Origin of the sequence: Curvibacter cyanobacteriorum (assembly GCF_028649475.1) — a bacterium.
Taxonomy (GTDB): Bacteria; Pseudomonadota; Gammaproteobacteria; order Burkholderiales; family Burkholderiaceae_C; genus Curvibacter; species Curvibacter cyanobacteriorum.
In genome coordinates, this window is sequence record NZ_JAQSIP010000002.1 from 279,736 (window position 1) to 332,110 (window position 52,375).

At 62.7% G+C, this 52,375-nt stretch carries 71 protein-coding genes (2 of these 71 running past the window's edge); 44 read left to right on the forward strand and 27 right to left on the reverse strand.

Features of this window, described 5'->3' with window-relative positions; all coding sequences use genetic code 11:
- The 4 genes from PSQ40_RS04615 to PSQ40_RS04630 form a co-directional block, all read right to left on the reverse strand.
- On the reverse strand, positions 1-15 hold the 5' portion of the coding sequence (locus PSQ40_RS04615; RefSeq protein ID WP_273949145.1) for a phosphotransferase. Its footprint begins 1,077 nt before the window's first position; only the first 15 of its 1,092 coding nucleotides appear in the window; its start codon is at positions 13-15; its stop codon lies off the left edge, out of view.
- 44 nt (positions 16-59) lie between these two features.
- Positions 60-779: a Crp/Fnr family transcriptional regulator gene (locus PSQ40_RS04620; RefSeq protein ID WP_273949146.1), complete on the reverse strand. Its 720-nt coding sequence runs from the start codon at positions 777-779 to the stop codon at positions 60-62.
- 501 nt (positions 780-1,280) lie between these two features.
- Positions 1,281-2,057 (reverse strand): oxepin-CoA hydrolase, alternative type, encoded by a 777-nt coding sequence (locus PSQ40_RS04625; RefSeq protein ID WP_273949147.1) that lies wholly within the window; start codon positions 2,055-2,057, stop codon positions 1,281-1,283.
- Between the two features lie 4 nt (positions 2,058-2,061).
- On the reverse strand, positions 2,062-3,582 hold the full coding sequence (locus PSQ40_RS04630) for a 3-hydroxyacyl-CoA dehydrogenase (protein WP_273949148.1): 1,521 nt from the start codon (positions 3,580-3,582) through the stop codon (positions 2,062-2,064).
- 178 nt (positions 3,583-3,760) lie between these two features.
- Between PSQ40_RS04630 and PSQ40_RS04635 the strand changes: the two genes are divergently transcribed.
- Positions 3,761-6,019 carry a hypothetical protein gene (locus PSQ40_RS04635; RefSeq protein ID WP_273949150.1) on the forward strand — a complete coding sequence of 753 codons (2,259 nt, stop codon included), beginning with the start codon at positions 3,761-3,763 and terminating at the stop codon, positions 6,017-6,019.
- Positions 6,020-6,393: 374 nt separating this feature from the next.
- Here the strand turns inward: PSQ40_RS04635 and PSQ40_RS04640 are convergent, their stop codons facing one another.
- Positions 6,394-7,401 (reverse strand): D-2-hydroxyacid dehydrogenase family protein, encoded by a 1,008-nt coding sequence (locus PSQ40_RS04640; RefSeq protein WP_273949152.1) that lies wholly within the window; start codon positions 7,399-7,401, stop codon positions 6,394-6,396.
- A gap of 192 nt (positions 7,402-7,593) precedes the next feature.
- Here PSQ40_RS04640 and PSQ40_RS04645 point away from each other — a divergent pair, with 192 nt between their 5' ends.
- Complete coding sequence (locus PSQ40_RS04645; protein WP_273949153.1) at positions 7,594-8,862, forward strand: site-specific integrase; 1,269 nt, start codon at positions 7,594-7,596, stop codon at positions 8,860-8,862.
- Here PSQ40_RS04645 and PSQ40_RS04650 read toward each other — a convergent pair.
- The 13 genes from PSQ40_RS04650 to PSQ40_RS04710 all read right to left on the reverse strand — a co-directional run bounded on the left by PSQ40_RS04650 (position 8,859) and on the right by PSQ40_RS04710 (position 14,849).
- Positions 8,859-9,101, reverse strand: a complete 243-nt coding sequence (locus tag PSQ40_RS04650; protein ID WP_273949154.1) for a helix-turn-helix transcriptional regulator — start codon at positions 9,099-9,101, stop codon at positions 8,859-8,861. The genes PSQ40_RS04645 and PSQ40_RS04650 overlap by 4 nt on opposite strands.
- A gap of 138 nt (positions 9,102-9,239) precedes the next feature.
- Positions 9,240-9,626: a DUF7448 domain-containing protein gene (locus PSQ40_RS04655; protein WP_273949155.1), complete on the reverse strand. Its 387-nt coding sequence runs from the start codon at positions 9,624-9,626 to the stop codon at positions 9,240-9,242.
- Positions 9,627-9,900: 274 nt separating this feature from the next.
- Complete coding sequence (locus tag PSQ40_RS04660) at positions 9,901-10,140, reverse strand: hypothetical protein (RefSeq protein WP_273949156.1); 240 nt, start codon at positions 10,138-10,140, stop codon at positions 9,901-9,903.
- Between the two features lie 121 nt (positions 10,141-10,261).
- Positions 10,262-10,513, reverse strand: coding sequence for a hypothetical protein (locus PSQ40_RS04665; protein ID WP_273949157.1), 252 nt, complete (start codon positions 10,511-10,513; stop codon positions 10,262-10,264).
- Between the two features lie 241 nt (positions 10,514-10,754).
- Entirely contained in the window at positions 10,755-11,687 is a 933-nt protein-coding gene (locus PSQ40_RS04670; protein WP_273949158.1) for a hypothetical protein, read from the reverse strand.
- A complete protein-coding gene (locus PSQ40_RS04675; protein ID WP_273949159.1) occupies positions 11,684-11,845 on the reverse strand; it encodes a hypothetical protein in 162 nt (53 codons plus the stop codon). Before PSQ40_RS04675 ends, PSQ40_RS04670 begins: the two co-directional genes overlap by 4 nt.
- Positions 11,842-12,111 carry a hypothetical protein gene (locus tag PSQ40_RS04680; RefSeq protein WP_273949162.1) on the reverse strand — a complete coding sequence of 90 codons (270 nt, stop codon included), beginning with the start codon at positions 12,109-12,111 and terminating at the stop codon, positions 11,842-11,844. Before PSQ40_RS04680 ends, PSQ40_RS04675 begins: the two co-directional genes overlap by 4 nt.
- Positions 12,108-12,317, reverse strand: coding sequence for a hypothetical protein (locus PSQ40_RS04685; RefSeq protein ID WP_273949164.1), 210 nt, complete (start codon positions 12,315-12,317; stop codon positions 12,108-12,110). Before PSQ40_RS04685 ends, PSQ40_RS04680 begins: the two co-directional genes overlap by 4 nt.
- The gene (locus tag PSQ40_RS04690; RefSeq protein ID WP_273949166.1) at positions 12,314-12,952 is read right to left on the reverse strand and encodes a J domain-containing protein; all 639 of its coding nucleotides are present in this window, start codon (positions 12,950-12,952) and stop codon (positions 12,314-12,316) included. Before PSQ40_RS04690 ends, PSQ40_RS04685 begins: the two co-directional genes overlap by 4 nt.
- Positions 12,949-13,143, reverse strand: coding sequence for a hypothetical protein (locus PSQ40_RS04695; RefSeq protein WP_273949168.1), 195 nt, complete (start codon positions 13,141-13,143; stop codon positions 12,949-12,951). The genes PSQ40_RS04690 and PSQ40_RS04695 overlap by 4 nt, the downstream gene beginning before the upstream one ends.
- Positions 13,140-13,367: a hypothetical protein gene (locus PSQ40_RS04700; RefSeq protein ID WP_273949169.1), complete on the reverse strand. Its 228-nt coding sequence runs from the start codon at positions 13,365-13,367 to the stop codon at positions 13,140-13,142. Before PSQ40_RS04700 ends, PSQ40_RS04695 begins: the two co-directional genes overlap by 4 nt.
- Positions 13,364-13,708 (reverse strand): hypothetical protein, encoded by a 345-nt coding sequence (locus PSQ40_RS04705; RefSeq protein WP_273949171.1) that lies wholly within the window; start codon positions 13,706-13,708, stop codon positions 13,364-13,366. The genes PSQ40_RS04700 and PSQ40_RS04705 overlap by 4 nt, the downstream gene beginning before the upstream one ends.
- Before the next feature lie 70 nt (positions 13,709-13,778).
- Positions 13,779-14,849, reverse strand: coding sequence for a DNA-methyltransferase (locus PSQ40_RS04710; RefSeq protein WP_273949914.1), 1,071 nt, complete (start codon positions 14,847-14,849; stop codon positions 13,779-13,781).
- Positions 14,850-14,953: 104 nt separating this feature from the next.
- On the opposite strand from PSQ40_RS04710, the gene PSQ40_RS04715 reads away from it, so the two are divergent.
- On the forward strand, positions 14,954-15,589 hold the full coding sequence (locus PSQ40_RS04715) for a hypothetical protein (protein WP_273949173.1): 636 nt from the start codon (positions 14,954-14,956) through the stop codon (positions 15,587-15,589).
- Between the two features lie 40 nt (positions 15,590-15,629).
- On the opposite strand, the gene PSQ40_RS04720 is transcribed toward PSQ40_RS04715, so the two are convergent.
- The 8 genes from PSQ40_RS04720 to PSQ40_RS04755 form a co-directional block, all read right to left on the reverse strand.
- Positions 15,630-16,328, reverse strand: a complete 699-nt coding sequence (locus PSQ40_RS04720) for a lambda exonuclease family protein (protein ID WP_273949174.1) — start codon at positions 16,326-16,328, stop codon at positions 15,630-15,632.
- A gap of 4 nt (positions 16,329-16,332) precedes the next feature.
- Positions 16,333-17,331, reverse strand: a complete 999-nt coding sequence (locus tag PSQ40_RS04725; RefSeq protein ID WP_273949176.1) for a hypothetical protein — start codon at positions 17,329-17,331, stop codon at positions 16,333-16,335.
- A gap of 32 nt (positions 17,332-17,363) precedes the next feature.
- Positions 17,364-18,629 carry a hypothetical protein gene (locus tag PSQ40_RS04730; RefSeq protein WP_273949178.1) on the reverse strand — a complete coding sequence of 422 codons (1,266 nt, stop codon included), beginning with the start codon at positions 18,627-18,629 and terminating at the stop codon, positions 17,364-17,366.
- Positions 18,630-18,838: 209 nt separating this feature from the next.
- Entirely contained in the window at positions 18,839-19,447 is a 609-nt protein-coding gene (locus tag PSQ40_RS04735; protein ID WP_273949180.1) for a hypothetical protein, read from the reverse strand.
- Positions 19,444-19,779, reverse strand: coding sequence for a hypothetical protein (locus tag PSQ40_RS04740; protein WP_273949181.1), 336 nt, complete (start codon positions 19,777-19,779; stop codon positions 19,444-19,446). The genes PSQ40_RS04735 and PSQ40_RS04740 overlap by 4 nt, the downstream gene beginning before the upstream one ends.
- Positions 19,776-20,144 carry a hypothetical protein gene (locus tag PSQ40_RS04745; protein WP_273949182.1) on the reverse strand — a complete coding sequence of 123 codons (369 nt, stop codon included), beginning with the start codon at positions 20,142-20,144 and terminating at the stop codon, positions 19,776-19,778. The genes PSQ40_RS04740 and PSQ40_RS04745 overlap by 4 nt, the downstream gene beginning before the upstream one ends.
- A gap of 104 nt (positions 20,145-20,248) precedes the next feature.
- A complete protein-coding gene (locus PSQ40_RS04750) occupies positions 20,249-20,806 on the reverse strand; it encodes a hypothetical protein (protein WP_273949184.1) in 558 nt (185 codons plus the stop codon).
- A gap of 902 nt (positions 20,807-21,708) precedes the next feature.
- Entirely contained in the window at positions 21,709-21,900 is a 192-nt protein-coding gene (locus PSQ40_RS04755; protein WP_273949186.1) for an Arc family DNA-binding protein, read from the reverse strand.
- 107 nt (positions 21,901-22,007) lie between these two features.
- Here PSQ40_RS04755 and PSQ40_RS04760 point away from each other — a divergent pair, with 107 nt between their 5' ends.
- From PSQ40_RS04760 to PSQ40_RS04775, 4 genes are all read left to right on the forward strand, one after another.
- Complete coding sequence (locus PSQ40_RS04760) at positions 22,008-22,277, forward strand: hypothetical protein (RefSeq protein WP_273949188.1); 270 nt, start codon at positions 22,008-22,010, stop codon at positions 22,275-22,277.
- A gap of 60 nt (positions 22,278-22,337) precedes the next feature.
- Positions 22,338-22,928 carry a hypothetical protein gene (locus tag PSQ40_RS04765; protein WP_273949190.1) on the forward strand — a complete coding sequence of 197 codons (591 nt, stop codon included), beginning with the start codon at positions 22,338-22,340 and terminating at the stop codon, positions 22,926-22,928.
- Between the two features lie 17 nt (positions 22,929-22,945).
- Positions 22,946-23,173, forward strand: a complete 228-nt coding sequence (locus tag PSQ40_RS04770) for a hypothetical protein (RefSeq protein ID WP_273949192.1) — start codon at positions 22,946-22,948, stop codon at positions 23,171-23,173.
- A 109-nt stretch (positions 23,174-23,282) separates the two neighbouring features.
- The gene (locus PSQ40_RS04775) at positions 23,283-23,567 is read left to right on the forward strand and encodes a hypothetical protein (protein ID WP_273949193.1); all 285 of its coding nucleotides are present in this window, start codon (positions 23,283-23,285) and stop codon (positions 23,565-23,567) included.
- Between the two features lie 59 nt (positions 23,568-23,626).
- Here PSQ40_RS04775 and PSQ40_RS04780 read toward each other — a convergent pair whose 3' ends face one another.
- Entirely contained in the window at positions 23,627-24,046 is a 420-nt protein-coding gene (locus tag PSQ40_RS04780) for a helix-turn-helix domain-containing protein (protein WP_273949194.1), read from the reverse strand.
- A gap of 65 nt (positions 24,047-24,111) precedes the next feature.
- Here PSQ40_RS04780 and PSQ40_RS04785 point away from each other — a divergent pair, with 65 nt between their 5' ends.
- The 37 genes from PSQ40_RS04785 to PSQ40_RS04965 all read left to right on the forward strand — a co-directional run.
- Positions 24,112-24,315, forward strand: a complete 204-nt coding sequence (locus PSQ40_RS04785) for a carph-isopro domain-containing protein (protein WP_273949195.1) — start codon at positions 24,112-24,114, stop codon at positions 24,313-24,315.
- A gap of 167 nt (positions 24,316-24,482) precedes the next feature.
- Positions 24,483-24,749 (forward strand): hypothetical protein, encoded by a 267-nt coding sequence (locus tag PSQ40_RS04790; protein ID WP_273949196.1) that lies wholly within the window; start codon positions 24,483-24,485, stop codon positions 24,747-24,749.
- The gene (locus PSQ40_RS04795) at positions 24,746-24,931 is read left to right on the forward strand and encodes a hypothetical protein (protein WP_273949197.1); all 186 of its coding nucleotides are present in this window, start codon (positions 24,746-24,748) and stop codon (positions 24,929-24,931) included. Before PSQ40_RS04790 ends, PSQ40_RS04795 begins: the two co-directional genes overlap by 4 nt.
- Positions 24,922-25,332 carry a LexA family protein gene (locus tag PSQ40_RS04800; protein ID WP_273949198.1) on the forward strand — a complete coding sequence of 137 codons (411 nt, stop codon included), beginning with the start codon at positions 24,922-24,924 and terminating at the stop codon, positions 25,330-25,332. The genes PSQ40_RS04795 and PSQ40_RS04800 overlap by 10 nt, the downstream gene beginning before the upstream one ends.
- Positions 25,325-26,185: a hypothetical protein gene (locus PSQ40_RS04805; protein ID WP_273949199.1), complete on the forward strand. Its 861-nt coding sequence runs from the start codon at positions 25,325-25,327 to the stop codon at positions 26,183-26,185. Before PSQ40_RS04800 ends, PSQ40_RS04805 begins: the two co-directional genes overlap by 8 nt.
- A complete protein-coding gene (locus tag PSQ40_RS04810; RefSeq protein ID WP_273949200.1) occupies positions 26,182-27,561 on the forward strand; it encodes a replicative DNA helicase in 1,380 nt (459 codons plus the stop codon). Before PSQ40_RS04805 ends, PSQ40_RS04810 begins: the two co-directional genes overlap by 4 nt.
- Positions 27,562-27,613: 52 nt before the next feature.
- Positions 27,614-28,342, forward strand: coding sequence for a hypothetical protein (locus PSQ40_RS04815; RefSeq protein WP_273949201.1), 729 nt, complete (start codon positions 27,614-27,616; stop codon positions 28,340-28,342).
- Positions 28,343-28,349: 7 nt separating this feature from the next.
- Positions 28,350-28,847 carry a RusA family crossover junction endodeoxyribonuclease gene (locus PSQ40_RS04820; RefSeq protein ID WP_273949202.1) on the forward strand — a complete coding sequence of 166 codons (498 nt, stop codon included), beginning with the start codon at positions 28,350-28,352 and terminating at the stop codon, positions 28,845-28,847.
- Positions 28,844-29,296 (forward strand): hypothetical protein, encoded by a 453-nt coding sequence (locus tag PSQ40_RS04825; RefSeq protein WP_273949204.1) that lies wholly within the window; start codon positions 28,844-28,846, stop codon positions 29,294-29,296. The genes PSQ40_RS04820 and PSQ40_RS04825 overlap by 4 nt, the downstream gene beginning before the upstream one ends.
- On the forward strand, positions 29,293-29,817 hold the full coding sequence (locus PSQ40_RS04830; protein ID WP_273949205.1) for a hypothetical protein: 525 nt from the start codon (positions 29,293-29,295) through the stop codon (positions 29,815-29,817). The genes PSQ40_RS04825 and PSQ40_RS04830 overlap by 4 nt, the downstream gene beginning before the upstream one ends.
- Entirely contained in the window at positions 29,805-30,323 is a 519-nt protein-coding gene (locus PSQ40_RS04835) for a hypothetical protein (RefSeq protein ID WP_273949206.1), read from the forward strand. Before PSQ40_RS04830 ends, PSQ40_RS04835 begins: the two co-directional genes overlap by 13 nt.
- Entirely contained in the window at positions 30,320-30,688 is a 369-nt protein-coding gene (locus tag PSQ40_RS04840) for a hypothetical protein (RefSeq protein ID WP_273949208.1), read from the forward strand. Before PSQ40_RS04835 ends, PSQ40_RS04840 begins: the two co-directional genes overlap by 4 nt.
- Position 30,689: 1 nt before the next feature.
- Positions 30,690-31,205, forward strand: a complete 516-nt coding sequence (locus PSQ40_RS04845) for a hypothetical protein (protein ID WP_273949209.1) — start codon at positions 30,690-30,692, stop codon at positions 31,203-31,205.
- Complete coding sequence (locus PSQ40_RS04850; protein WP_273949210.1) at positions 31,202-31,399, forward strand: hypothetical protein; 198 nt, start codon at positions 31,202-31,204, stop codon at positions 31,397-31,399. The genes PSQ40_RS04845 and PSQ40_RS04850 overlap by 4 nt, the downstream gene beginning before the upstream one ends.
- Complete coding sequence (locus PSQ40_RS04855) at positions 31,387-31,659, forward strand: hypothetical protein (RefSeq protein WP_273949211.1); 273 nt, start codon at positions 31,387-31,389, stop codon at positions 31,657-31,659. The genes PSQ40_RS04850 and PSQ40_RS04855 overlap by 13 nt, the downstream gene beginning before the upstream one ends.
- A 104-nt stretch (positions 31,660-31,763) precedes the next feature.
- Positions 31,764-32,246, forward strand: a complete 483-nt coding sequence (locus PSQ40_RS04860) for a hypothetical protein (protein WP_273949212.1) — start codon at positions 31,764-31,766, stop codon at positions 32,244-32,246.
- Positions 32,247-32,249: 3 nt separating this feature from the next.
- Positions 32,250-32,621: a hypothetical protein gene (locus PSQ40_RS04865; protein WP_273949214.1), complete on the forward strand. Its 372-nt coding sequence runs from the start codon at positions 32,250-32,252 to the stop codon at positions 32,619-32,621.
- A 102-nt stretch (positions 32,622-32,723) separates the two neighbouring features.
- A complete protein-coding gene (locus tag PSQ40_RS04870) occupies positions 32,724-33,467 on the forward strand; it encodes a hypothetical protein (RefSeq protein ID WP_273949216.1) in 744 nt (247 codons plus the stop codon).
- Complete coding sequence (locus PSQ40_RS04875; RefSeq protein ID WP_273949217.1) at positions 33,464-35,035, forward strand: terminase family protein; 1,572 nt, start codon at positions 33,464-33,466, stop codon at positions 35,033-35,035. The genes PSQ40_RS04870 and PSQ40_RS04875 overlap by 4 nt, the downstream gene beginning before the upstream one ends.
- Before the next feature lie 3 nt (positions 35,036-35,038).
- Positions 35,039-37,138 (forward strand): portal protein, encoded by a 2,100-nt coding sequence (locus PSQ40_RS04880; RefSeq protein WP_273949218.1) that lies wholly within the window; start codon positions 35,039-35,041, stop codon positions 37,136-37,138.
- Between the two features lie 21 nt (positions 37,139-37,159).
- Positions 37,160-37,516, forward strand: coding sequence for a hypothetical protein (locus tag PSQ40_RS04885; RefSeq protein WP_273949220.1), 357 nt, complete (start codon positions 37,160-37,162; stop codon positions 37,514-37,516).
- A gap of 28 nt (positions 37,517-37,544) precedes the next feature.
- On the forward strand, positions 37,545-37,841 hold the full coding sequence (locus PSQ40_RS04890) for a hypothetical protein (protein WP_273949223.1): 297 nt from the start codon (positions 37,545-37,547) through the stop codon (positions 37,839-37,841).
- Positions 37,842-37,868: 27 nt separating this feature from the next.
- Entirely contained in the window at positions 37,869-38,234 is a 366-nt protein-coding gene (locus PSQ40_RS04895) for a Gp49 family protein (RefSeq protein ID WP_273949225.1), read from the forward strand.
- Between the two features lie 31 nt (positions 38,235-38,265).
- Positions 38,266-38,475, forward strand: a complete 210-nt coding sequence (locus PSQ40_RS04900) for a hypothetical protein (RefSeq protein ID WP_273949226.1) — start codon at positions 38,266-38,268, stop codon at positions 38,473-38,475.
- 51 nt (positions 38,476-38,526) lie between these two features.
- Entirely contained in the window at positions 38,527-39,531 is a 1,005-nt protein-coding gene (locus PSQ40_RS04905; RefSeq protein ID WP_273949228.1) for a hypothetical protein, read from the forward strand.
- Between the two features lie 183 nt (positions 39,532-39,714).
- Positions 39,715-40,815, forward strand: a complete 1,101-nt coding sequence (locus PSQ40_RS04910; protein ID WP_273949230.1) for a N4-gp56 family major capsid protein — start codon at positions 39,715-39,717, stop codon at positions 40,813-40,815.
- A gap of 76 nt (positions 40,816-40,891) precedes the next feature.
- The gene (locus PSQ40_RS04915) at positions 40,892-41,299 is read left to right on the forward strand and encodes a hypothetical protein (protein WP_273949231.1); all 408 of its coding nucleotides are present in this window, start codon (positions 40,892-40,894) and stop codon (positions 41,297-41,299) included.
- An 85-nt stretch (positions 41,300-41,384) separates the two neighbouring features.
- Positions 41,385-41,789, forward strand: a complete 405-nt coding sequence (locus PSQ40_RS04920) for a hypothetical protein (protein ID WP_273949232.1) — start codon at positions 41,385-41,387, stop codon at positions 41,787-41,789.
- A gap of 6 nt (positions 41,790-41,795) precedes the next feature.
- Positions 41,796-42,461, forward strand: coding sequence for a phage adaptor protein (locus PSQ40_RS04925; RefSeq protein WP_273949233.1), 666 nt, complete (start codon positions 41,796-41,798; stop codon positions 42,459-42,461).
- Between the two features lie 38 nt (positions 42,462-42,499).
- Positions 42,500-42,904: a hypothetical protein gene (locus PSQ40_RS04930; protein ID WP_273949234.1), complete on the forward strand. Its 405-nt coding sequence runs from the start codon at positions 42,500-42,502 to the stop codon at positions 42,902-42,904.
- A gap of 15 nt (positions 42,905-42,919) precedes the next feature.
- The gene (locus PSQ40_RS04935) at positions 42,920-44,566 is read left to right on the forward strand and encodes a LamG-like jellyroll fold domain-containing protein (protein WP_273949235.1); all 1,647 of its coding nucleotides are present in this window, start codon (positions 42,920-42,922) and stop codon (positions 44,564-44,566) included.
- Positions 44,563-45,588 carry a hypothetical protein gene (locus PSQ40_RS04940; protein WP_273949236.1) on the forward strand — a complete coding sequence of 342 codons (1,026 nt, stop codon included), beginning with the start codon at positions 44,563-44,565 and terminating at the stop codon, positions 45,586-45,588. Before PSQ40_RS04935 ends, PSQ40_RS04940 begins: the two co-directional genes overlap by 4 nt.
- Position 45,589: 1 nt before the next feature.
- Positions 45,590-46,765 (forward strand): hypothetical protein, encoded by a 1,176-nt coding sequence (locus PSQ40_RS04945; RefSeq protein ID WP_273949237.1) that lies wholly within the window; start codon positions 45,590-45,592, stop codon positions 46,763-46,765.
- A complete protein-coding gene (locus tag PSQ40_RS04950; protein ID WP_273949238.1) occupies positions 46,762-48,837 on the forward strand; it encodes a cell division protein FtsQ/DivIB in 2,076 nt (691 codons plus the stop codon). Before PSQ40_RS04945 ends, PSQ40_RS04950 begins: the two co-directional genes overlap by 4 nt.
- A 13-nt stretch (positions 48,838-48,850) precedes the next feature.
- Positions 48,851-49,288, forward strand: a complete 438-nt coding sequence (locus PSQ40_RS04955) for a hypothetical protein (RefSeq protein WP_273949240.1) — start codon at positions 48,851-48,853, stop codon at positions 49,286-49,288.
- Between the two features lie 2 nt (positions 49,289-49,290).
- Positions 49,291-51,156: a hypothetical protein gene (locus PSQ40_RS04960; protein ID WP_273949241.1), complete on the forward strand. Its 1,866-nt coding sequence runs from the start codon at positions 49,291-49,293 to the stop codon at positions 51,154-51,156.
- A gap of 50 nt (positions 51,157-51,206) precedes the next feature.
- Positions 51,207-52,375: the 5' portion of a hypothetical protein gene (locus PSQ40_RS04965; RefSeq protein ID WP_273949243.1), read on the forward strand. It continues 655 nt past the right edge of the window; only the first 1,169 of its 1,824 coding nucleotides appear in the window; the start codon lies at positions 51,207-51,209; the stop codon falls past the right edge of the window.

The following is a 52,375-nucleotide window of genomic DNA, read 5'->3' on the forward strand; positions in this document are numbered from 1 at the left end:
ATCGAATTGGCTCATGGGCTTTGTCTCTGTGGTTCTTGTAGGGGGCAGTCAGGGTGGGGCTAGACGTCGCTCTCGGCGATGCGCATCAGCGCATCGCGGTCGCGCACGATCAAGCCCCCGGGTTCGATGCGGATGGCTTCCTCGCGCTCCATGGCCTTGAGCTCCTGGTTCACGCGCTGGCGCGAGGCTCCCAGCAGCTGAGCCAGTTCTTCTTGGGCCAGGTGCAGGCTGATGCGCATCTCGCGCCCATCCGACAGGCTGGGCACGCCGTAGCTGCGCACCAGGTGCACCAGCTGTTTGGCGAGCCGCGCCCGCAGGGGCAGGGTGTTGAGGTCTTCCACCAGGCCGAACAGCTGCCGGATGCGCCGCGCGTGCAGGCGCAGCATGGCTTCGTACAGTTCGACGTGGGTGGCCAGGATCTTCTTGAAATCGGCCTTGGCAACACACAGGATGGTGGTGTCGCCATGCGCGTAGGCATCGTGGGTACGCCGGTCCCCGTCGAAGATCGCCACATCGCCAAACCAGATGCCCGGCTCGACATAGGTCAGCGTGATCTGCTTGCCCGAGATGGAGGTCGAGCTCACCCGCACCGCGCCCTTGGCGCAGGCGATCCACTCTTCGGGTGGATCGCCGCGGGCCGCGATCAGCTCGCCATCGCGGTAACGCTTGACGTAGGCGCATCGGAGTATGTCGTGCCTGAGTGAGGGTGAAAGGGATGAAAACCAGCGACCTGAGTTGATCGCTTCACGTTCTTCGATATTAAGAATCGGGTCGTCCATGGCCTGTCTTTTCCGTGACTGAAAACAGGTCCATTGTCGCGTCTGGGACCGGCGTCTTTCCGCGGCTTTGTCGCCTGCGTGTCTGAGTGGTTGCGGCAGGGAAAGCGGCCTCCAGACCCTGGAGGCGCCCGCGGGGTTCAGGGCCTGTGGGGCGGCCTGGGGGCTGAGGACTAATGGCCGTGGTCGGCTGGGCCGCGGGGGGCGTTGGGGTTGGAAGCAGGGGCGAAGGTTCGACGGCGTGCTGGGCCCGGTTGAGCGGGGCGGGCCGGTGGGGCGCTGCCGCACTGTGCACTCCGCATTCAGTGCTCAGTGCTCAGTGCTCAGTGCTTGGGTGCTTGGGTGCTTGGGTGCTTCGGTGCTTGGGGGGACCGGGCCCCGATGCACCCAGGGGCGCTCAGAGGGCCTCGGCTCCGTGCGGCCGGCTGTGGGGGCGCGCCGGGGCGGTGCGCTCGGGCTTGAGGCGCGCCGGGCCGGTGTGCGCTGCGCCGAGGCCCGCTGGGTTCAGTAGCGCGGTGTCGTCTTGTCGAGGAAGGCCGCGATGCCGATGCCTGCGTTGGCGTGGTGCAGGTTGCGCACAAAGTGGTCGCGCTCGGCCGCCAGGTGCTGGGTCAGCGACTGGCCTGGGGCGTCGTTGACCAGTTCCTTGATGCTGGCCAGGGCATTGGGTGCCCGGGCGTTGAGCTGCTCGGCCAGCTTCAGCGCTTCGGCCAGGGCTTGGCCTGGTTCGCACACGCGGTTGACCAGGCCATGTTGCTGCAGGGCCTCGGCCCCGATGCGGCTGCCACACATCAGCAACTCATTGACCAGCGCACGCGGCAAGGCGCGCGCCAGGCTCCAGCTGCCACCGCCGTCGGGCGACAGCGCGATGTTGCTGTAGGCCATGACGAACTGCGCATCGCGCGCCGCGGTCACAAAGTCGCAGGCCAGCGCGAGCGAGAAGCCCGCGCCGGCCGCGGGCCCTTCGACCGCCGCGATCACCGGCTTGGGGAACACGCGGATCGACTCGATCCAGCTGTGCAGGCCTTCGATGCTGTCAGCTTGCACCTGGGGTGGGCGTTCGCGGTTGGCCTGCAGGCGGCGCAGGTTGCCGCCAGCACAGAACCACGGGCCTTCGCCGGTGATGACCACCGAGCGCACCTCGGCGCTGCTCTCGGCCACGTTCAAGGCCTCGATGCCGGCGGCGTACATCTCCGGCCCCAGGGCGTTGCGGAACTCGGGGTTGCTGAGGGTCAGTACCAGGGTCTGGCCCTGGCTGTGGCTTTTGAGTTCAGCGCTCATGGGCTCAGCTTTCCTCGTGCTTCAGGCTCAGGCCAATGGCGCCCCGGCGGCGCAGCCAGGGGCTGGGGCGGTAACGCTGGTCGCCGTACACCGTCTGCATGTTGAACAGCACTTCGAGCACATTGGTCGGGCCGTAGCGGTCCCCCATGCTCAGCGGGCCCATCGGGTAACCCAGGCCCAGCGTGACCGCCAGTTCGAGGTCGCTGGGGCTGCAGATGCCCTGCTGGCAGATGTCGGTGGCGATGTTGATGATGGTGCCCACCACGCGCTGGGTGACAAAGCCCCCGCTGTCGCGGATCACACTGACGGCCTTGCCGTCGCGGGCGAACAGCGCGTGCGCGGCATCGCGCATGTCATCGCGGGTGGCGGGGTTGGTGGCCAGCACGCGGCGGCGGGTGCTGGCGTCGTCCACCAGCAGGTCGATGCCCACCGTGCGGCTGGGGTCCAGTCGCTCGACCACGGCCACCGTGGTCACATCAAAGCCCAGCGGCGCGACCAGGGTCAGGGCCTGGGGAGAGGGGGCTGTGCCGGTTTCAATGGTGGCGCCCAGGTCTTTGAGCAGTTGGTACAGCTCGGCGCGGCGTGCGGCGCGGCTCGACACCCAGACCGGCGGCATCTCGGCCACTTGAGGCACGGGCGGTTCGGCGGGCTGTTGGGCCTGACCGTTTTCATAGGTGTAGAAGCCTCGCTGCGTCTTGCGACCCAGCAGCCCCCCGCTGAGCCGCTGGGCGGTGATCACGCTGGGGCGGTAACGGGCTTCCTCGTGGTACTGGTGGTAGATCGATTCCATCACCGGGTGCGACACATCGAGACCGGTCAGGTCCAGCAGTTCGAAGGGCCCGAGCTTGAAACCCACCTGGTCCTTCAGAATGCGGTCAATGGTGGCGAAATCCGCCACGCCCTCGGAGACGATGCGAAGCGCCTCGGTGCCGTAGCCCCGGCCCGCGTGGTTGACGATGAAGCCAGGGGTGTCTTGGGCGCGCACGGGGGTGTGGCCCATCTGGCGCGCATAGGCGATCAGGCCTTCGACCACCCAGGGCTGGGTCAGCAGGCCATCAATGACCTCCACCACCTTCATCAGCGGCACCGGGTTGAAGAAGTGGTAGCCCGCGACACGGTCGGGGTGGGCGCAGCCCGCGGCGATCGAGGTCACCGACAGCGAGGAGGTGTTGGTGGCCAGCACCGTGTTGGCGGGGACCACGGTTTCGAGTTGTTTGAACAGCGCCTTCTTGGCGTCGAGGTTCTCGACGATCGCTTCCACCACCAACTCGGCCGAGGACAGGTCTGAAACTTGCTCAGCCACTTTCAGGTGTTCGGCATAACCTTGCACCTGTTCGGCCGTCAGTCGCCCTTTGTCCGCCAATTTGCCCCACTGAGCGATGATCTCGGACCGCGCCAGCGCCGCTGCGCCGGGCTTGCTGTCGTACAGAAACACTTGGCTGCCCGCCTGGGCGGCCAGCTGTGCAATGCCCCGTCCCATGGCACCGGTGCCAACAATGGCCACGTTCTGATAAATTATTTTCATCTTTGAATTATCTCTTGGTTGGTGAATTGGGGTGTTGTGCCAAAATCTGCGATAAAGCAAACGATAAATTGTGAAAATACGTAAGATTTTCCTCGGGGTGGCCTTGGTCGCGGCGGCTGGTTCCAGCTACTCGTTGAGCCTCGGAAGGGTACGCGGATCTGCCGTTCTGGGGCAGCCGTTGTCGCTCGCTTTTGAACTCAAGACAGAAACCGGCGAGGATTTTGACCCCGCCTGCCTCGATGTCCAAGTGTTCCAAGGGGACACCCGGATCGAGGGCTCCCGCATCACCCTGAGCACCACCGGCACTGGCGCAGACCGTGTGCTCAGGCTGAAAAGCAATGTGGTGGTGGACGAACCCGCCGTCACTGTCAACCTGCGTGCGGGCTGCGACCTGAAGACTGCCCGCCGCTACGTGCTGCTGACCGACCTGCCGCAGGACGGCAGCGCGTCCCAACTGAGCGCGGAAGCCCCGCTGGTGCGTGCGCCCCTGGTGGCGGCTGCGGGCTCGGCGGCACCGGCAGCAACCGCCCCCACGGCAGCCGCCACGGCGCCGCGCCGCGAAGGCAAGCCGGTGGAGCCGCGTGAGGCCAACCGGGCCCGTGAACGCCGCACCGACCTGCCGGCGACCGCCCCGACTGCTGCAGGCCCGCGCCAAGCCAAGGAAACACCGACGCAGGCTTCGGCCTCGAAGGCCCGCCTCAAACTCGAAGCCCCCCTGACTGCCGGGGTCGACCACCCCACCACGCTGCGCCTGTCGCCCAGCCTGGCCGTGGTGCCCCAAGAGGGCTCGTCGCCACAGCGCCTTGAGTCGCTGGCCGCCTGGAACGCCCTGAGCCGCTCGTTGGAGCAGGTGCTGGCCGATGCTGACAAGCGCAGTGTGCTGGAAGCCGAGAACAAGCGCCTCAAGGCCGCCAGCCTGGCGGCTCAGGGGCAGGTCAACGAATTGCAAGTGCGTCTGGCCGAGGCCGAGGACGCCCGCTACGCCAACCCCTTGGTGTATGGCCTGTCTGCGGCCCTGGTGCTGCTGTTGGGCGCCATGGCCTATGCCTGGACCCGCAAGAGCAAGCTGCCCGCCAAGGCGGCTGGTGCCGAACCGGCGCCTGCCCCCAAGAAGAAGGGCAAGCTGCCTTGGTGGCAGACCGGTCTCAAGGGCGGTGCCACCGCCGCCACCGCTGCGGCACCGGTTTCCCAATTGCCGCCCCAAGCCGAAGCGGGCCCGAGCGAGTTCCCCAAGAGCACGCTGGACCGCCCGGCCTTTGGCCCCTCCCTGTCGGGCGTGCACGTGGACCTGGACCTGAGCGAGTCGGCCTTCCGTCGCCTGGAAGGCATGGGGGCCTCGCCGACCCAGGACTCGACCTTCGCTGCGTCGGTGGCGCCGGTGTCCAAGTTGCCCGACCCGGTGGCTGCCGCGTCGGCGCCGACCCAAGGCGGCAAAGCACCGATGGACCTGTTCGATGTGCAGCAGCACGCCGAATTCTTTGTTTCGCTGGGTCAGTACGACGAAGCCATCGAAGTGCTGCAAAAGCACATCAACCAGTTCCCGGAGGCCACCCCGCTGGCTTACTTGGACCTGCTGAAGATCCACCACATGCTGAGCCGCACCGGCGAGTACGCGCACTGGCGTGAACGTTTCAATGCGGTGTTCAGCGCCGAGGTGCCGCCATTCAGTGCCTTCGGCAAGGGGGGCAAGTCGCTGGAGTCTTATCCCCGCACCCTGTCCTACCTGGAGAAGGTCTGGGGTTCGCCCAGGGCGCTGGTGGCGGTTGAGGACAGCTTGTTCCGGGCCCATGCGGTGTCGATTGGCGAGTTCTTCGACCTCGAAGCCTTCAAAGACCTGCTGGTGCTGCAAGCAGTGGCGCGTCAGTTGGCCCAGGACGCCACCGTGCAGGGCTCCTCGGCGATCGAATCGCGCTTGCAGGCCGGTGATTTGTCGATGGCTTTCCAGTCGTCCCGCGACGTGCATGCCAGCACCACCCCGGCTCAGTTGCCCGAGGCTTTCATGCCGGTCGAACCCATCTCTGGCTTTGGTCCCTCGACCCAGATGCCGGGCGCCGAGAGCCTGTTGGACCTCGACCTGAGCGAATTGGTGGTGGAGCAGGCTCCGCAGCCCGTGAGCCCGCTGGAAGCCCCGTTGCAGACCCCGCCCAAGCCCCCGGTGCACCTGGACCTGGAGATGGACTCGCTGCTGACCGCCCCCAAGGCAGAGGCCGTGCCCGCCTTGCCGGAGTTGGTGTCGCCGCTGGATTCGCCCTTGGACTTTGTGCTGGACGCGAACTCGATGGCCTCGCCGCTGGATGTGGGTCTGAGCCTGCTGCCCGAGGAGCCCTTGCCGAGCTCCAAGCTCGACGACAGCCACCTGATCGACTTCGACATGTTCGAGGCCGATTTGCTCAAGGCACAGGAAAAGAGCCGCGGCGCCAAAGACCCCAAGGCCTGAGCCGAACGCCGGGCCTAGCGAGTTGCAGGGTGAGATGAGCGCTGCTTGCGCTGAGGCGGACGGGCCCTGCTGAGCGCCTCCCTTGTCTCTCGTTGCGATGGGCGTCCTCAGGCCGACGCCCACCTTGGCCATGCCCCACCTCCCAACCTGACGGCGCCAAGGCCCCCATCGGCTGCGAAGCCACGGGGCTGCGGGCTGCTTCCCTCACAGCAGGGCGCCTGCCACGCTCGCCAACCGAGGGCGGCACCGCCCCGAGGGGGCAAGGTGATGGGGCCGGTGGTCCTTGGTGACGGCGCGATGCCGCCTCTTGCGAGGCGGATGCCCCGCTTGGCCGAGATGAGGCGGGATGGGTCGGGCAGGGCCGGCAGGGGCGCTCAGCGTCGAACTTGCAGCGCACCCGGGTTGACGATGTTGGTCGGCGTGCCGCGGATGTAATTCACCACATTGTCAAATGCCGCGCCGAAATACAGCTCGTAGCTGTCCTGCTCCACATAACCGATGTGCGGTGTGCAAATGCAGTTTTCCAGGCGCAGCAGCGCATGGCCTTGCAATATGGGTTCGCTCTCAAACACATCGACCGCGGCCATGCCCGGGCGACCCCGGTTCAGCGCGGCGATCAAGGCATCGGGTTCCAGCAGTTCGGCGCGCGAGGTGTTGACGATCAGCGAGCTGGACTTCATGCGCGACAGGTCTTCCAGCGTGATCATGCCCCGCGTTTCGTCATTGAGCCGCAGGTGCAGGGTCAGCACATCACATTGCTCAAAAAACTCTTCACGGCTGGTGGCGGCCTGGTAGCCATCGGCCAGGGCTTTGGCGCGCGACGCTTCTCGACCCCAGACGCGCACGCTCATGCCAAACGCGGCGCCGTAGCTGGCCACCAGTTGCCCGATCTTGCCGTAGCCCCAGATGCCCAGGGTCTTGCCGCGCAGCACCGCCCCCAGCCCGAAATTGGGGGGCATGGAGGCCGAGCGCAGCCCCGACTGTTGCCAGGCGCCGTGCTTGAGGTTGGCGATGTACTGCGGCAGGCGTCGCATGCTGGCCATGATCAGGGCCCAGGTCAGCTCGGCAGGCGCCACCGGGGAACCCACGCCTTCAGCGACGGCCACACCCCGCTCGGTGCAGGCACTGATGTCGATGTGGCTGCCCACCTTGCCAGTCTGCGAGATCAGCCGCAGCTTGGGCAGTTTTTCGATCAGCTGACGCGACAGGTGCGTGCGCTCCCGGATCAGCACGATCACCTCGGCATCCTTGAGGCGCACCGACAACTGACCAAGGCCTTTGACGGTGTTGGTGTACACCTTGGCGGAGTAGGGGTCGAGACGGGCAGCGCAATTGAGCTTGCGCACTGCGTCCTGGTAGTCGTCGAGGATCACAATGTTCATGGGTTTATATCGTCCGCTAGGTCTTTGATTTGCTTGGACTTTTCGCCGTAACTCGTTGAATTGATTCAGCTTTTTGACTTCTGTTTGCTGGGCGCTCAATCTACGAGCATCTCAACAGATCCATGCGCTCATCATGGGTTGGCGTAACTTTGGCGTGACTTTGTAGAATCTCCCCAAAAAAGAGGGGAATCAATGCATTTCGATGCCAGGGCCGCCAAACAACTGGCGCCAGGACAGTCTATTGTCTACGAAGATCCAAAGGGCCTTCGCCTTGTGGCCACCGAGGCAAAGCGCTCTTGGATATACCGTTTCAAATCTCCCTTGGACGGGAAAATGCGACAGGTCAAGATCGGGGAATGGCCAGCGGTTCCCTGGGCGGCCGCGGTTGCCAAGTGGCAGGAGCTGAAGAACCTGCGCGATTCCGGGACGGATCCTGCCCTGACCAAGAAGGAGCGGCGCAGAGCTGTCGCGGCCGAGCACTTGGAGCGCACGACAACCGTGCTCAAGGTCGTGGAAACCTACGCCAAAAACTACTTGGCCAACAATCGGGAGCCGAAGGGCGCTCGCGCCGTGGAGTCGCGGCTGCGGAATGCGGTGGCTGGTTTTGCGAGTGAACCGGCCGCCAGCGTGACCCGAAAGATGGTTTTTGACCTGATGAGCGATCTGTCTGATCGGCCAGTCCTGGCCAAGTCGGTCAAGACCGAGCTTGCCGCAGCCTGGGATCTGGCTCTGGATGCTGAGATGCTGCCCAGTGAGACGCCGAACTGGTGGCGGCAGGTCAAGGGGCCGAAGCTGAAGTCGAAGGGGGCAAAGAGGGATGGGATTCACAAGGGCACCGCTAAGAGGGTGCTGAGTGATGAAGAGGTGGGCATCTTGCTGCGCGAGGATCTGGCTCTGTTGAGCGAGAACGCGCGGGATGTCATGCTGATGTACCTCTGGACCTGCTGTCGGGGCGCTGAGATCGTGCAGATCAACAAAGCCCAGATCCGAGAGGAAGCGAGCGGATGGTGGTGGAACTTCCCCAAGCACCTGGGGAAGAACAGGCACCGCAGTGCGGCGGTGGACTTGCGCGTGCCATTGTTCGGTGGCGCGCTAGAGGTGGTTCAACGGCGGCTAAAGACGGCCAGCCAGGCTGGGTATCTGTTCCCCAGCGAGGGGCGTCTGCCGCACATCACCCAGAACTCAATTCAGTCGCAGACCAATTTCAGGCAGGCCTACAGCCCCTTGAAGCCAGAGGTGAAGCGGACGCGCTTCCAGGTGAACAACTGGTCACCCCATGACCTCAGGCGTACGGGGCGCACGATGCTGGCTGCGATGGGGTGCCCCGCAGAGATCGCTGAGGCGATCCTTGGGCACGTCCAGCCGGGCATCGTGGGCACCTACAACCTCTACCAGTACGACACCGAGAAGCGGCACTGGCTGGGCAAGCTGAGTGAGAAGCTAGAGGCCTTGAGAGCCTAGGCAGCTTTCTTCTGGGCCTTGTGGGTCGGGTTGGGTGGCGGGAGGATGCTTGAGACGGGGCGGTTCTCGCTCCATTCCCGCAACTCCCTGACCAGCCAGCCGACGCGCTGGTTCGACAACATGCGGGGCTTGGGAAACTCGCCCTGGGCCGCCAGCCGCGCAATCTGCTGCTCAGACATGCTCACGAAGGCGGCTGCCTTCTCGCGGTCAAGGTAGGCGGGTTCAACTGCAACAATCATGATGCTTCCTGTTGAGGTGGGGGGAAAGAAAAAAGCCCGCTGTTGCGGGCTGGTGGGGGTGGCCACTTGGGCGGCAAAAACCTGCCGGAACCCTTGCCAATCCTTGGTTTGACGATGGCCACTTGCAGCTGTCAGCGGTTACGTGATTTCGTTGAAATCCACGGATTCGCTGTAGTACCCGTTCGATGATCCGTACCATCGGATGTCCACATAACCTTTGATCGTTGCCAGCTTGTAGAAAGTCCAGGTGAAGCTTCCGTACTGCTGATCTTCAACGACGACGCCCTCTGGGTTTTCTCCGCTGGACGACTCCTCGGCGATCAGTATGGGATGCCCGATCAGGTCGGCCAGATCCCCGGTTACGCTTTCAACCTCCACCGTTTCGCAGCAGTCTTGGAAGTGGTGCAGGACAAACCTGCGCCCACCCACGGTTTCAAATGCGACTTCACTGTCGCCCGCTTTGCCGCTAATCGATTTGAGGGTCAAACCCTTCAAATCTTCAAACTTTGCCTTTACGTAAGTCATTCCGTGCTTCCATGAAAAAAGCCCACCGAAGTGGGCCCGTAGGGTTGAGTGGCGCCTCAGAAGGGCGTGCCGAGGTATTGGCTGAAGTCGTAGATCTCTTGGTTCGGCCGAGAGGGCCATCGAACCCTTACCCGTCGTGATCCGGGTGGGTCCAGCGGCTCAGGTGGGAAGATCGGCGGCCAGGCTATTGGGTGGTCAAAGACGCGCACCACGTCGCACCACCGGGCGGCGGGCTGATAGGCCCGGCGAATGGATAGGGTCAGGCGGGAGGGGGTCATGGGATCAGCTCCTGGGCATCGGTTGCCCCCTCCCCGCAGACCTCGCACCACCACAGGCCATGACCAGGGGACTCGGGATCCTCGCGGTAGTTGGCGGGCCACTGGTCGCGGGGCAGCGGGCGGGATTGGCCGATGGTGGCGCCCGGGATCTTGTAAAAGCAGACGTGCGGGCCGACGCCGTAGTACGGCACCAGCGCCTCGCCGGTGTCGGGATCTTGGCAGGCGGGGCAGGTCATGGCACCCCCATAAACGGAGCATCGGGCGCTTTTTGGCGCTGCTGCCGTGCGTACTCACGGTGTTGCTTTGCAGTCCACGGGACAGCGGGGAATTCTTTAGTTGGGAAAGGCCAGGCGCTCATCACCCACCCCCATTGATCATCAAATGGTTGAATGCCTCACGCACCAGCAGCACACCGCGCTTTGTCGGCTTGCCGGTCTTTCCGATCAGCTTGAGTTCCTGCATGATCGTTGTGATGGTGTGCCCACAGTGGTAGCCGACCAGCTTCTTGAGCACGCTGACGTTCAGCAGTTCTCGATGGTCGGCCCCACCGAAGTTCGTTCCTCTGAACGCCTGCTCGATCTCGGCGTCGGAGACGATTGGTTCTTGCATCACGCACCGCCTTTCAGGGCTGCGGAGCTGATCACAGAAATGACTGCGTTCTCCATCTTCCATGCGCACGAATCACAAAGATCCATCGAGCGTGTAGCGTCTGCACATGCGCAACCCTGCATGTCCAGTGCATGTTGTTTGAGCATCAGCTTTGCCTCTTTGCGGCCGTTGTGCGCTTCAACTTCGTCCCCGCAGCAATCGCATGTCTTGATCGTCTGGGCTGGAATTGTTCTGACAGCCATCACGCACCGCCTTTCTGGCCCTTTATCGACCCCGCGTGAAACGCCTTGCGGGCCAAGCCTTCGGCGCTGTGGACCTTGTGGGTTGCAACGCGGTTGTCGGCCCACCACGCGTCGAATGCGATGCTCCAGGGCGCTGGCGGTGTCGGCGCCTCGGCCTGGGGCGCTGCTGCGAGCAGTCTCAGTGCATACTCCAGAGGGTCAAGTGCAGATTCTGACGCCCCCGATCGGATGCGATGAATTGCACTTTTGATACCTAGGCTAACCGCCGCTTCTGTCGGTGTTTGCACGGCTGGCCGTGTCGGCGCCGGGGTGGGGTGGGCGTAGAGTGCTCGAATTTCCCAGCCTGTTGAATTTCCTTCCCACCATTTGGCGTCATGGTGAGTGGTGTTCTCCCAGAGGCCTTCGGTTTGCTCCTGATGGCGCTTTTGCCACTGCACCGGCTCTTGCGGCTTGCTCAGCGCCTCCACCTGGGCGCGCAGGTCGTCCCGTTCCCGCAACAACTCGGCGCTGATCTTGTTGGACTGCTCCACCATAGTCAGCGTCGTCTCCACCTGTTCGCGCAGCCGGTCACGCTCGGCTTGCGTGTCGGGGTTCCACCAGCCCACCAGGCCGCCCACCGTGATGAAGCCCCGCACGGGCTCGGCGCCATCAACGTCGCGCTCAATTTGCAGCCCGTTGACTTGGAAGCCCTGAGCCAGCAGCTCATTGAGTTTGCGCTTGGGCGTGCCGATGAAGGCCGGCAGGATCGCGGCGGGCTGCAGGCCGGTCGGCGTGTCGGACCGGGCCACCCGAGCGCGCAGCCCCTCGTTCTCGGCCTGCAAGCGGCGGAGTTCGGCGGCGCACTCTTTGACGTCAGTGGGGTCGTAGGGCAGGGCGGATTGCTCCAGCCAGGCGGCTAGGCGCAGGGCCTCGGGTTGGTTTTCTGTACTCATGCTTGCTCCTTGCTGCGCCGCAGGATCTCAGCCCCGGCGCGGATTTTTTCCAGTGTGAACATGGCCCTGATCTCCCGGTGGCTGAAGCCAAGGTCAAGCAGGGTGCCGAGAAGTAGCCCGAAGACCACGGCTTGGGCTTTGGGGTCGCGCGGGGTCATGCCTTTTCTCCTTGGGATGCCTTGCCAATCACGTACTGGGCAAAGCGGATGTAGCGGGAATAAATGGACTGCGTTCGGTCGTGGTAGTGGCAGTAGTCATCAATTTCCCCAAAGCCATCAATGAATTGACTTCCACAGTCGCACCGACCCTTTGCCTTCACCCGAGCCTGATAGGCCTTGTTCGCCTCAGCGCGAATCGCAGCCTTCTTGCTGAACCATCTGCGCCCACCGCCCCGGTAGACAGTTGCTGTTTCGGTTTGGATCACAACTGTTCTCCTTGGGACGCCAGGGCGGCACGGGCAACATCAATTGATCTGCCCGTGACGAATTTCCCCTCGTCGTGCTGTTGAATTACCCAGCTCAACGCCGAGTCGCTTTGGTCAATCTTTCGAGCTGCCCGCTCCAGCAGTTCTTTGACCGAGTCCAGCCCGGTGTAGAGCGCAGCTGATTTCAGTTGGGTTGATAGGGTCATGCTGTCCTCCCAAAATCAAACCCAAATGCTTGAGCTCGCCGGATCTCCGCAGCGAAGGCTGCTTCCAGCCCATAGGCCCTGGCCACCGAACCATCTTCTTCCTCGCTGGAGCTGTAGTCCCGTAGCAGGCCCTCTGCCGCCTGCGCGGTCTTGATTGCATCCTCCAGCGCCTGCATCTCAGCTTTTGCGGCGTCGATCTGCGCGCTGACCAGCATCCAGACGAGGTTTTCACCCTTGCTGACCTGGACCAGCGCGCCGCGCTTTTCCAGCTTGACCACTTGGCGACGCAGGTCCACCAGCTTGGCTTCAGCGCTGGACTGCATCCGGCGCAGCTTGAGGTGCGTCTGTTTGACGATGTTGCCGGGCTCGGCCAGGGCTTGCCGGAAAAGCTCCACCAGCAGCTTCTTGGCTTTGTCCTCCTGGCTCAGCTCCGGCGCATCATCGCCGGTGGTGTCGTACTTTTGGCGGCGCTCGGGATCGCTCAAGACCTCATAGGCCCGGTTGACCTTGGCCATGGCCTCATCCGAGCCACCTTCGCGGTCAGGGTGGGAGGCCTGCGCGGCGCGGCGAAAGCCTGCTTTGATGTCGGCCTGGCTAGCGGCTGGGTCAATGCCCAGGGTTTCGTAGTGGGTCATAGTGCGTCCTTTGCTTTGCGTCGAACTTCGTCGCGGCGCTGCTTTTTCAAACTTGTGGAGTCGTAGGCGGGCCAGTCTTTGAACAACCCGAGAATCGCGGCCCAGAGCTCTCCCAGCCAGGATTTGCGGACTTCACCGACCTGGCGGTCGAAGTCGCGCTTTGCGTTGTTGAACTCGCGTTCCGTACTCATTGCGCACTCCAAGTGACGCACCCGACGCTGTTGCAGCGCCCGGTGCTGATTCCGGTTTGAGAGCTGACCGTGAAGGCCAGGCGGCCGCCGCACTTCGGGCAAGTCATCGTGCTGCGCACGTCTGCCGGCGGCTTGTAGGTGGGAGCAGGGCAGTGCTTGAGCTTCACCTCGGTGATCGCTGCAATGCGGTGCTTGTTCATGACGTTCCAGGTTTGGGTGGTCATGCCCGCCCCCTCAGCTCCCCAGCCCCGGCCCGGATGTGCACCCGCGGCGGGACATACAAGCCGGCCAGCTTGTTGATCAGTTGGCCGGGAGTGATCGCCGGCATGAACGGCCTGTCCTCTGGCTTCAGCTTCGGTAGGCGGAACGTCGTGATGTTCCCTTTTCTCGTCGTCACCAGCTTGCCCTGGTCTTTCAACTGGGTCAGGCTGCGGCGGGTGATGGACTCGCTAAAGCCTGTCAACTGAATCGCTTGCTCGATGGTGAAGGGGGCGTGGGCCTGCAGGCGGTCAAAGATCAGTGCCTGGGTCTCAGCTGGAGTGCGGCGCGGCGTTGGGGTCTGCATGGTGGTCTCCGAGGAGTTCGGGTGGACGAAAAAAAGCCGCCTCGGTGGGCGGCTGGGAAGGAGGATTTGGTCAGGCTGCTTCAAGAGCGAGACCAGGTTGACGCAAACGTTCGGCCTGCAGCGGCTCATTGGCGCGGTTCAGATCGATGCCGATCCAGTTGCGGCCCAAGCGCTGAGCCACTTGGCCGGTAGTGCCGGTACCAAAGAAGATGTCGAGCACCGTCCCACCAACGGGGCAGCCGGCAAGAATGCAGGGCTCGACCAGCGCCTCGGGGAATGTTGCAAAGTGGGCCCCGGCATAGGCCTGGGTTGGAATGGTCCAAACCGTTCGACGGTTGCGCATGGTCGGCGCTTCTCGCAAAGCCGAATCCATGCTCATGTTGTTCTTCACCCTGGGCTTTGGCGCCTTGTCGTAGCCGCGGCCGAAGCCCACGCCGGTGCTGGCCTTGGCCTTCGGTGTGTTGTGCCCGATCGCGTGATGTGTTCCAGGCCCCGAAGCCCAGCCATCAGGAAACTCTCTCCGGCCGCGACCGTGCGCGGTACCGCTCACGGGCTCCTGAAAAGCCTCGAAGTCGAAGAAGTACTGCTCTGACTTTGACAGCAAGAAAAGATATTCATGGGCCTTGGTCGGACGGTCCTTGCAACTCTCCGGCATGGGGTTGGGCTTGTGCCAAATGATGTCGGAGCGCAGCCACCAGCCAGCGTCCTGAAGGGCAAATGCAAGCCGCCAGGGCTGGCCTACCAAGTCCTTTGGCTTCAGGCCCTCCACTCGCACATCGCTGCGCGGTATCGCCAGTTTGTCCCGACGCCGGGAGGCTGTCATAGTCTTTTCGCGCGCGGCCTGACTAGATGGCGACGGGCCCCATGCGGCGCCCCGGTTGCCCACGTAGCTGTCACCCATGTTCACCCAAGCCGTGCCGTCATCGCGCAGGACCTGGCGAGCCAGGTCAAAAACCTCGGTCATGGTGGCCAGGAACTCGGGAAAGGTTGGCTCCAAACCAATCTGCCCATCTACCCCATAGTCACGCAGCCCCCAGTAAGGCGGACTGGTCACGATCGTGTTGACCTTCACTCCATCGGAGATCATGTTAGTCAGCACATCGCGTACGTCACCGAAGTGGCACTTGTTGATCCAGTGCATATGAGAACCTTTATTGGCAATCAAAAAGCCCGCACGCGGCGGGCTCAGGTTGAAATTCAAAAAACTGATCCGCTACCATCGCCCCAACAAAAAAGGGGTGGGGAATGGTTGAAGGTCTTGATCAGTTGATCCAGGCGGTGAAAAGCCTGAAGAGTGCGGCGCCCGATGAGTACTGCGCCTTCTGGTGGCAGACTTGGGCCACTTGCATGACCAAGGCAGAGTGGTCGGGGTGGGTGCAGGCTGTTGGCTCGGTTGCGGCGATCTATGCGAGTGCCAAGATGGTCAAGAGGGCTGACCAGCAAGAGCGCAGACGGGTTGCCGAGGCTGAAGAGCAGGAGCGAAAGAATGCAGTAGTCACTGCCGCCCAATTGGCATCAGCTGGTCTGCTTGCGCTTTCCAGGGCTCGGATCATCGCAAAGACTGAGAACCACGACAAAACCCTCGGAGCCCTTTGCTCCATTGAGGCCACCGTTACAACGATGAAGTCGATCAACTTCAGCTTGTTCACCAAATACACCGACTTAGAGCCCCTCTTGCGTGGCCTGGCTCTACTCTCAGCTAGCGTTGAACTCGGTGCCAAGTGGGCCGCAAAAATGAGTCACCTTCCAAATGCGGGCCACTTGTTTTTCGTGATCTCTGAACCCTTGGATATGGAACTTGGCGAGGTCGTGATCGTTCTCCGAGAGCGCGCCGGCCTACCTCCCCTGCAGCGTGACAGCGATATCGTCAAAGAGGTCTAAGGCGGGTTCGAGCGGCTGCAGGAACCCGCGCAAAGAGGCCTCACGCCGCCAGTTCAACCTGGTCAGCGTTCGCAGCAGCCACCCGGCGGGCATCAATCAGGGCTTGGAGCTGCTTGACGGTGTCATTCACTTCGGCCGTGAACTTCCAGACCTCATCCTCCAGACGCTGGATGTAGGCCTCGTCCCGCTCAACCCAAAACCAGTGCAGCTGCAGCTCCGGAGGGAAGTCTGGATTGAAGCTCGCAAAGGCCCAGCGCCTGCGGCCGGTGATCCAGAGGTTGCCCTGAACCTGGGCGACATACTCGGGCGGGACCGTGCGGCGCTGCAGGTATTCCAGGTGCACAGCCTTCGTCGGGCACTTCAGCTCAAACCCGGCATCGCTCTCGATCAGCCCGTCAGGACTCACGCCAGCGCGCAGGAAAGGGTGATCCAGGCGCATGAAGCTCACCTGGTCGACCATGAAACCGGTGGCCACCTCAAAGGCCATCCGCCCGATTGGCTCGCGCTCAATGCCTTGCTTGATGGCCCAAGTCGTGAAGCCTTCGCCCTCCGGCTCACCGGTGAACAGCTCAAGAGCCTGCCGGACTCGGTAGTTCTTGCGAGTGACCGCTTCGGCCTTGCCTTCGCCCTTGGCCAGGACAAAAGCAAAGCCGCTCCCAGTGGCGCAGCCCAGGCGCAGAGCGCGCCACGCTGCGTCCTGCTGGTCGCCGTCGTAGGTAATGCAACGAGGGGCGGCCATGGCTTCAGCCTCGCATCTCGGCCAGGCGGGACTCGAAGAAGTTGCCCAGCTCGGCGCGCTGCTGCGGGTCGGCCACTTCCCCAATCCAGTCAGCGGCAACGGTCAGGGCGTCCTCGTTCGTTGCTGCCTTGAGCTTTTCCATCACCTGGGCGTAGGTCACGATGGGGGCTGCTGGAGCCGGGGCCGGGCTTGGAGCGGCGGGCTCAGTGACTTCCGTTTCGGCCTGGGGCATGTCCACGGTGCGACTCTCAGCGAGCTGCTTGCGGTGCAGCGCCACCGCATCCTTGAGGCGCTGGTGATCCTTGGGCTGCTTGGCCAGCAGTCCATTGTTGTTCTTCCAGTAGGCCAAGGCGTCGGCGTCCGTTTTTGTCTTCCGGGCCTCGGCGATCATGGCGTCCACGTTCACCTGGGGTGCTGCGGCCTCGCCGACCACTTCAGCCGGGCCCATGTCCTTGGGCTCGGAGTCCATGACCTCTTCGGCCACCGGCAGGCCGCGCAGCACGTCGGGGAAGACGTCACGCAAGGCAAAGGCCCGGGCGCGCATCTGACGCATCCGCTTGGGGTACTGGGTCCAGGGCCCTTGTTTGCCCAGCAGGCCGGCGGTCTTGGCGTCAGCCATGCTGAAGGTGCGCTTTTGCTCGGGCTCACCGCGGCGCTTCACTCGGCAGACAGCGGTGTCGCCTTCGTCTTCTTCGATCACCCACTCGCAGGCCGGGCTGGCACGAACCAGTGCCAGGACAGCGTCACCCCAGAGGCTGGGGCGGCCATTGATGATGGCCAGGTTCTGCAGGGCCTGCAGAGGCTTGAGCCCCAGTTCAGCGCCCCACTGCATGGCGATCAGGCAGTTGCCCGCCTTGCCCTTGAAGTCCTTGGGCACCAGATCCGATTCGGCCAAGTACTGGCTGAAGGTCAGTGCCTGCTCGAAGGTTTGGGGGCTCAGGTCAAACTGGCCGGCGGGCTTGATCGCTGCCACGGCGCTGGTTTCTTGGGTCGTGAGTTGCATGTTCGGCTTTCGGTTGTTTGGTCAGTGGTGAATCAGGCGGCCATCGAGGCGGCCAGATCGCGGAAGTGGGCCGCCAGGTGGTGGCAGGCCTTGAGCACGTCGCCCTGTGCGAAGAACTTCGAGCCCTTCTCGGTCTTGCAGGGGGTAAAGCCCATCAGGGCCATCTGGTCGGCGGTGGTGCTCACCAGCTTGAAGAGGTCGTTGATCTGGCCCAGGCGCAGGGCGGGGACTTCGACCGGCGCGGCCAGCGCAGGGATCTCGCGGGGCACAACGTCGGTCACGTCGCTTTCGACTTGGGCCGGCATGACGGCCACCGGGGCGGGGTCCGTGGGCTCCGGATCGAATTGACCCGCGGCCTTCGCTTCTGCAGCCGCTTGAGCTGCGCGCAGCGCCTGGGCGGCCTGCTCGCGCTGTGCCTCCAGTGCTGCGGCCTGCTCAGCAATCAGGCGGCTTTGAGCGGCCAGGGCTTCGCGCTGCGCTGCCAGTGCTGCCTGTTCCTCGGCCAGCCGGGCGCGTGCCGCGGCGGCCTCAGCTTCGCGCTCCGCAGCGGCTTCAGCGTCCCGCGCCGCCTGCTGAGCGCGCAGGCGCTCCAACTCGGCGCGCTCAGCAGCCAGGCGGGCCGCTTCGGCTTCCTGCTCCTGCCGGATGCGCAGGGCTTCGGCTTCAGCCTCGCGCTTCGCGGTCACAACCGCGGTCACGGCCAGGATCGTTTCTTCCCATGCCTTGACGGCCTGCTCGGTGAATTCCTCGAAGCCGGTCATGTCGCAGGCCTGCAGCTTGTCCAGCAAGCCCTGGGCTCGGTCAGCTGTGCGGCAGTCATGCACCAGGGTGCCGATGGCCTTGATCTCGTTGATGCGGGCGATGTGCGCTTCGACCCGAGCACGCTCGGCCGCGGCTTTGGCTTCAGCCTGGCGGCGGATCTCGGCGTCCCACTCGTCGCGCAGGGCCTGCAGCCGGGTTTCCTCGGCCTCGGTGATGGCGATCAGGCGGGACTCTTCAGCGATCACAGCCTTGGCGAACTTGTTCGCATCATCGCGGACTTCCTTGCCGCGCTTCGTGATCGTGGTTCGCGCCTTGATCAGGGTCTGGAGCACTGAGTGGCACTCATCGCGGCCTTCAGCGTTCTTGATGGCCGTGATCGGCTTGGCCTTCTCGACCAGGGCGCGCAAGTCTTGCTCGGTCTTGGTCGATTGCAGCGCGACAGCGGCGCGGGTTGCGGGGGGAAGCTCAGCCAGGGGCTTGTCAGAAGACTGGGTTGCGGTGGACTCAACAGGTTCCAGAAGGTCGGCGGTGGTCATGGTGGTGGGCTTTCAGAGGATGGTCGGGAAGAGGCCGGCAATCACGCCGGCGGCGAATGAAACAAGGATCACGACAGCGATGCAGATCACTGCGGGCTGCCAGTCGTAGGGGTCGGGGTGCACCACATCGATCGGGAGGTGGCAGGCCTCGGGAGTGGGGCAGGGCCGCGGCTCAGGCGCTGAGCTACAGCGGCAGGTGGGGCGGGTGCTCACTGGGCCGCCTCCGCCGTGCGCTTGGCCTTGTGCGCCTTTTTCCGCTCAAAGTACGGGCTCCAGAAGCGAGCAGACCCGTCTTTGAAGATCAGGACGCCTCGCCTCTTCAGCGCTCTGGCTCGCTGTGCAGATACCTGCTTCTTGAGAGATGGGCAGGCCTCCAGGACTTCCAGCCAGTACTCTTCGGTCTCGCGCCGGTCGTACTTTCTGTAATCGGTGCTCGGCTCATTCGCGTCCAGCCATTCCTGCAAGCGGGCTTTGCTCACGCTGGCACCAGAGAACACATAGCAGTCGCGGAGTCTTTCAATGGTCCCGATGCCAAGCTGGACGGTGGGCTCTGTTCCCTTTGGTGCACCACAGGACCAAACTTGGCCGTGGCACTCAAAGGTCGAACCATCGTCCAGCTGAATGCTGAATTTCCGGCCGCCAAATGCCTTTGTGCCGCCTTCAATCGCCAGAAAGTCGTAAAAGCCGCTGTCGTTTGAAACCAGCATGTTGCCGGTGCGGGTGTAGACCCGCTTCGGCATCCGGTCCACAACGACAAACCATTGATAGCCGTAAGCGTTTTTGTGCTTGATCACGTCGATGATCTGGATCGGGTTCATCGCTCACCCCCAGCCACCAGCACCAGCCGGTCTCTCGCGCGCACCCGTGGCACGCAGTTGAGGGTCTCTTCAGGGCCGGACCATGCAGCCCGCGTGTTCGGCCCAGCAGTGCGGATGCACAGCATGTCGCCGTAGGCCTGAGCGCGCTGGTTGAACAGCAAATCGCCTTCCAGCTGAGCTTGGTCTAGCGCCACCTGGTGCACCTCGTCGGCCACATCCTGGGCGGCCTGGTGTTCGGAGGGCAGAGAGTCCTGGGCGGCGATGTAGCCGACCGAAAGGGTGACGGCCATGGCCAGGATGGCGCGGCCAAGGATGGATTGGGTGCGGGTCATGCTGCTTCCTTCAGTGCTTCTGTACGGGCCTCGGCGCGGTCTTCGGCGTCGGCTTCCTTGTTGTCCGCAACCTCCTGGGAGATTCGGGACGCGATCTCTTCGAGTTGCGCTTCGCTCAGCGCTGGCCCGATGTCAGTGCCGTGCAGGTAGACCGCAAGCACCTGGATTTCCTCGGGTCGGTGAGGCGAGTTCCAGCCGTCACCCTCTTCGGGCAGCACCTCGTAGTGCGCGATCAGCACAGCCTCGATGCCAGCGATGCAGATCGAGGTCTCATAGGTGCCCTTGTCGCTGCGTGGGGCTCGGTAGCGCTCAAGCTCAGCTTTGAGTGCAGCGATCTGCAGGGCCGCCGCGTTTGCGAACTGCACAACGTCGGACTGCAGGCCTGGGGGTAGGGGGGCTGGTGTCATTGGCGGGCTCCAGACGTGAAAAAGCCCGCTGGTGCGGGCTTGGGGGGATTGGGTTTGCGAGATCAGAATGGAATCGTGTCGCCGCAGGTGATGCAGACCTGCCCGGGACCATTCGAGCTGTCTACCCACTTGCACTTGGGAAGGTTGCCGGGGCACCGGTCGAGCGCTGGCTTGGCCGGCTCTGGGGCTGGGTCCAGGGTCGCCTCGATCGGCTTGGGGCTTTCCGGCACCTTCGTGCGGGCCTCCAGCATTGCGTCGGCGTATTCGTAGGCCCACTTGGCTAGCGTGGGCACAGCCTTGGCGCCTCGGTTGATATCGTCCTTGCCCTCATGCCCAATCAGCGCTGCCAGCGCAGCCTTTGCGAACTCGTCGCGCAGCGTGGGGGCAAATGACTCGGTGGTAGTTCGTGGCGCAGCGGCGGGGGCGTCTTCGATCAGTTTGAAAAAGTCAAAGCGGCTTAATTTATGGAGAAGCTCACGTCCGATCAGCGTTCGGCGGCAACCGTCACTACAATTAACCGGATATTCAGGGTCGTTATCAATACCCTCAACAAAGACCTCCCACCCACCCCGAGTGCGCCACTTCTGGCCTGGTTTGATCTCAATTCCGTTGACTGCCATGTATGGCCTCCATGAAAAAAGCCTGCTCATGGCAGGCTATGGTTTGTGGTGTCTTTTGGGATGCGGGCCGGAGGTGATCCCGGCATGAACCCTTGCTGCTACATCGCAGGTGGCTCTGGCTCTCGATTTCCCCAGCCCATCACCACTGGGCATTCCGCACCCCAAAAGACACCTAGAAAACAGAAACGCCCTCACTCGGAGGGCGCTTTTGCTTTGCCCCTCTTTGGAAGGGCTCGGCCGGGTTCTCTTTCTTTTCTTGGACCACCCAGGCCCTCAACTTCGTATTTCGTGACGCCCTCCGTTTGGCGATTGGTCCTGGGGCCAGAAGGGCGTGAACCTCGACCTAGTCACTCAGCTACGGTATGCCTTCGCTGCCTTCATCCTTGCCTTGCTGCCGTCTTGCACTCTTCGTTGCGGCATGGGGTAATTATCACGAGCGTGTTAGAAATAGTCAACACGAATGTGATTGAAGATGCGAAAAAAGTTAGGCATCTGCTGATCTCACCAAATCCAAACACTCCCTGGCCAGATCGGCCGCGTGCAGAAGGTAGGACTCCTTGATGTGGGATGCGAGGCTTTGGAAGGACGCACCCGATTCGGTGGTGGTGTGTTGAAGCATTGCTTCGAGTGCTGAGAGCTTCCGAGTAAGCGTGTCAGTGATTTCCTCAGTCACAGCGTCCTCGCTGGATGAGTTGCAAGATCTTGGCGGAGACGGTGAACGCAGAGCCCTTGGATGGGTAGGCCAGCCTCTGGCGGGCTGGATCACTGATCAACATTTTTTTCCCTGATTGGTTGTTTGAGCACCCATTCTTACAAGGTGTAACAAGGGCGAACCCTTAAACCACGTTCGAAAAGTGGTTCACTTTGATGTGACACGAACGTGATAAATTGAGACAATCCCATCACCTCGGTCGCGCGTTAGCACTTCCGATTCGGGGCAAGTTCTCGGCGTCCGAAATTGAGCTTTGTTCCAGCCTGAACCAAATCTCGGCGTTGAGGCTTCGCTTGTTCTTGTCGGCTTCGCGCTGCAAATGGTCGATCAGATCCTTGGGGATCCGGATTGATCTTGCGGTCAGCTTGGGGGGTTCTTTCATGGTCACCTCAATGAACCAAAGTGGTTCACGTTGATGACTGTAAACCAGCACCTGACCCCCATGCAATACGAGGTTGGAAGTAAACCATGCTGGTTTAAGATGAACCAATGCGTGATCTCCAGATGAAAGTGCGCCTGACCGAGGCAGAAAAGGCTCGCCTCGAAGAGGCCTGCAAGGTCAGTGGTCGTTCTCTCAGCAACGAGATCATCACGCGCGCGATGCTGACTTTTCAGCTGGAAGATGCCGCAAAAGAGGGATTTACACGCCCCCTGGGCATGGCCAAAAATGAGATCACAAAGATCGTGGATGAACGGCTGCGCCGCCTGGTGAAGTCAGGTGAGCTGAGCATCGGCAAAGACGGCACAACCCAGGAATAGGGCCCCCTTTGACGGACCACCGCGGGGCATCCACGGCCAAACGCTCAATTGGGGGGATTGATGAAAAAGTGGTTCTTTGCAGCCCTTGCGCTAGGGGCTGAAGTCGCTGTTGCTGGCTACGGCGGGATGGGCAAAGAGTGGACGGGCGACTCAACCCAGTCCGGCGACATTCGTGACCTGGTGCTGGGGGCGATCGGCATCGCGGCCGTCTACTTCATTTGGAAGTCTTTCGGGGCCAATCGCGATGCCAAGGACGGGCGCCGGCCCATGACATCGCTACCCGAAGCGATGCCCGTATCGAAGCCCATTCAGCCCGCTGGCATCGACTGGAATCTGGTGTCGATCCAGATCTCGAACTACATCAAGCAGGCCAACAGAGAAGATCGGCCAGACATCTACGAACCTCACGCGCGCTTCATCGTGAACCGGGAGGGCCGGGTCTCCTTTGCCTGCGATAAGCGGGCAACCGCGAGCTTCTTGGGGGCTAATGATCTAGCGTGCTACTCAATCTCTGAAGACCAAGACGCCTTCTTCCAATGGACGAATGGCCATGCGGTCGGGGGGAGCATGTTCGTGCAAGCGACAGATGATTTTGCGCGCCTGATCTCCGCAAAGCTTTGCGAGAGAGTCAACGTCGATCAAAGAAGTTGAGGGCGCAGGAAAACACCATGAGTTACCCCTCCAAATCCCAGCGAGAGCTGATGCTGGACCGACTCGTCATTGCTCAGGTCCGCTGCATCTTGAATCTCAACGGAGCCGTTGAGGCTCTGGCAAACGAAACAAGGAATGGCTCTTACAGCCAGAACATAAAAGAGAAGCTGGACCAAATCAGCAAGGCCACAGATGGGCTGATGGATGCCTTCCAGGACTATTACGAGGGTCCGAAGAATGACTGAGTCACCTAAGCAGGTAGCTTTTCTTCGGTCTGTCGAAAAGACCGAGCAACGCTTGAAGGGATCGGGCGGATCCATTGATGGGACAGGCAGACCCCCATATGATGGGGACATGGAATCCCGTGTTTCGGCCCTTGAAGCCAAGCTTGACCACATTGAGAAGGAAGTAAGCGCCACGAAGTGGTGGCTTGCGGGCTCAACCGTGACCATCGTTCTGACCATGATTGCCGCAGTTCTAGGCACCGGCGTTGCGATTCAGCAGATGACAGTTGCGACGTTTCAAGCCGCAGGGGCTCAAGCGGCGCCCGCTCAACCTCCCCAGCCGCCGATCATCATCAACGTTCCTAGCGCTCAATCGGTTCCCGCCTCGCAGCAGCCGGTTCCCGCCACCAAGTAGGTCTCTGCCACCTCCAGATAAGCCCGCCGAGCGCGGGCTTCTCCTTTTGCGCCGATTGATCAGTCCTCGAGCTTCTCGCTGGCCTTGATCAGCGCTTCTAAGGTCTGAGCGGCTTCCGTTGCTGACAGCTTGCCAGCAGCCCACTTCCCCAGGGTTGCTCGGCCTGCCGCCTGGAGTTCCTCGGCCATGTCGGCCAGGCGTAAGTCCAAGTTCACCAGGTTGCCAAGGATGTCTGGCGGGCCTGGTCGGTCGATTGCCGCTTCCTCCCCAGCCTGACGAGGCTCTTCACCTGTCTTCAGCCATTCCGGACGCACGCCAAGCACCTTGGCAATGGTCAGCAGTTCGCGCGGCGCGTCACGAATCCCGGCCTCCACGTTGCCAATTGTTCCCTGGCTCACACCAGCGGCAGTGGCGAGTCTCCCCTGAGACCAACCCCTGGCCTTCCTCGCTTCTTTCAACCGTGTTCCGAGCGTTTCCATATCTACTATCTTGACAACACGAAAGTGTTTGCGGATCAATCACGAACGTGATAAATTCACGTCCCATGAACATCCTAGACACCGCAATTCAGGCCGAGGGCGGCGTGAGCAATCTCGCCAAGGCGCTTGGGATTCGCCAATCAGCCGTGAGCAATTGGCGCTCCCGAGGCATCCCCCGCGGCTGGCAGGCCGCCCTGGAAGGCCGCTACGGCGATGACAAGAAGAAGCGCAAGCCCCGCGCCGCCGTCCCTCAGCCGGTTGGCGCCTGACACCCGTGTTTGGCCCTCCAGATTGCTCTGCGAGCAGCCTTCTCGGCCAGCCACTCATCCCAGTTTCCGCCGTGCATATCCAGCGATTCCCCTCCATTGATCGTTGCACGGCCTTCGCCCGGGGCTTCGGCTCCGGGCACTTTTGACACCACCACCGTGAGGCGCACATGAGCCACGACAACGAATTCATCGACCCCTCGTTCTCCAAGGACGGACGCCGCAAAGAAACAGCTGAGTTGCGTCAGCAAGTCCCCATCGACCTGCTCCAGATATACGACGCCGTGAGCTTGGCCCGAGGCAAGGAGCGTTTTGAGGTTGTTCTGGAAGTGCTGCAAAAGGCGGCGAGTCAGTGGATGCATGAAGCTACTTTGATTCATCGCGTCACGCGGGGCAATCCCGCCAATGTGGACTCAGATGGAGGTGACCGCGCATGACCATAACCCCCATCGCTCGCATGTCCCCCGAGGACATCGCAGATCAAGCCCAGGCCGCGGCAGACAACCTCATTCCCGCAGAGCAGGCCAACCCGTTTGAGCCCGGCTCAGTCCAACACCGCGCCTACCTGGTGGCCTACCGCACCCGCCAGAACTGGCTGGAGAGCGCCAAATGCTCCTGACCAGTGCCCAGCAGTCTGTCCTTGAATGGGTGCGCGCAAACCTGCGCGTAGCGCCGGCAGAGGCCATTGCAGCCCACTTCGGCTGGGCAAGCCCCAACGCCGCATATGAGCACCTGCAAGCCTTGGTTCGCAAGGGCTATCTGGAACGTGTTGGCAACGGCCTGCGCGTGATTGTTTCCAACACGTCTCCGATGTCGTTGGAGGATCAGGCTCTCGAATTTCGCATTAAGGCTCAGGGCGCGCTCCTTGAAGCCGAGATGGCCGATTACCGCCTGACCGGTGAGGCCCATCACAAAGCCGCCGCCGAGTTGCACCAGGCCCTGATGACCAAGCTCATCGCGGAGCGATCTGAGCGCGCCGTGAGGGCGATGGAAGCGGAGAGGGGGCTGGACCATGCGTGACTTTGGCAAGGTGCACACCCAGTTCTGGGAGAGCACCAAGATTCGAGGCCTTTCTGAGGATGCCCGCTACCTGGCCATCTACCTCCTGAGCTGCCCTCACGGAACCATTGCCGGAGTGTTTCGGCTTCCCGATGGCTACGCCTGCGAAGACCTCCAATGGACTTCCAAAAGGGTTTCGGAAGGGTTTAAGGAACTGTTTCAAAAGGGTTTCGCTAACCGTTGCGAAACGACGAAATGGGTGTGGGTTTGTAAGCACTTTGAGTGGAACCCGCTTGAGAACCCCAATCAGCGCAAATCGGCCGTCAAGGTGGCCGACCAGATTCCAGATGAATGTGACTGGAAGCCAGCATTCATGCGGGTTTGCGGCCCATTGCTCGGAATCCAAGCCCCTGATTTTGATAACCCTCTCGAAACCCTTTCGGAAGGGTTCCTTAACCAGGAGCAGGAGAAGGAGAAGGAGAAGGAGAAGGAGATAAGAGAACCTAACGGTTCTGTCGGCAAGGCCGACCCCATCCCGCCATGCCCAACTCAGGACTTGATCGACCTGTTTCACGAAGTCCTGCCAGAGCTGCCGGCGGTGCGCCTGCTCAACGACAAGCGCAAGAAGTCGATCTCGGCCATGTGGCGCTGGGTGCTGACATCGCGCAAGACCGACAACACACGTCGGGCAGAGACTGCCGAGCAGGCTAAGGCCTGGTTCCGCGAGTACTTCGACCGGGCCCGGGACAACGATTTCCTGATGGGCCGCGGGCAACGCAGCGGCGATCACGCGAACTGGGTTTGCGACATCGATTTCCTGATGACCGATCGCGGTCTGAAGCACGTCATCGAGAAGACGAGGGTGGCGGCATGAGCTCTACTTTCCCCGACCTCCCAGACGAGTTGGCTGTGCCCGTGGACATGGTCCACCGCGAGGCAGAGCAGTCGATCCTCGGCGCGCTGATGCGCAATGCTCAGGTGTACGACGTGATCGGCGACATCCTGCAGCCGGCCTACTTTTTTGTCGAAGACGATCGCACGATCTACACCGCGCTGTCAGGCCTGATCAACGCCTGCAAGCCTTGTGACCCAATCTCAACCCACGAGGCTCTGGCCGGCTCGATCTCGCTGGAGTACCTGGTCAGCCTGGAGCACTCGGCAACCGGCGGCCTATCGTCGGCCCGTCGCCACGCCGAGATCGTTGCCAGCAGGGCCAAGGGCCGTGAGTTGGCCGCCATCGCCAGTGAGGTGCAGGAGTTGGCCCGCAACCATGCGATGTCGATTGACGAGCGTGTGGAGCTGGTCACCGAGCAGCTGTCGCGGCTGGCCGGCGATGCGCAACAGGACGATTGGGTCGGCTCCGACCAAGGCATGGTGGAGTTCTGCGAATCGATCCAAAGCCGCAATGACGGCGGTTCGCCAGACTTTGTGTCCACTGGCCTGCGCGATCTGGACGAGAGGCTCAACGGTGGCCTGCGCCCCGGCAACCTGGTGGTGATCGCAGCCCGACCCGGCATCGGAAAGACCGCGCTTGCCTTGGACATCGGGATGCACTCCGCACGGCAGGGGGAGTCTGTGGGCATGTTCTCGCTCGAGATGCCCCGCGCCGAACTCCAGAACCGTCAGGTCTCCAAAGTCTCGAAGATCCCGTTCTCGAGCATCCTGCGGCCCGAGCGCCTGAGCGATTGGCAGTGGAGCGAGATCTCGCGCACCGCCGAACAGATCCGCCAGATCCCGTTTTTCATCAACGACAACAGCTCGCTGAACATCAATCAGCTCCGGGCCAAGTCCCGATCGCTCAAGCGTCGCAAAGGCCTGCGCGTGCTGATCGTGGACTACCTGGGCCTGATGGACGGCACCGACGTCAAGGCTAACCGCACCACCCAACTCGAGGAAGTCACGCGCGGCCTGAAAAAGCTGGCCAAGGAGCTAGGCATCACCGTGTTGCTGTTGGCCCAGCTCAACCGCGAAGTTGAGAAGCGCACCGACCAGGTGCCCCAGCTCTCCGACCTGCGCGACTGCGGAGCTATCGAGCAGGACGCCGACATCGTGCTCTTCCCGCTGCGCCCTGGCTACTCCAACCCATCCCTGGGCAGCGAGTGGAAGAACTACGCCCGGATCTTTGTCGCCAAGCAGCGCGGCGGCTCCACCGGCTTCCTCGACCTGTTCTACACGGGCGAAACCATGACGTTTGGCAACTGGGACGGCGACCGGCCCACCACCGGCCGCCAGCGCTCGGCAGACCTCTGATCACCCAGCCACAACCCCAACCGCCTACCACTGAAGAAAGGCACAAAAAACCATGAGCACCACCACAAAACCCGTCTTTCAGTTCCGCGAGAACACCGATGTCATCCTGGCCGACGTGAACCTGCGCAAGGAGCTGCACGGCGAAGAGTTCCGCCAGGCTGTCGATCTGAAGATGGGCATCGACATTCCCAACAGCCGCCTGGAAGAGTTCGCACCCGGCCTGTGCGAGGCCCTGTACTACAACGCCGCGGCCGACGATGGCCAAGAGCAGATCGACGGCGTGCCCGAGATCCTGCCGAACCTGCGATTCCCCGCGCTCAATGGCGGCAGCTTCAGCCTGGGCGACAAGAAGACCAAGATGGCCGGGTACGAACTTTGGATCGACTACGGCCTCGGCGACGACATCAGCACCATGACATTTGACCTGGTGCGCGTCACTGGCCTGCACATCGAAACCAAGGAGGGTGGCACTGTGCACCTGACCTGGAAGTGCCAATACGCCGGCGACCGCCTGGACATCGAGACCTGCGGAAAGCTGGCCAGCCTGGAGCGCGACCAGATCACGATCCGCCTGATCCCGCCGGCCGTGCCCCAGCACGAGCAGGAGCCCGCTGAACCGATGGAAAACCCGTTCCCGGTCCAAGGTGGCGACAAGCCCGCTCCGACCATTGAAGACCTTTTCATCAATGGTGGCCAGCCGACCTTCCCGGCCCTGGATGAAGAGCAGGCGGAAGAGGGGGCTCCAGCCTCTGGTGATGACCTGAGCGAACTGAGCTTCTGAGGCCGCCATGTTCACCCTGACGCTACCCCTGCCAGTCTCGGCCAACCGGTATTGGGCTTCCCGAGTCGTGAAGGCCAAGACGTCCGGTAAATCCATGCCGCTCACCTACGTGACCGCGGAGGCCAAGGCCTACAAGGAGCGCGTGGCGTGGATGGCAAAGGCCGCCGGCATCCACAAGCCCATCGAGGGGCGCGTCCGGGTGGACATCAAGCTCTACCCGAACCGGCCCAAGGACTGGGAGCGCCGCGCGCGCCTGGATCCGATGGGCTGGGACGCCACGGTCCAGTGCATCGACCTGGACAACAGCCGCAAGGTGCTCTACGACGCCCTCAAAGGCATCGCTTTCGGGGATGACAAGTGGGTCTGGCAAGAGACCGGCCAGCGGATGCCACCGGACGAGCACCAGGGCCGGGTGGTTGTGGTGATCCGGCCCATCGTGGTGGCGGCGCACCCGCAACAAACCATCCCGCAAATTCTTCCGCAAACGATTCCGGGGGCCCCATGACTCAAGCCCTGCACCTCGAATGGACCGACAGCGAGCAGGCCAAGGCCAGCTTCCTGCGCCAGATGGCCCCCTACGTGGCCCAGGCCATGAGGGCGGGCCAGCGCCTGGCCGTGGTTGTCAAACCGCTGGAGGACGAGAAAAGCGACCGCCAGAGACGTTACTACCACGGCGTGGTCCTGGCCGAAATCGCTGAGCACGCCCGAGCCAGTGGCCAAAAGTACGACCTCAAGACCTGGAAGGAGTACTTCCGGGACAAGTTCGTCGGCTATCGCTGGGAGCCATCCACCGACCCGGTGACCGGCAAGAAGATCAGCCGCCGCATCCGCATCAGCTCCGAAGAGCTGGGGGTTAAGGCCTACGCCAAGCTGATCACCCAGGTGCAGGCCTTTGCCGTCACTGAGCTGGGCCTGCAGGGCTTCAGCGTGGCTCGCTGGGAGGACTACCGATGATCCGCCACTCCCAACTCAAGCGCAGCGCTTTCAAGCGTGAGCCCCGCGTGATCAGCAGGTCGACCGAAAAATTGCAGGCCGACCACGAATCAGCAGGTCAAGCTGAAATTAGCAGGTCGACCGTCAAGCCCATCCGCCGCGGCGTGATCGCCCCCATCGAGGGATTCAAGTCCGCGCCCAAGGATCCGGCCCCGGTGCGCAGCGAACCCTACCGCCGGCTTGTTGCCAAGCTGCCCTGCAAGTTTTGCGGCATCGACGGCTACAGCCAGGCGGCCCACCCGAACACAGGCAAAGGCGCCGGCACGAAAACCGATGACCGCCTGTGCTTTCCGCTTTGCGCCGACCGACCTGGCCAACGCGGCTGTCACAGCTACTTGGACCAGGGCGCACTGCTCGGCAAGGAGCGCCGCCGCCAGATTGAGCCCCTTTGGGGCGCCGCCACCCGCAAAAAGATCAACGACCTGGGCCTGTGGCCCAAGAACCTGCCGCAATTTGAAGGAGAAGATGCATGTCGCTCGTGACACAAGACCAAATCAAAGCGCTCGCGGACGAGGTGGGTGACTGCCTCATCTGGCATGGGTCGGTAAGCGGCGATGGCTACCCGACCATGAAGTTCATGGGTTCTTGCCGGCTGGTTCGTCGGCTTGTGATTGAAGCCAAAGGGCAAGAACTGGCACCCCGTCAGCCTGTGATGACGACGTGCGGGGAAAAGCTCTGTGTGAGTCCAGCCCATTTGACCCCCACCTCCTGGGCGGTGATCGGACAGGCTGCCGCAAAGCGTGGGGCCTTCAGCCGGCCTGATCGAAGGGCGAAGATTGCCGCAGCCCGCCGCAAAGCTGGAAAGCTGACGATGGAGAAGGCACGCGAGATTCGCCTGAGCACTGATACCTACGAGGTGCTCTCGGCCAGATACGGGGTGAATCGCACCATCATCAGCCGCGTGAAGAATGGGCGCGCCTGGGTTGAGTTCAATAGTCCGCTCCCATCTTTGTCCTCCGCACCCGCTCAAGGGAGGGCCCACGCATGAGCCACCATCCCACCGGCACCGAGGCCCGCGTCTGCGAGTTGATCGCCCAACGACAGGCCCTGGGGATCGCCAAGTACGGCCAGACCGTGGCTGAAAACCCCCTGTCCTTGCGCGATTGGCTGCAGCACCAACTCGAGGAACTGCTCGACGCCGCCGTCTACGCCCAGCGAGCGATTGAGCAGCTGGATCAGATGGACAGCGAGCGCAACGACGCGGCCCTAGCCAAGGCTCGCGCAATGGTCCGCAACGCCATCACCCTGCGCACCAAGGTGCTGACCGGGACGATCAGCCCGCAATCCATGAAGGAAAGCATCGCCCGCCAAGACCGGGAGTTGCAAGAGATCTTGAACAAGGAAGGAGCCTGACATGGCCAAGCCCAAGCGACCGGCTGCGCGCACGCGCACCTACACCCTCTTGCATGAGATATCGGCCAGCCGGACCGAGACCCTCCCCAAGCACTGGCAGGACACCCAGTTGTCCAGCATGTGGGACGGCTTGGCTCAGCTCAAGCAGAGCGCCGCCACCACCGACGACTGGCGTGTCTGCAGTGATGCCGTGAATCTGATGGAGACCTTCATCACCGAAGGCCCTTGGCTTGACTGTGACGGCGCCCAAGTCGAGATCCAGGACGAGCGCGGCTTGCTCAAGGATGCGGTGACGATCATGGCTGTCGCAGGCAAGCGCAGCAGGACCGGCCAACCCCTCTACCTGGATGAGGCTGAGGCCGCAATCGTTGCTGGCCTGCTGGAGGACTATGCCGCCCTGATCGGCGTCCTGCCTCAGCGCACCATGATCCGCTGCCACCGCCTGACCGAGGCACGTCTGCACGAGATCCTGGCCGGCAAGCGCAAGCCTCATGACGTCGAAATCGTGACGGTATGACCTACGGCTGCTACAACCGCGCTCCATTGGGCCAGCTCGTGATCCCTGCCCAGGACGGCCACTTCACGGACGGCTTCACCCGCTATCCGAAGCTCAAACCCATCCATTTCCGCATGGAGAAGGACTGTGTCTACACCACAAGCGAGCTCGGCAAGGCCGACAAGAAGTGCGAGGGCTGCAGATGGCGCAAGTGACCTGCCCCGACTGCACCGCCGCAGCCAAGAAGCCCTACTGGGGCGCCTACAGCGCGTTCTGCAGGGGCTGCGAGGTTCGTGCCCTGGCAAGCGGTCAAGACTTCTGGAGGTCCGTGGCAGCCCGGGAGAAAACACCCGGCTACCTGGCGGCCCTGGCCACGATCTTCGGCCCGGAAGAGAAGGCCCAGGCCGCAGGCCATGAACTGGTCAAGGCCGAATACCAGCGCCGCAAGCGGTTGATCCGCGAGAAGCAAACCTGAGCTCACAAAAGAGAAAGGCCACCCGGAGGCAGCCCTTCCCAGAAACGCACAACGAACCTGAGAACTCGATTGTATGACTGGGGAACCTCATGACCAAGACCCAAATGAAAACCACCGGCCAAATCGTCTACGACGCAATTGTCGACCTGCACAACCAAGAGCAGATCGTCACCCGCAAGGTGCTCTGCGAGGTCACCGGCCTCAAGATGACCATCATCGATGACCACGTCAGCCGCCTGTGCGACGAGGAACGCATCCGCCGCGTTGAAAACGGGGTGTTTGTGCCCTCGGATGTCCCACCACCGGCCCGCTCAATCTCGGTGACCCAGATCGTCGGCGGCCTCACGCGCATCGAGATTGGCGACGAGTGCCTGGACCTGTGGCCCCGCGAAGCCCGCGCTCTGGCGTCTCTCCTGGCGGGATTCGCAAACCAGTTCGCCATGATCCAGGCCGGCAATGAGATTGGCCAGCTCGTGATGCAACAGCAAAACACCTTGAAAACCGTCCGCCGAGAGCTGGCAGCCGTCATGGCCAAGGTGGACCCGCCGCCGCAGCTGGATCTGCTTGCATCAACCCACCAAGACTGACGCATGAATCACCCACACCCTGACATCTTCTACAACCTGCAGTACGCCGACAACTTCGCCGACGACATCGCGCACCGAATTGGTCTGGCGGAAGAGAAGCTGCAGGACTTGGCCAAACTCCGACCCCAATCCACTCCGGTCTACCCGGCTGAAGCAACGGTCGAGGCCACCGAGCAATGCTGGACTGTCCTGCAGGCCCACAAGACCCTCATGATGGAAATCCTCCAGGCTGAGCTCGCCCAACACAAGGAGATCAAGCATCTGAAGCTGCTGCAGGAGAACCCGCCACCCTCCATTGAAGACCGCTACGGCTTCACGGTCCTAGAGGACAACGATGGGGAGTTCATCATCGACATAGCGCAAAGCCCAGACTAAGACCCCACCTGAAACAGACCCGCCCCGAGCGGGTTTTTTGTTACGCAAACCTCCCCCCGGTAGGGTTCGCGCAAATAGGAGCGCCCCGGAATCATCGGGGCCATGAATGACAAACCAGAACCCCAGGCAAACGCCAACCAGACCGCAGACGGCGCCGCCGCCACGGCCCGGCCGCCTGTTGACTGGGAGCGCATTGAGGCCGACTACCGAGCCGGGATCCTCTCGCTACGCGAGATCGCATCGTTGCATCCCGGCACCAACCATGTGGCTATCACCCGCAAGGCAAAAGCCCTGGGGTGGACAAAAGACCTCAACGCGAAGATTCGAGCCCGCGCCGAAGAGCTTGTAACAAAGCAGGCCGTAACGAAATCCGTAACAGGTGTTTCACCGGCGACAGAGCGGCAGATCATCGACGCAAACGCAAATCAGCTGGTCGAGGTCCGAGTGGCGCACCGCCGCGACATTTCTAAGGCCCGAACCATGGCCATGAAGCTGATGGATCGCCTGGAAGAGGTCTGCACCATCGAAAGCTCGAAGGTTCTGGATCGACTAGACAAACTGATCAGCAAGTCCGGCGATGATGATTTCCGCGACGCTGCCGCCCAGATCAATGAGTCTCTGGCGAAGCTGACCGCGCTGCCTGGCCTGGTGAAGGTGCTCAAAGACCTCTCGGAAGCCCTGCGTACCCTGATCACCATGGAGCGCACCGCCTACGGCCTGGATGACCCAGAAGGCCCGCCGCCGGAATTGGCAGAGCAGGCCCGGGTGACGAGGCCCATGACCGACGCAGAGCGGGCCGTGCGCCTTCACGCACTGCTGGGCAAAAAGCGGGGCGAATCCGCATGAGCGCTCTGGTTGAATCTACGGGCGACCTGCTGGCCGAGATTCAGCAGATGACGGCCGAAGAAAAGGCCGAGTTGGATGCGCTGCTGATGGCGGGGGATGCCCCCATCTGGCTGCCTCAGCCGGGGCCTCAGAGCGCCGCCTATGAGACAAAGGCGGACATCGTTTTTTACGGAGGGGCCGCCGGAGGTGGGAAAACGGACCTACTTCTCGGACTTTGCCTAACAACCCAAGAGCACAGCATCATTTTTCGGCGCGAGTCAGTCCAGCTCACCGGCATCGAAGAGCGGATGATGAAGATTCTTGGCACCCGCAAGGGCTACAACAGCCAAGATGGCTTGTGGCGTCTGCCAGGTGGCCGAATCATGGAGTTGGGCAGCGTGAAAGAGCCCGATGACTGGATGAAGTACCAAGGCCGAGCGCACGACCTCAAAGCCTTCGATGAGATCTGTCACTTCACTGAGACCCAATTTCGGACCCTGATCGGTTGGCTGCGCACCGACAAGCCAGATATCCGGCAGCGCGTGGTTTGCGCTGGCAACCCGCCGACCGACCCGCAGGGCGAATGGGTGAAGCGCTATTGGGCCGCCTGGCTCGATCCCCAGCACCCCAACCCAGCCAAACCGGGTGAACTGCGCTGGTACGTCACAGACGAAAAGGGCGAGGACATGGAGGTCCCCGACTCCGAGCCCGTCATGGTGAGCGGCGAACTGACCCGCCCTATGAGTCGGACGTTCATTCCGTCAAGCGTCTCTGACAACCTGTTCCTCTCGAGCACAGGCTACCGAGCCAAGTTGCAGGCCCTGCCTGAGCCGCTGCGCTCCCAAATGCTCCGCGGCGACTTCAATGCTGGTGCGACCGACCCGGCCTGGCAGCTGATCCCGACCGAATGGGTGAAGGCGGCCATGGCTCGCTGGCAGCCGCGTGTGGCCAAGGGACCGATGACTCGAATGGGCCTCGATCCTGCACGCGGAGGCCTGGATAAGACCAGCGCCGCGCGCAGGCACGGCCAATGGTTTGATGAGATCGTTGCCGCCCCTGGCATGGTGACCAAGGACGGCCCGACCGCTGCTGCATTTGCTGCGCCATTGGTGCGCGACGGCGCAGTGATCTGCATCGACGCGATCGGTATTGGCTCCAGCGCACTCGACTTTGTCAAAGGCCTGGGCCTGAACGTCTTCCCGGTCGTCAATTCCGAGGCCTCCAGCGGCATGGACATGGCCGGGACCCTGAAATTCCGCAACCTGCGCGCCGAAGCGTATTGGCGCCTGCGCGAAGCGCTGGATCCAACTAATCCAGACCCGATCAGCCTGCCCAACGACCAAGAACTGCTCGGCGATCTGACCGCCGTTCGCTACAAGGTGGTCACCATGGGTCAGCACGCCGCCATCCAGGTGCGTAGCAAGGACGAGATCCGAGAGGCCCTGGGCCGAAGCCCGGACAAGGGCGACAGCGTGGTGCTCACGTTCGTTGACGCGATCCCTAAACCCCCACGGGACCCCAAGAAGCGCAGTTGGCGCGACCGCCTCTCCAGCCGAGCAGGTAACAAAGGATCGGCCCAGGCCGCATAACCCATGAGCACGACCGCACCCATCAAGAACACGCCCGACAACAAGGGCGCGACCGAGAACTGGCACCGCTACCTGTACGCCAAGTACCGCGGCCACCTTGAGTTCACCGCCACAGCCCGGATGCTCGAAGGCATGTACCTGGGGGGCGGCCGGCAGTGGACGGATGAAGACCGGGCGATCCTGGAAGAGCAGGGGCGGCCGGCCTACGAGTTCAACGAGCTCCAGCCCAGCATCAACAGCGCGATCGGCTACCAGATCCACAACCGGATGGACATCGCATTCAAGCCGCGTGGCGGCGAGGCGGACCAGGCCACGGCGTCCCTGTTGAGCAAAGTGGTGATGCAGATCGCCGACCAGAACGCTCTGCACTGGCACGAAACCACGGTTTTCAGCGACGGCCTGATCATGCGTCGGGGGTTTTTCGACATCCGGATCAATTTCGACGCGAACATCAAGGGCGAGCTGGAGATTTGCGCCCTGGACCCCATGGATGTGGTCCCAGACCCGGACGCCAAGACCTACGACCCGGACGGCTGGAAGGACGTCACGATCACCCGCTGGCTCACTCTGGAAGAGATCGCCGAGCGCTGGGGGCAGGAGGCCGCGGACCGGGCCCGAGGCAGCGGTGATGAATCGAGCGACTACGGCTATCAGGACGGCGAGAGCGAGCGCAACAAGTTCGGGCAGATCCGATTCCCTGGCCAATATGACGCTGTTGGCCAGCAAGACAATGATCTCAAGCGCTATCGGGTGCTCGACCGTCAGAAGTTCGTCTACGAAAAGACCGACTGCCTGATCTGGCCTGATACCGGCGACATCTCCGTCATTGGCACCATGAGCGAGCAATCTGTGGCTGATGCCCTGGCCAAGGGCGCGATCAAAACGAAGCGGATGCGCAAGCGGGTGAAGTGGTGTGTCAGCACCTACTCGACTGTGCTGTTTGACGACTACAGCCCCTACGAGCACTTCACTGTGGTGCCGTACTTCTGCTATTTCCGCCGCGGCGAGACTCGCTCCATGACTGATGCAGGCCTGGGCCCGCAGACGGCCCTGAACAAGGCGATCAGTCAGTACATCCATGTGATCAACAGCGCGGCAAACAGCGGCTGGATCGTTGAGGAGGAAAGCCTCACCAACATGGACACCGAGGACCTGGAGACGCGCGGGTCTAAGAGCGGGCTGGTTCTGGAGTTCAAGAAGAACGCCGCAAAGCCTACCAAGATCGAGGCCAACTCGGTGCCCACCGGCGTGGACAAGATGATCACGCACGCCGTGAACTTCCTCAAGGACGTCACGGTGCCCGATGCCATGCGCGGCACCCAGGGCCAGGAGGTCTCCGGTGTGGCTATTCAAACCAAGCAGTTCGCCAGCCAGCAGCAGCTGGCCATCCCCCTGGACAACCTGGCCTACACCCGCCAACTCCTTGCCAAGCGAATCATCAAGCTGGTCCAGCGCTACTACGACAGCTACCGAATCTTCCGCATCACCGAGACCGACCCACTCACGGGTAAGGAGCAGGTCAACACGCTGGAGATCAACAAGTTCGATCCGGCCACCGGCACCTACCTAAACGATGTGACCCTGGGCACCTATGACGTGGTGATCTCAGAGCAGCCGATGCAGGTCACCTTTGAGAACAGCCAATTCACCCAGGCGCTCGAGATGCGGGACAAGGGCATCCGCATCCCGGATGCAACCGTCCTGCGCTACTCCAACCTGGCCGACAAGCACCAGATCATCGAGCAGATGGCGGGCCAAGAGCAGCCCTCTGACCCGACCCTGGAAGCCAAGGCGAAGCTCCTGGAAGCCCAGACGCGCAAGGCCGATGCCGAGGCAGTGGCCACCGCCGTCACGACCCAGTACAGCGCTCTGCAGGCGTCCCAGGTACTGGCATCCCTCCCGCAGACAGCGCCGCTGGCCGATGGCCTGCTGGGCTCGGCCGGGTATGTGGACCGCAATGGCGGCACGGCCGTTCCCCAGCCGCCTCTGGGTCAGCCCCATGCCGGCCTGCCGGAGCCAAACACCGACCCGCTGACGCCGCTCAGCCCTGCGCGAGGCCTGGATCAGGGGATTGAAACCCTGGAGGCCGATGGGGTTCGTTGATTGCCACCACTGAGAACAACCATGACACAGCAAAGCACCAGCCAGATCGTGAGCGAGAAAGAACTCCTGATGGGGGAGATCAAAACCCCCTACAGACTGAACTTTGATCAAGCCCTCGGTCTGGCCGATCAATTGCAGCGCAATCCAATCGAGGGTGCTGGCTCGACTCGTCATGTCCTGGGAAGCAAGCAGGCCCAGCAGGTATACGCCCGTCAATTGTTTGAGCAGGCTACGCGCCAGGACGCCTTCAGCGCACTTTTCCTGAAGCCAGCCAAGCCCCTGACCCGATTCCAGCGCCTGCAGCGCCGATTCCAGCACCGATTCCACGACTTCCGCATGGCCCTGGCCTCCTGGATCGCTGGCACCCACCTCGAATGACCTGATCACCACCACCAAGAAGGAAACCATGACCACTGAAACCACTGACCCCGGCATCCTGGCAATCGCACGAGTTGCCCACGAAGCAACCCAGGCCTACGCCCGCTCGGCAGGCGACTACGCCACCCAGCAGGCTTGGGAAGCCCTGGACGCCAAGGACCAGAAGACCGCCGTGGCGCGCGTCTGCTTCTTCCTTGACAACCCCGCGGCCGAGCCCGGCTCGGTGCACAACGCCTTGGAACTGCAGGACAGCACCCAGCGCGCCAAGGCGTTCATCTTCCATGGCGTGGTCCGGGCCATTGCCCGCGAGCAGGCCCGCACCTGATCAACAAGCCTTACTCAAGGAACCCTTATGACCACCCAAGATCAAGCCCTGGAGGCAGAGATCCAAGCCAAGGGCGCCAATGTGGCGCCGCGTGTGACGCCGGCTGATATTGAAGCCAACATCGTCAGCGAGCACTACTTCACCGCAACGGACGGCGTGGTGTCTGCAACCGGTAGTTTCCCCAACGGCTTCGGGCCCAGCCCGCTTGACCTCATCACCATCTGCGTGCTGGTGACGAAGAACGGCACCAAGCTGGTAGGGGCCAACGAGGGCCCGGTATCCCCCGAAAACTTCGACCCCGAACTGGGCCGTAAGTACGCCCGCCAGAAGGCGATTGACCAGCTCTGGCCGATGTTGGGCTACGAGCTGCGCACCAAGCTGGCCGCCCCCTGACCCAATCCCCAACCATCCCAAGGAGATCCCCATGGCAAAAGAACCCAAAGCCAGCATCAGCCTCGACCGCTGGCAGATCGAAGAAGACCTGCGCACCCTGACCCGGGCCGAAGAGATCAAGGCTGACAAGAAGCGCTACGCCGCTGCCGTGAAGTACGCCAGCGAGCGCATCAGCGACCTGCGCGACATCGTGGCCGACGCCGCCGAGGAAGCGTCTGAAGAGGGTAGCGAAAAGGACTGATCACCCTCGCGCCATCGCCTATCCATCCCCCACCACTGAGAGGAATCCAACATGCCCGGCTTTACCGAAGACACCATCGACACCAGCTCCAACTCCATCAACACCGGCGACGAAGATCGCGGCGACGTGCTCAACCCAGAACTGAGCAACGTCGACGCCCTCAAGAGCGTGGTTGAAGGCGCTCCCGCTGACTTGGATGACGACACCGCCATCACGTCTGATGCCGATGGCGGCGCCAAGACCGCTCAGGAAGGCGAGGACGCCCAGGGCGAAGCCAAAGACACCGGCCCGCGCACCATCCCGAAAGCCCGTTTCAACGAGGTCAACGAGCAGCGCAAGCAGGCTCAGCGAGAAGCCGAGGAAGCCAAGGCCCGAGCCGAAGCTGCCGAGGCCGAGCTGCAAGCCCTGCGCTCCCAGCGTGCGACGCCCGCCCAGGCACCGGCCCCACAAGCGCCCGCACCAGCAGCCCCGGCTGCGCCAGAGTTCGACATCAAGGCCCAGGAACGCGCCTACCTGGAGGCCACCATGGATGGGGATGTCGAAAAAGCCCTCGAGATCCGTGAGCGCATCAACACCCACATTCGTGAGAACGCCGAGAGCACGGCCCGCGAACGTGTTGCTCGAGAGCTGACCGAGCGCCAAGCGGCTCAGGCCCTGCAGGAGGCCAGCGAGAAGGCGGTGCAGGCCTTCCCTTACCTCGAAACCCCCGAGGGCGAGGAAGCGCTCGAGCTGATCATGGCCAGCCGTGACGCCAAGATCGCCCGCGGCATCCCGGCTCACATCGCCTTGGCCGAGGCGGTCACCAAGATCGCGCCTCGCTTCGCCCCGGCGGAATCCACCCCCAGTAAGGACTCCACAAGCACCACCCAAGCGAAGGACACTCGCTCCGCAGCAGCAATTGCGCGGGGCCTGGCTGATTCGGCCAAGCAACCTCCCGCGCTGACTGGTGGTGTTGGTGATCGAGCGACGGCCGGCAAGGTCGACGTCGAGACGATGACCGAATCCCAGTTCGAGAACCTGTCCGCAGCCGAGAAGAAACGTCTTCGCGGCGACTGATAGGGCGGGCTGCAAGGGCCAGCAGGGACTCACCCTCCTGCTGGCCGACATCTCCGGGTGCCCTCGTCCTGAGCCGACGTTAAAGGGCTCGGCGCTCTTGACCGCCTCCCAAGTCATGACTTCCGCAGTGGCTGCGCAACGCCTGAACCCCGTAACGCAACCCACTTTTGGAAGGACAACACCATGTTGACCAATTTCGCTGCACTCAACTCGCAGCAAAAAGTAGTCTGGTCCCGCGACGTCTGGCAGGCGGCCCGCGACAAGATGTTCGTGAAGAAGTTCATCGGCACCGGTGAAAACGCTGTGATCCAGCGCATCACTGAGCTGACCAAGACCGAGCGCGGCGAGCAGGTGCTCATGCAGCTGGTGGCCGACCTGGTCGGTGACGGCGTGATCGGCGACAACGAGCGCGAAGGCAACGAAGAGGCCCTGCAGAACTACGAGCAGCTGATCAACATCGACCTGATCACGCACTCGGTGGGCAACAAGGGCAAGCTGGCCGACCAAAAGACGGTCATCAACTTCCGCGAAACCGCCCGCGACCGCCTGGCCTACTGGCTGGCCAACCGCGTGGACCAACTGGTGCTCCTGACGATGTCGGGCATCAGCTACGCCTTCAACAACGATGGCTCCCTGCGCGTCAACAGCCCCTTCCCGAACCTGCGCTTCGCCGCTGACGTGTCCGGCCCGTCTGCCAAGCGTGCCCTGATGTGGAACGGTTCGGCCCTGGTGCCCTCGGTCACCGGCTCGATCACCTCGGCCTTTGTGCCCAGCTACAAGATGATCGTGGACGCTGTGGCCTACGCCAAGACCCACTACGTCAAGCCGCTGATGTCGGGTGGCAAGGAGTACTACGTCATGTTCGTGCAGCCGGGCACCCTGGCCGCACTGAAGAAGGACTCCGACTACCAGCGCGCCGTCACCAACCTGGCCCTGAAGTCGGGTGAAGACTCGCCCTGGTTTACCGGCGGCACTGTGACCATCGACGGCGTCGTGATCCACGAGCACCGCCTGGTCTACAGCACCAACGGTGCGGCCTCGGGCAGCAAGTGGGGCTCGGGTGGCACGGTCAACGGCACCCGATCGCTCCTGTGCGGCGCCCAGGCTCTGGGTATGGCCGACATCGGCGTGCCGGAGTGGAACGAAAAGCTCTTCGAGTACGACTCGCGTCAAGGCATCAACGTCGACAAGATGTTCGGCCTGCTCAAGCCCAAGTTCTATTCGATCTACGACAAGTCGATCGAAGACTTCGGCATCGTGACCATCGACCACTTCCTGCAGTAAGCAGCGCCCTCGAAGACGGGGCCTGCAGCGCAGCGCCCTGTCTCCCTGAACCGTCTTCAGTTTCAAGGAGCAGACCATGCCCATCATCCAGCAATCCGGCCGCCAGAACGTTCAAACCGCTCTGCTGACCATCAATTTCGGCGATCCCACCGCCTACGGCACTGCCGAGAACGCGATCGAACTGCCCCCGGGCTCGATCGTGGTCGGCGGCGACATCGTGGTGGACACCCCCTTCAACAGCACCACCAACAGCCTCACCCTGGGTGATGCGACCACGGCCAACCGCTACGCCAACGCCGTCGACCTCAAGACCGCTGCCCGCAGTGCGCTGACCGTGACCGGCTTCGTGACCACGACTGCCGAGCGCTTCATCCGCGCCAACCTGGCTCAAACGGGTGGCGTACCGACCGCAGGCTCGGTTCGCATCCGTGTGGACTACGTGACCCAAGGCCGCGCCAAGTCCGTCTGGGGCGCTGGCCGCTGACCATTTCTTCAGTGGTGGGCCAGCGATGGCCCTTTACCCGGCGGACTGATCCCCGCCGGGCTTTTTGAACCCTCAGGAGCAACAAATGAAATTCGTATCCACCACCGGCGAAGACATCCACATCGCTCTGCCCAGCGGTCACACCGCGCTGATTCCGGCGCCGGGCCCCGAGACCGATGGCGTCGAACTCCCCATCCAGTTCCGCCGCGAAGCCATCGCCCGCGGCGCTGTGGCGGTCGGCATCGACATGACGGAAACCCCTCAGGCCGCCCCCCTGGACCGCACTGCACTGATCACCAAGGCCATCACCGAGATGCTGGACGGCAGTGACGAAGCCGACTTCACCAGCGACGGCAAGCCCAACCTGATCAAGCTCGCGGCTCGCGTGGGCTTCCGTGTGGCCCGCGAAGAGGCCGACAAGATCTTCGATGCCATCACCAAGGGCACTGACGAAGCACCGGCTTCGACCTCCGCCCCTGCTGCCGAGTAAGACGCCATGCAGGTCTCTGAATTCATCGCCACCTTTCGCGCTGAGCGCCAGGATCTGGCCCAGCCGTACCTGTGGACTGACGAGGAAATCGTCATGTACCTCAACGAGGCGGTGAACGAGGCCTGTATGCGCGCTCGGTTGATCGAGGACACCCTGACCAGCGCTGTCTGTGACATCAACCTCACTGCCGGCCTGGCCACCTACACCCTGCACCCGTCCATTCAGCACGTCGACCGAGTGACCTGGCGCGGCATCCCTCTGGACGAGACCAGCCTGCTCATGGAAGACCGCAAAGACTTGCGATGGTCCACCAGGCTTGGCCAGCCCAAGCGCTACCTCACCAACGGCACCAACCAGATCACGATCATCCCAGCCCCGGACAGCACAGCTGTGTCCGATCCGGTGCACCTGACCGTCAAGCGCGTGCCAGTCACCCCGCTGAGCGCAGCGACTCCCGCCGGAGTTCCTGAGATCCCGCTGGTCTACCACCCGCTGATCAAGGACTGGGTCTACCGGTGCGCCTACCTGAAGCAGGACGCCGACACCTTTGATGAGGCCAAAGCCGCGAAGTTTGAGGCTGCCTTCACCGATTCCTTCGGCGCCCGGCCCAACGTCAACACCCAGCGCAAGCGCCGTGAGCTGCGCAGCAATCAGGTTCGCCCCACCTGGTGAACCCCTGAACCAGATCCCAACCTCACCAGGAGCCCAACATGGCCAACGCCCTCTACGTCAAAGGCAAGGAGAAGATCCTCTCCGGCGCCATCAACTTTGTCAGCGACACCCTCAAGGTGGCCCTGGTCAAGAACACCTACCCCCAGAACCTCAGCACCGATGAGTTTCTGTCGACCATCTCGTCCTATGTGGTGGGCACGGCCCAGACCCTGGCCAGCAAGTCTGTGACTGGCGGCGCCTTCAATGCCGCGGCGCCAGTCTTCCCGACCGTGGCGGCCGGCGATACCTGCGAGGCCGTGGTGATCTACAAGGACACCGGCAACGCTGCGACCTCGCCTTTGCTGGCCTACATCGACGTCATCACCGGGTTCCCTGTCGCCACCAACGGCTCGGACATCACCGTTCAATGGGATGGCGGCGCCTACAAGATCTTCAGCCTGTAATCGGGCAGACCCTGAATGGACGCCTACATAAAAAACGTAGTAGTCGGCCTGGTTCCCGCCGGTGACGTTGGCAGCTCCACCATCACGGACCAGAGCCCGACTAACCGCGCGTTGACCAACAATGGAGTAGTGATCTCCAACATCTCCACCGCCCAGTACAGCGGGCGGGCGATGCGGTTCAACGGCTCCGCAGATATTGAGGTGCCGTCCTCCCCCGATCTGGACCTTGGGAACTACTACACGGTCGAGTGCGGTTTCATGGCCGACACCATCGAAAACTGGTTTGGCCTGGTGCAGCGCGGCTACTACTCCGCCTATACCAACGACTGGACCGGCCTCGTCTTCAGCATCGTCCACACTGGCAACGGCAACTTGGTCGCCTATTTTTGGGGCACCACCGTATTCAACGAGCGGGCCATTGTCTCTAGCACCCCAATCGAGGCAAATCGGCACTACACCCTGGCCGTGGTCCGAAGTGGCACCAACGGCTACATGCTGCTCGACGGCGCCGTGGTGGGCACCATCAGCAATCTCCAGACCTGCGCCGCGAGCAATCTCCCTCTGCGCATTGGCCACTACGACGAGCCCTACGTCAACAACGGTCGACTGGTCGGGTACATCGACAACGTGCGGATCACCAAAGGCGTGCCGCGATGGACTGCGGCCTACACCCCCGATCTCCCGTTCGAGTTCACCCAGCCGGTGGCCGGCAGCGTCACCACCAACGGGCTGCGCATGGGTGCTGTCGACCAGGGCTATTTCCTGCGACTGATCACGAACCCCGGCGGCGGCAAGAAGCTCACGCTCTCGGCCTGGATCGCGTTAGACACCGCGAACATGGAGGCGTTTTTCTACGGCTCCCGCAGTTCCTCATCGTCCTACGATCTGACGGCCATCTCGGTCCGGGGAGCCCAGTTCACAGCGTTCTCCCGCGACTCCAACCTGAACACGCTCATCAACGTGTCGGCGAGCGAGCTGGATCTGCCCGTGGGGGTGGAGCGGCACGTCACCATCGTGATCGACACGACTCAGCCTGCCCCGGAGAACCGGGTGCAGATCTACATCGGCGCCACCCGAGCCACGCTGGCCGGCACGTTCCCCGCTCAAGACGCTGTCCTGCCGCTGCTGCAGGCTGGCCAGACCGAATACATCGGCGTGAACTGGGGCAACGCTGAGTACGCGCACGGCCTGTTGGGCGGCTTGGCCATCGTAGACGGTACCGCCGCCACGCCCAGCCAGTTCACTGGGGCTTACGGCGCCTACACCGGCGGTTCCTATGGTCCGAACGGCGGGTTCTTGGCCTTCCTGGACACCAGTGGCAACACAGTCAACAGCAACGTCGGATTTGGGGCGGACTCGTCAGGGTTGGACCTCTACCGCCCAAGTTACGGCATCGCACTGGCAAACGCAATCAGCTTGTCTTCGCTCCCGACGCCTTTGTCGGTCAGTGGGGTGGTGCGCGACGCCAACAACCAGTTTGCCGCGCGGACCATCGTAGTCCAGCGCCGCGACAACTCTCAACTGCTTGGTTCGACGGTCAGCGACGCCGCAACCGGGGCCTACAGCGTGAGCCTGACGTACTCGGGCCTTGTCGACATCATCGCCAAGGACAGCACTGGTACGCTGCCTGACCTCATTCTTTCTCGAGTGACGCCGGGATGAGCTACACGCCGCCCGCGTTCAATGCGGCCGACTTCTCATGGGTCGGAGTTGCGGCGTACACGCCACCAGCCTTCAACGCTGCAGACCTGCAGTGGTCCCCCTCGGTTCCTGTAGCCCAGGGCTTTGAGGTCACGAAGTTCGGCACCCCAGCGGCCAGCTACAACCAGTTCGCCCAGGCCCATGGCTTCCAAGCCACCCAGTTCGGCACGCCGATGTACGGCCTGTTTGCCCAGGGCTGGCTGGCAACGCAGTTCGGCACACCCACCGGCACCGCGGCCTTTCACGCTTCTGGCTTCCTGGCTGCGCAATTTGGCTCTCCCACGGTCAAGCTGCAGGCGGCTGGCTGGCAGCCGACCTCATTCGGGTCTCCGTCCGTCATCCTGGGTTTCCGTGTCGCTTCGATGGGGCCGATCACCCAGTTTGGGACGCCCACCCGGGTTTTTGCCCAAACCTTGGATGCCCAGGGCTGGCAGGCCGCCCAGTTTGGCGAGCCTGTTGCGCTGCTCTACCAAGCCGGGCAGACCGCGGCCCAGAAGTGCCTGGCCTCTGGCTGGCAGGCCGCGGCCTTTGGCACCCCAGCAGGAGGCCTTGATCAGGTTGCTCAGGCCTCCGGATGGCTGGCGACCAGCTTCGGGGCCCCTCAGGCGGGCCGGACCATGTTGGGGACCGGCTTTCTGGCCGCCACCTTTGGCCAACCCAAGGCGATCAGGACCACTCACGCACAGGGCTGGCAGTCAGCCGTCTTTGGCGCACCCGTGACCCGGCGTGCCTTCCAGGCCCAGACCTTGGGGGCCGTCACGCAGTTTGGTTCGCCGCGCGCCGGCTTTCCTGGCGCCCATCTGGCCTATGGGTTCACCGTGGCCGGCCGGTTTGGTCAGCCCAAGGCTTGGACGGGCAGATACCAGGCAACAGGCCTGCGATCAACCCAGTTCGGCACTCCGGCCAAGCGCGAGATTCACCACGCCCTGCACATCCCGCCCGGCACCCGATTTGGCGTGCCGCTGCTGAAACGGAGCACCTGACATGCCCACCTTCGAGAAATTCACCGGAATCAACAACGTACTTCCCACTGAGCGCCTGCCTGAATCCGACCTGGCCGTGGCCACCGACGTGGACTTCGGCCTCTCCGGCGAGATCCTGCGGCGCGCAGGGTATGCCCGCACCGTTGCAACCGACCATCGCAACGTCTGGGACGGTTCGGCCTACACGTTGGCCACTTGCGCTGGTGATCTGACCTCGATCCTGCCCAATGGCACCCGCACCGTGGTTTCCCAGTCGCTCGGCAGCGACCGCGTTTGGTATCTGGCCCTGCCAGATGGCCGAATCGCCTTCAGCAATGGCCTGATCACCGGCATCGTGAGCGCGGACGGCCTGAGCTCTACCGGATGGGGTATTCCAGTGCCTGAAAGCATCGGCGCCCTGACGCCCGTGGCCGGCGCGCTGTTCCCTGGGGACTACCAGTACCAGATCACCTACGTCCGGCTGAGCGATGGCCAGGAAGGCGGGCCGCAGTACTCCAACCCCATCACCGTGAGTACGGGCGGCATCCTCCTGACTGGCCTGCCGGTGCGTGCCGGGTATGGGATCAATGTCTACCTGACCAGCCATAACGGCGGCGATGCCCACCTGGCCGGTTTCACGACCACTGCGTCCTTCAGCTACCTGGGCAAGAACGATGGCCTCGTGATTCCTTGCCGCACCGACTTCGTGAGCCCGCCGCCGGCTGGCACAGTGAGCGCGTTCTGGCGTGGCCGCGCGCTGGTGGCTGTTGGCTCAATGATCATCGCCACCCGGGTGCACCAGGTGGAGCGATTCGACGCCCGGAGCGACTTCCTGCAGTTCCCGGATGCCGTCACCATGATCCAGCCGGTGGACTCTGGGGTGTACGTGGGCACCAAAAAGAGCTTGTTCTACCTGGCCGGTGCCGAGTTCGAGAAGCTGGCCATCACCGCCACCAAGCCGTGGCCAGTGGTTCTTGGGTCTGGCGTGGCCGTCCCTGGCGAGCTGGTGAAGCAAGGCGACGGGGTGGGGCAGGGCAGCGCCATGATCTGCATTGCTGACGGATTTCTGGTGGCCGGCTTCAACGATGGTCAGCTCATCCGGCTGACAGAAGGCCGGTACAGCACGGTAGTGACCGAGGTGTCTGCCACCTTCCGGACCGTGAACGGCATTCCTCAATACCTGGCGGTGCCGCGATGAGCTTCGCGTCCGACCTGTTCATTGATCAGGACGGGGAGCCCATTCCCGGCAAGATCCCCGCCGAGCTGCTGCTACAGGGGCCGGCCTCAAATGCGCAGATGGCCGCAGTGCAGAGCCTGTATTTCGACTTCATGACTCAGCAGCGCCTCTCGCTGTCGCCTTCGGCTTCGTGGAATGTTGGGCTCTCCGATGGCTCTCGGGTGAGGTTTGAGTACGCCTACGGGATGACTCGGATCTTCGTCTGGCCGGCAAGCACTGAGGACGAGAGCGCGACCGTGGCCCCATTGGCCTATCCCGCCTATGTGAGCCTGGAGTACGCGCCGATCTATGAGCGCTCCATCATCGACCTGGGCACCTACAGCCCTCAGGAATACCCGCCCGAACCCGTCTACACGGCACCGGAGTACACGGTACCGGAACCGACGTTCGACCAGAGCGCGCCCGTTTACATGGGGGTGGTTCGGACTAACCCGAATGGCACCCCGCCTAACTACAACCTGCAGGCCGGCAGCACGATTTTTGACACGAAGACCACCAACTACATCGACGGGACCATCAGCGAGGATGGCCTCACGGTGGTCGGCGCCGGCAGCCAAAACATCTACCGGCGCACGATCGCCTACACCCTGGCCGGCGGCGGCTACATCGGCTACGAATACGTGTTCTTGAGCCTTGCCCCGGCAAACTACCCCCGACTGACCGAAAACGGGCAGTACACCGACTTCGGATTCCTGCGAAACCCGTCGATCGGGGACAACGAACTGCCTTGGACCATCGACACCAGCTGGTACGACCAGATCACCGCCTACAACAACGCCCGAGACGCCGAATACAACGCCGCCTACCTGGCGTGGCGGAACTCCACTTACGCCGCATGGCAGGCTGATCGAACAGCTTTCTTCAACAACGCTTATGCCACCTGGCGCGCAACGGTCTATCAGGCTTGGCTGGATGAATGCGCCGCCATTGACGCTCAGTACCCAGCCAACACCAGCAACAACATCCTCACCAACCTGCGCCGGGCTGCTCGGCCGGCTCAACTGGCCGCCCTGGCCGCTTGGCTGGACACCGGTATCGCATCCCCCCACCTCACGGCCCGCTACCTGGCGCTGCCATTCAACGTGAGCTACGCCCACACGGGCACGCTGGACCTATCCGGCGGCTCGGTGGCTGGTGACAACCAAGTGACCGAGTACCCAGCGGCCTATCGGATCACCTACAACGTCACCAACGCCACCCGCGCATCTGGCTACACCGAGCACTATTCGGACGGCTACGCAGAGGCCATGATGATCCTTCAGGCGGGCTGGAGCTTTGGCGGCGACGTCTCTCAGCCCCGCAACCTCTTTGGGTGGCGGGCAAATGGCCAGTATTCCCGCCTCTCACAGTGGTTCCCCTACAACTACTTTGAGCGCCCCCAGACCGTGCCAGGGGATCTGTCCAGCCTGACCTTTGACACCGCGCCCGGGTATGCCGCCTTCATGGCCTCCGCTATTGAGCGCAGCGAGGCGCCAGGCCTCAAACCAAGCTCTGACCGGTTTGTGCCAGAAGACACCACCATCACCCTGATTCAGCTCGAGTACGACACCTACGACCCGATCACCCGTCAGTGGATGTGGCTGCCCCACGTCGGCATGATCTACGTCGATGCCATCTGGCTCAAAAGCCTGGGGCAGTTCACTGTTCCCACCCGGCCAAGCAGCCAAAGTGAAGGGGTTTCCCCGCGCGCCGTTCGGGTTCGCCGGGTGCTTCGGCAGAAGCGCAATCCCGATCTCAGCTGGACCACCCCCACTGATGTGCCCACCGATGAGCTGCGAGAGCCTGCATTCCCGAGTTTTCCGCTGACCTCACTGTGGACCGAGTACCCCACCACGATCGTTGCGGTGCTCGGCCTACCAGGGTTTGCGGCGCCAAAGCCAACCCCTGACACTCAATTCCCGCACGATGCGGTGGCGGTTTTTGCTGGCATGAATGGGGATTTTGAGGACCTGGTCACCGGCTCCTGGACCATGAACCCCACCCCCATGCGGCTGGCTGCCAAGGCCTTGAGCTACGTTTACAAAGTCACCTGAAGGGGAGATTCCCTTGAACACCATTGTCATGAACACGCTGACCGGAGCGGTTTCCGAGTACACGAATTTCCAGTTCGACTCCATCACCCCGAAGCGGGCCGGATCTGCCGGCGGCCTGCACACCCTCGGCGGGGATCTGGACATCTCCACACCCATCGTCTCCCAGGTCATCACAGGACGCCAAGAATGGGGCGCAAGCCTGAAAAAGCTGCTCAGCGTCATCTACCTCTCAATCAGGTGCACGGGCCCTTGCGCGGCCATTGTGCAAGGCAAGTCTGGCTCCTGGACCTACCCCGCCGAGTCCTATTCCACCGGTGTGACCCGGGCCAAACCCGGCCTAGGCATTCGGGAGAACTACCTGGCTTTCGGATTTCAGAACACCAACGGGGACACCTTTGTGCTTGACCGCATCGAGGTGCCCACTTCGCAATCCAACACCCGGAGGGTTTGACCATGACTACCCCTGCAGAACAGGTAAGTGCCGCATTTGCCCAGGCCAACAACTACGCGCAGAACGCCCTCACCCAGCTGGAGAGCTACACCGCGGCCATGCGGGATGCCGTCTACGCCCAACCGACCTACAACGTTGATTGGGTGTCCATCGCGGCGCCCACGGCCATCACCTACGACGCGCCGCCATCGGCTCTGACCTCCATCTCCAACGATTTCAAGTTCGACAGTTCGGTCCTGGCCAGCAAGCCCGCCGACCTGAGTGACAGCCTGACGGCTCCGAGCTTCGACATCGCCGGGTTCACCGGCACAGTCCCCACGCTCAACCTGCCGGCCGCACCGACGCTGAACTACGGCACCGCGCCGACCGTGCCCAGCCTGTCCGCCGTGACCGTGCCGGATGCGCCCACCGTTACCATGCCCAGCGCCCCCACGCTGCTGAGCTTGTCTACCATCGCCTTCGGTGGAGTCGACTTGCGCGAGTCCATGCTGACCCGCCTGGAGGATGTCCCGACCCTCACGCTTGCCGGGCCGACGCCGTACACGTACGCGGCAGGGCCAACCTACGCGAGCGACCTGCTGACGGCCCTCAAGGCTACGCTGCAGGGACGGCTGGCGGGTGGTACCGGCCTTGCGCCGGCGGTCGAACAGGCGATGTGGGATCGACTGCGCAGCCGCGAAGAGCGCCTTGCGGACGCCAATCAGCAGGAGGTCATGCGCAACAGCCAAGCCTTTGGCTTCGCTTTGCCGTCCGGCACTCTGGCGGCCCAGCTGCGCGAAGCCCAGCAGGCCTACTACGACAAGCTCAGCGAAGTCAGCCGCGAGATCACCATCAAGCAGGCCGAACTGGAGCAGGAGAACCTGCGCCAGACCATTGACGCGGGCATCAAGCTGGAGGCCGAGCTCATCGACTACGCCTGGAAAATCGAGCAGATCGCTTTCGATTCGGCCAAGGAGTACGCAAAGAGCGCGATCGACCTGCACAACGCCGCCGTGCAGCGCTACCAGGCGCTGCTTGCCGGGTATGAGGCCTACGAGAAGGCCTACAAGACCATCATTGACGCCCAAAGCATGAAGGTAGAGGTCTACAAGGCCCAGCTCGACGCCGAGAAGACCAAGGCTCAGATCAATGTCGCCCTGGTCGACCAGTACAAGACTCAAGTTGAGGCAGGCATGGCCGTGGTTGAGCTCTACAAGGCTCAGCTGGGCGGCACGCAAGCCCTGATCGCGCTTGAGGGGGCCAAGATCAGCGCTGCCGGCGAGCAGATCCGAGCCTATACCGCCAGCGTGAACGCTGAGACCTCGAAAGTGGAGGCCTACAAGGCTGGGGTTGAGGCCGAGCGGACCAAGATTGACACCTTCAAGGTGCAGGTTGACGCCTACGCCTCCTACGTCAGCGCTCAAGGCGAGAAAGCCCGGGCCAACGTGGCCTACTACAACGCCCGCGTTCAAGGGTATTCGGAGGCTTGGCGCGGCTACAGCGCCCGGGTGGATGCTGAGCGCGCGCGCGTGCAGGCGATTGCACAGCAGTCCAGCGCCATGTTGGAGGGTTACCGCGCCAACCTGGCCAGAACCCAGGCCCAGGTCGATCAGGACATCAAGCGGTGGGAGACCGCGATTGGGCAATATTCGCGTCAGAAGGAGTACACGCTGACCGTGGCCAAGATGAACAACGACGCAGTGCTGGCTCAGCGCCAGTCGTTGCTTGAGGTCGGCAAGGTGGGCACCCAGGTCTATGCGCAGCTCACTGCCAGCGCGATGGGGCGAATCAACGCCCAAGCCCAGATCCAAGCCAGTTCGGACAACCGGGTCAGTTACTCCTACAGCGGTTCGACCACGTCGTCTGTCGCGCCGGTCACCGCCGCATAAGACCCCCTGTTGGGTTTTGCTGCCGGGCCTCGCGCCCGAAGAATGGCCTCATGCAATCCATTGGGGCAAACATGCGCGCAGCAAAACTCATGGGGTCCATGCCCCACTACCGCGACGGCGGGATGGTCAAAGGCAAGGGCTCGCCCACCTCCGACAACGTCACGGCCAAACTCAGCCCGGGCGAGGTTGTTCTGCCGGTCGACACGGTCAAGGCCGTGGGCGCCGCCCAGCTCATGGCCTTGATTGATACCACCCACACCCCCAGCGGCAAGCCCGCGGTCAAGGATGGGGTGCAGGCCAAGGCCGATGGCGGTCTGGTGGAGGACAAGACTCAAAATCCATTCACCCAGGTCAAGGCCCCCAATCGCTTCGAGCCTGCCGGGGGCGGGATGATCCAGTATGGGCAGCAGGGAAACCAAAGCTCATCGCCAGGCGCAGGGGGTGGGCGAGGCTCGGTGAATCCGCCGATTGATGCGGTCAAGGTGATGAACCAGCCGCCGGGGGGGGCTCCAAGTGCGACGGCTAACCCTTATGGGGGCGCGAACGCAGCAAGGGTCCAGACCAACGAGCCTGCAATGAGCGCGCCGTTTCAAGCGACAAAGCAACCAAGTCCAGCATCATCGGCGGCACAGGTTATGGCATCTCCCGTCAATTTTGACGCCACAACCAAGACCTACAGCGGATCGAACATCGGCCCTGGCGCCGAGATCTTGGGCGGTCGAGGTGGGGGTGGGGTGATCTCGGCCCAAGGCCAGACAGCCGCACAGCGACTCTCAGACCTCTCCGCTGCCGAGTCGCTCGCTCGCGTCACGCAGTCCACGGCCAGCAACCCTGCTCAACAGCCGCTTGGGGTCTCTCTTCAGAAAGACCCATGGTCGGCGCAGAAGGCACTGGACAACGCCGCCACCGCGGCCTCTTCGATCCACGCACCTACGGCTGCCCGTGGCGCCGCAGAACTGGCCTTCTTGCAAAACCGGCAAATGCAGGCCGAGCGCGAGGATGCGAGCACCGGACGCACGGCTATGACCGATTTTGGCCAGACTGCGCGGGCCCGCATGGCTGAACTTGGGCAAACCGCCCGTGCCAATGCCTCCAATGCACTGACTGCCGGCCTGACGCAATTCCGCGATCAGGGCGAAACACAACGGACGCTCTTAAAAGAGGCGGGCGATGATCGCCGCGCTCTGTTGTCCGCTTCCAATCGAATGCAAGGCGCGCC

Bases quoted from the DNA above. Each gene is read 5' to 3' on its own strand.
- PSQ40_RS04620 (WP_273949146.1), bottom strand. From the start codon at position 779: ATGGACGACCCGATTCTTAATATCGAAGAACGTGAAGCGATCAACTCA.
- PSQ40_RS04625 (WP_273949147.1), bottom strand. From the start codon at position 2,057: ATGAGCGCTGAACTCAAAAGCCACAGCCAGGGCCAGACCCTGGTACTG.
- PSQ40_RS04630 (WP_273949148.1), bottom strand. From the start codon at position 3,582: ATGAAAATAATTTATCAGAACGTGGCCATTGTTGGCACCGGTGCCATG.
- PSQ40_RS04640 (WP_273949152.1), bottom strand. From the start codon at position 7,401: ATGAACATTGTGATCCTCGACGACTACCAGGACGCAGTGCGCAAGCTC.
- PSQ40_RS04645 (WP_273949153.1), top strand. From the start codon at position 7,594: ATGCATTTCGATGCCAGGGCCGCCAAACAACTGGCGCCAGGACAGTCT.
- PSQ40_RS04650 (WP_273949154.1), bottom strand. From the start codon at position 9,101: ATGATTGTTGCAGTTGAACCCGCCTACCTTGACCGCGAGAAGGCAGCC.
- PSQ40_RS04655 (WP_273949155.1), bottom strand. From the start codon at position 9,626: ATGACTTACGTAAAGGCAAAGTTTGAAGATTTGAAGGGTTTGACCCTC.
- PSQ40_RS04660 (WP_273949156.1), bottom strand. From the start codon at position 10,140: ATGACCTGCCCCGCCTGCCAAGATCCCGACACCGGCGAGGCGCTGGTG.
- PSQ40_RS04665 (WP_273949157.1), bottom strand. From the start codon at position 10,513: ATGCAAGAACCAATCGTCTCCGACGCCGAGATCGAGCAGGCGTTCAGA.
- PSQ40_RS04670 (WP_273949158.1), bottom strand. From the start codon at position 11,687: ATGAGTACAGAAAACCAACCCGAGGCCCTGCGCCTAGCCGCCTGGCTG.
- PSQ40_RS04675 (WP_273949159.1), bottom strand. From the start codon at position 11,845: ATGACCCCGCGCGACCCCAAAGCCCAAGCCGTGGTCTTCGGGCTACTT.
- PSQ40_RS04685 (WP_273949164.1), bottom strand. From the start codon at position 12,317: ATGACCCTATCAACCCAACTGAAATCAGCTGCGCTCTACACCGGGCTG.
- PSQ40_RS04690 (WP_273949166.1), bottom strand. From the start codon at position 12,952: ATGACCCACTACGAAACCCTGGGCATTGACCCAGCCGCTAGCCAGGCC.
- PSQ40_RS04695 (WP_273949168.1), bottom strand. From the start codon at position 13,143: ATGAGTACGGAACGCGAGTTCAACAACGCAAAGCGCGACTTCGACCGC.
- PSQ40_RS04700 (WP_273949169.1), bottom strand. From the start codon at position 13,367: ATGACCACCCAAACCTGGAACGTCATGAACAAGCACCGCATTGCAGCG.
- PSQ40_RS04705 (WP_273949171.1), bottom strand. From the start codon at position 13,708: ATGCAGACCCCAACGCCGCGCCGCACTCCAGCTGAGACCCAGGCACTG.
- PSQ40_RS04710 (WP_273949914.1), bottom strand. From the start codon at position 14,849: ATGCACTGGATCAACAAGTGCCACTTCGGTGACGTACGCGATGTGCTG.
- PSQ40_RS04715 (WP_273949173.1), top strand. From the start codon at position 14,954: ATGGTTGAAGGTCTTGATCAGTTGATCCAGGCGGTGAAAAGCCTGAAG.
- PSQ40_RS04720 (WP_273949174.1), bottom strand. From the start codon at position 16,328: ATGGCCGCCCCTCGTTGCATTACCTACGACGGCGACCAGCAGGACGCA.
- PSQ40_RS04725 (WP_273949176.1), bottom strand. From the start codon at position 17,331: ATGCAACTCACGACCCAAGAAACCAGCGCCGTGGCAGCGATCAAGCCC.
- PSQ40_RS04730 (WP_273949178.1), bottom strand. From the start codon at position 18,629: ATGACCACCGCCGACCTTCTGGAACCTGTTGAGTCCACCGCAACCCAG.
- PSQ40_RS04735 (WP_273949180.1), bottom strand. From the start codon at position 19,447: ATGAACCCGATCCAGATCATCGACGTGATCAAGCACAAAAACGCTTAC.
- PSQ40_RS04740 (WP_273949181.1), bottom strand. From the start codon at position 19,779: ATGACCCGCACCCAATCCATCCTTGGCCGCGCCATCCTGGCCATGGCC.
- PSQ40_RS04750 (WP_273949184.1), bottom strand. From the start codon at position 20,806: ATGGCAGTCAACGGAATTGAGATCAAACCAGGCCAGAAGTGGCGCACT.
- PSQ40_RS04755 (WP_273949186.1), bottom strand. From the start codon at position 21,900: ATGAAAGAACCCCCCAAGCTGACCGCAAGATCAATCCGGATCCCCAAG.
- PSQ40_RS04760 (WP_273949188.1), top strand. From the start codon at position 22,008: ATGCGTGATCTCCAGATGAAAGTGCGCCTGACCGAGGCAGAAAAGGCT.
- PSQ40_RS04765 (WP_273949190.1), top strand. From the start codon at position 22,338: ATGAAAAAGTGGTTCTTTGCAGCCCTTGCGCTAGGGGCTGAAGTCGCT.
- PSQ40_RS04770 (WP_273949192.1), top strand. From the start codon at position 22,946: ATGAGTTACCCCTCCAAATCCCAGCGAGAGCTGATGCTGGACCGACTC.
- PSQ40_RS04775 (WP_273949193.1), top strand. From the start codon at position 23,283: ATGGAATCCCGTGTTTCGGCCCTTGAAGCCAAGCTTGACCACATTGAG.
- PSQ40_RS04780 (WP_273949194.1), bottom strand. From the start codon at position 24,046: ATGGAAACGCTCGGAACACGGTTGAAAGAAGCGAGGAAGGCCAGGGGT.
- PSQ40_RS04785 (WP_273949195.1), top strand. From the start codon at position 24,112: ATGAACATCCTAGACACCGCAATTCAGGCCGAGGGCGGCGTGAGCAAT.
- PSQ40_RS04790 (WP_273949196.1), top strand. From the start codon at position 24,483: ATGAGCCACGACAACGAATTCATCGACCCCTCGTTCTCCAAGGACGGA.
- PSQ40_RS04795 (WP_273949197.1), top strand. From the start codon at position 24,746: ATGACCATAACCCCCATCGCTCGCATGTCCCCCGAGGACATCGCAGAT.
- PSQ40_RS04800 (WP_273949198.1), top strand. From the start codon at position 24,922: ATGCTCCTGACCAGTGCCCAGCAGTCTGTCCTTGAATGGGTGCGCGCA.
- PSQ40_RS04805 (WP_273949199.1), top strand. From the start codon at position 25,325: ATGCGTGACTTTGGCAAGGTGCACACCCAGTTCTGGGAGAGCACCAAG.
- PSQ40_RS04810 (WP_273949200.1), top strand. From the start codon at position 26,182: ATGAGCTCTACTTTCCCCGACCTCCCAGACGAGTTGGCTGTGCCCGTG.
- PSQ40_RS04815 (WP_273949201.1), top strand. From the start codon at position 27,614: ATGAGCACCACCACAAAACCCGTCTTTCAGTTCCGCGAGAACACCGAT.
- PSQ40_RS04820 (WP_273949202.1), top strand. From the start codon at position 28,350: ATGTTCACCCTGACGCTACCCCTGCCAGTCTCGGCCAACCGGTATTGG.
- PSQ40_RS04825 (WP_273949204.1), top strand. From the start codon at position 28,844: ATGACTCAAGCCCTGCACCTCGAATGGACCGACAGCGAGCAGGCCAAG.
- PSQ40_RS04830 (WP_273949205.1), top strand. From the start codon at position 29,293: ATGATCCGCCACTCCCAACTCAAGCGCAGCGCTTTCAAGCGTGAGCCC.
- PSQ40_RS04835 (WP_273949206.1), top strand. From the start codon at position 29,805: ATGTCGCTCGTGACACAAGACCAAATCAAAGCGCTCGCGGACGAGGTG.
- PSQ40_RS04840 (WP_273949208.1), top strand. From the start codon at position 30,320: ATGAGCCACCATCCCACCGGCACCGAGGCCCGCGTCTGCGAGTTGATC.
- PSQ40_RS04845 (WP_273949209.1), top strand. From the start codon at position 30,690: ATGGCCAAGCCCAAGCGACCGGCTGCGCGCACGCGCACCTACACCCTC.
- PSQ40_RS04850 (WP_273949210.1), top strand. From the start codon at position 31,202: ATGACCTACGGCTGCTACAACCGCGCTCCATTGGGCCAGCTCGTGATC.
- PSQ40_RS04855 (WP_273949211.1), top strand. From the start codon at position 31,387: ATGGCGCAAGTGACCTGCCCCGACTGCACCGCCGCAGCCAAGAAGCCC.
- PSQ40_RS04860 (WP_273949212.1), top strand. From the start codon at position 31,764: ATGAAAACCACCGGCCAAATCGTCTACGACGCAATTGTCGACCTGCAC.
- PSQ40_RS04865 (WP_273949214.1), top strand. From the start codon at position 32,250: ATGAATCACCCACACCCTGACATCTTCTACAACCTGCAGTACGCCGAC.
- PSQ40_RS04870 (WP_273949216.1), top strand. From the start codon at position 32,724: ATGAATGACAAACCAGAACCCCAGGCAAACGCCAACCAGACCGCAGAC.
- PSQ40_RS04875 (WP_273949217.1), top strand. From the start codon at position 33,464: ATGAGCGCTCTGGTTGAATCTACGGGCGACCTGCTGGCCGAGATTCAG.
- PSQ40_RS04880 (WP_273949218.1), top strand. From the start codon at position 35,039: ATGAGCACGACCGCACCCATCAAGAACACGCCCGACAACAAGGGCGCG.
- PSQ40_RS04885 (WP_273949220.1), top strand. From the start codon at position 37,160: ATGACACAGCAAAGCACCAGCCAGATCGTGAGCGAGAAAGAACTCCTG.
- PSQ40_RS04890 (WP_273949223.1), top strand. From the start codon at position 37,545: ATGACCACTGAAACCACTGACCCCGGCATCCTGGCAATCGCACGAGTT.
- PSQ40_RS04895 (WP_273949225.1), top strand. From the start codon at position 37,869: ATGACCACCCAAGATCAAGCCCTGGAGGCAGAGATCCAAGCCAAGGGC.
- PSQ40_RS04900 (WP_273949226.1), top strand. From the start codon at position 38,266: ATGGCAAAAGAACCCAAAGCCAGCATCAGCCTCGACCGCTGGCAGATC.
- PSQ40_RS04905 (WP_273949228.1), top strand. From the start codon at position 38,527: ATGCCCGGCTTTACCGAAGACACCATCGACACCAGCTCCAACTCCATC.
- PSQ40_RS04910 (WP_273949230.1), top strand. From the start codon at position 39,715: ATGTTGACCAATTTCGCTGCACTCAACTCGCAGCAAAAAGTAGTCTGG.
- PSQ40_RS04915 (WP_273949231.1), top strand. From the start codon at position 40,892: ATGCCCATCATCCAGCAATCCGGCCGCCAGAACGTTCAAACCGCTCTG.
- PSQ40_RS04920 (WP_273949232.1), top strand. From the start codon at position 41,385: ATGAAATTCGTATCCACCACCGGCGAAGACATCCACATCGCTCTGCCC.
- PSQ40_RS04925 (WP_273949233.1), top strand. From the start codon at position 41,796: ATGCAGGTCTCTGAATTCATCGCCACCTTTCGCGCTGAGCGCCAGGAT.
- PSQ40_RS04930 (WP_273949234.1), top strand. From the start codon at position 42,500: ATGGCCAACGCCCTCTACGTCAAAGGCAAGGAGAAGATCCTCTCCGGC.
- PSQ40_RS04935 (WP_273949235.1), top strand. From the start codon at position 42,920: ATGGACGCCTACATAAAAAACGTAGTAGTCGGCCTGGTTCCCGCCGGT.
- PSQ40_RS04940 (WP_273949236.1), top strand. From the start codon at position 44,563: ATGAGCTACACGCCGCCCGCGTTCAATGCGGCCGACTTCTCATGGGTC.
- PSQ40_RS04945 (WP_273949237.1), top strand. From the start codon at position 45,590: ATGCCCACCTTCGAGAAATTCACCGGAATCAACAACGTACTTCCCACT.
- PSQ40_RS04950 (WP_273949238.1), top strand. From the start codon at position 46,762: ATGAGCTTCGCGTCCGACCTGTTCATTGATCAGGACGGGGAGCCCATT.
- PSQ40_RS04960 (WP_273949241.1), top strand. From the start codon at position 49,291: ATGACTACCCCTGCAGAACAGGTAAGTGCCGCATTTGCCCAGGCCAAC.